General features: G+C 64.8%; 55 protein-coding genes and 2 pseudogenes (2 of these 57 running past the window's edge). 33 read left to right on the top strand and 24 right to left on the bottom strand.

Annotated elements, in window-relative coordinates; all coding sequences use genetic code 11:
- The 3 genes in view from R3P93_RS16685 to R3P93_RS16675 are tightly spaced (at most 38 nt apart) and all read left to right on the top strand, a layout consistent with a single transcriptional unit that may run on beyond the window.
- A protein-coding gene (locus R3P93_RS16685; RefSeq protein ID WP_317533501.1) for a universal stress protein crosses the window boundary here: on the top strand, positions 1-555 show its 3' portion. The gene continues 348 nt to the left of window position 1, outside the view; only the last 555 of its 903 coding nucleotides appear in the window; its start codon lies beyond the left edge, outside the window; the stop codon is at positions 553-555.
- On the top strand, positions 552-914 hold the full coding sequence (locus R3P93_RS16680; RefSeq protein WP_094640569.1) for a hypothetical protein: 363 nt from the start codon (positions 552-554) through the stop codon (positions 912-914). The genes R3P93_RS16685 and R3P93_RS16680 overlap by 4 nt, the downstream gene beginning before the upstream one ends.
- Positions 915-952: 38 nt before the next feature.
- Complete coding sequence (locus R3P93_RS16675; protein WP_317533500.1) at positions 953-1831, top strand: universal stress protein; 879 nt, start codon at positions 953-955, stop codon at positions 1829-1831.
- Positions 1832-1845: 14 nt separating this feature from the next.
- On the opposite strand, the gene R3P93_RS16670 is transcribed toward R3P93_RS16675, so the two are convergent.
- Entirely contained in the window at positions 1846-3282 is a 1437-nt protein-coding gene (locus R3P93_RS16670) for an MFS transporter (protein ID WP_317533499.1), read from the bottom strand.
- A complete protein-coding gene (gene lppU, locus R3P93_RS16665) occupies positions 3279-3878 on the bottom strand; it encodes an LppU family putative lipoprotein (RefSeq protein ID WP_094669155.1) in 600 nt (199 codons plus the stop codon). The genes R3P93_RS16670 and lppU overlap by 4 nt, the downstream gene beginning before the upstream one ends.
- Before the next feature lie 86 nt (positions 3879-3964).
- On the opposite strand from lppU, the gene R3P93_RS16660 reads away from it, so the two are divergent.
- Entirely contained in the window at positions 3965-5014 is a 1050-nt protein-coding gene (locus R3P93_RS16660) for an ATP-dependent DNA ligase (RefSeq protein WP_094669158.1), read from the top strand.
- 2 nt (positions 5015-5016) lie between these two features.
- Positions 5017-6102 carry a DNA polymerase domain-containing protein gene (locus R3P93_RS16655; RefSeq protein ID WP_317533498.1) on the top strand — a complete coding sequence of 362 codons (1086 nt, stop codon included), beginning with the start codon at positions 5017-5019 and terminating at the stop codon, positions 6100-6102.
- An 85-nt stretch (positions 6103-6187) separates the two neighbouring features.
- Here R3P93_RS16655 and nhaA read toward each other — a convergent pair whose 3' ends face one another.
- On the bottom strand, positions 6188-8044 hold the full coding sequence (nhaA, locus tag R3P93_RS16650) for a Na+/H+ antiporter NhaA (RefSeq protein WP_317533497.1): 1857 nt from the start codon (positions 8042-8044) through the stop codon (positions 6188-6190).
- A gap of 222 nt (positions 8045-8266) precedes the next feature.
- On the opposite strand from nhaA, the gene R3P93_RS16645 reads away from it, so the two are divergent.
- Complete coding sequence (locus tag R3P93_RS16645) at positions 8267-9292, top strand: zinc-binding metallopeptidase family protein (protein WP_317533496.1); 1026 nt, start codon at positions 8267-8269, stop codon at positions 9290-9292.
- A gap of 118 nt (positions 9293-9410) precedes the next feature.
- Positions 9411-10151 carry a GAF and ANTAR domain-containing protein gene (locus tag R3P93_RS16640; RefSeq protein ID WP_317533529.1) on the top strand — a complete coding sequence of 247 codons (741 nt, stop codon included), beginning with the start codon at positions 9411-9413 and terminating at the stop codon, positions 10149-10151.
- Between the two features lie 27 nt (positions 10152-10178).
- Here R3P93_RS16640 and R3P93_RS16635 read toward each other — a convergent pair whose 3' ends face one another.
- Genes R3P93_RS16635 through R3P93_RS16620 form a run of 4 tightly spaced genes read right to left on the bottom strand, consistent with a single transcriptional unit; the run spans position 10179 to position 13301 of the window.
- Entirely contained in the window at positions 10179-10844 is a 666-nt protein-coding gene (locus R3P93_RS16635) for a class I SAM-dependent DNA methyltransferase (RefSeq protein WP_231893761.1), read from the bottom strand.
- Positions 10841-11590: a PIG-L deacetylase family protein gene (locus R3P93_RS16630; RefSeq protein WP_068048768.1), complete on the bottom strand. Its 750-nt coding sequence runs from the start codon at positions 11588-11590 to the stop codon at positions 10841-10843. The genes R3P93_RS16635 and R3P93_RS16630 overlap by 4 nt, the downstream gene beginning before the upstream one ends.
- A complete protein-coding gene (locus R3P93_RS16625) occupies positions 11584-12579 on the bottom strand; it encodes an acyl-CoA dehydrogenase family protein (RefSeq protein WP_068048771.1) in 996 nt (331 codons plus the stop codon). The genes R3P93_RS16630 and R3P93_RS16625 overlap by 7 nt, the downstream gene beginning before the upstream one ends.
- Positions 12576-13301 (bottom strand): glycosyltransferase, encoded by a 726-nt coding sequence (locus R3P93_RS16620; protein ID WP_068048774.1) that lies wholly within the window; start codon positions 13299-13301, stop codon positions 12576-12578. Before R3P93_RS16620 ends, R3P93_RS16625 begins: the two co-directional genes overlap by 4 nt.
- A gap of 296 nt (positions 13302-13597) precedes the next feature.
- Between R3P93_RS16620 and R3P93_RS16615 the strand changes: the two genes are divergently transcribed.
- The 5 genes from R3P93_RS16615 (at position 13598) to R3P93_RS16595 (ending at position 18896) form a co-directional block, all read left to right on the top strand.
- Positions 13598-14509 (top strand): L,D-transpeptidase, encoded by a 912-nt coding sequence (locus tag R3P93_RS16615; RefSeq protein WP_317533495.1) that lies wholly within the window; start codon positions 13598-13600, stop codon positions 14507-14509.
- Between the two features lie 134 nt (positions 14510-14643).
- Entirely contained in the window at positions 14644-15576 is a 933-nt protein-coding gene (locus tag R3P93_RS16610; RefSeq protein ID WP_176460333.1) for a carbohydrate ABC transporter permease, read from the top strand.
- Positions 15573-16463: a carbohydrate ABC transporter permease gene (locus R3P93_RS16605; protein WP_094640579.1), complete on the top strand. Its 891-nt coding sequence runs from the start codon at positions 15573-15575 to the stop codon at positions 16461-16463. The genes R3P93_RS16610 and R3P93_RS16605 overlap by 4 nt, the downstream gene beginning before the upstream one ends.
- 28 nt (positions 16464-16491) lie before the next feature.
- On the top strand, positions 16492-17817 hold the full coding sequence (locus R3P93_RS16600) for an ABC transporter substrate-binding protein (RefSeq protein ID WP_300521265.1): 1326 nt from the start codon (positions 16492-16494) through the stop codon (positions 17815-17817).
- Positions 17817-18896 (top strand): ABC transporter ATP-binding protein, encoded by a 1080-nt coding sequence (locus R3P93_RS16595; RefSeq protein ID WP_094687175.1) that lies wholly within the window; start codon positions 17817-17819, stop codon positions 18894-18896. The genes R3P93_RS16600 and R3P93_RS16595 overlap by 1 nt, the downstream gene beginning before the upstream one ends.
- On the opposite strand, the gene R3P93_RS16590 is transcribed toward R3P93_RS16595, so the two are convergent.
- Complete coding sequence (locus R3P93_RS16590; RefSeq protein ID WP_068048811.1) at positions 18874-20184, bottom strand: cytochrome P450; 1311 nt, start codon at positions 20182-20184, stop codon at positions 18874-18876. The genes R3P93_RS16595 and R3P93_RS16590 overlap by 23 nt on opposite strands.
- Positions 20185-20217: 33 nt before the next feature.
- Positions 20218-22176 (bottom strand): M13 family metallopeptidase, encoded by a 1959-nt coding sequence (locus R3P93_RS16585; RefSeq protein ID WP_317533494.1) that lies wholly within the window; start codon positions 22174-22176, stop codon positions 20218-20220.
- A 54-nt stretch (positions 22177-22230) separates the two neighbouring features.
- Here R3P93_RS16585 and R3P93_RS16580 point away from each other — a divergent pair, with 54 nt between their 5' ends.
- From R3P93_RS16580 to R3P93_RS16565, 4 genes are all read left to right on the top strand, one after another.
- Entirely contained in the window at positions 22231-22845 is a 615-nt protein-coding gene (locus tag R3P93_RS16580) for a TetR/AcrR family transcriptional regulator (protein WP_068048820.1), read from the top strand.
- Entirely contained in the window at positions 22842-23720 is an 879-nt protein-coding gene (locus R3P93_RS16575) for an ABC transporter ATP-binding protein (protein ID WP_317533493.1), read from the top strand. Before R3P93_RS16580 ends, R3P93_RS16575 begins: the two co-directional genes overlap by 4 nt.
- Positions 23717-25300 (top strand): ABC transporter permease, encoded by a 1584-nt coding sequence (locus R3P93_RS16570; RefSeq protein ID WP_317533492.1) that lies wholly within the window; start codon positions 23717-23719, stop codon positions 25298-25300. Before R3P93_RS16575 ends, R3P93_RS16570 begins: the two co-directional genes overlap by 4 nt.
- A 101-nt stretch (positions 25301-25401) precedes the next feature.
- Positions 25402-26520: a GGDEF domain-containing protein gene (locus tag R3P93_RS16565; RefSeq protein ID WP_317533491.1), complete on the top strand. Its 1119-nt coding sequence runs from the start codon at positions 25402-25404 to the stop codon at positions 26518-26520.
- An 18-nt stretch (positions 26521-26538) separates the two neighbouring features.
- Here the strand turns inward: R3P93_RS16565 and R3P93_RS16560 are convergent, their stop codons facing one another.
- Positions 26539-27015 (bottom strand): DUF4190 domain-containing protein, encoded by a 477-nt coding sequence (locus tag R3P93_RS16560; protein WP_317533490.1) that lies wholly within the window; start codon positions 27013-27015, stop codon positions 26539-26541.
- A 111-nt stretch (positions 27016-27126) separates the two neighbouring features.
- A complete protein-coding gene (locus R3P93_RS16555; protein WP_317533489.1) occupies positions 27127-27891 on the bottom strand; it encodes a pirin family protein in 765 nt (254 codons plus the stop codon).
- 157 nt (positions 27892-28048) lie between these two features.
- On the opposite strand from R3P93_RS16555, the gene R3P93_RS16550 reads away from it, so the two are divergent.
- From R3P93_RS16550 to R3P93_RS16535, 4 genes are all read left to right on the top strand, one after another.
- Complete coding sequence (locus tag R3P93_RS16550) at positions 28049-29434, top strand: maltokinase N-terminal cap-like domain-containing protein (protein ID WP_317533488.1); 1386 nt, start codon at positions 28049-28051, stop codon at positions 29432-29434.
- An 86-nt stretch (positions 29435-29520) separates the two neighbouring features.
- The gene (locus tag R3P93_RS16545) at positions 29521-29688 is read left to right on the top strand and encodes a hypothetical protein (RefSeq protein ID WP_156516139.1); all 168 of its coding nucleotides are present in this window, start codon (positions 29521-29523) and stop codon (positions 29686-29688) included.
- A 164-nt stretch (positions 29689-29852) separates the two neighbouring features.
- Positions 29853-30287 carry a GtrA family protein gene (locus R3P93_RS16540; RefSeq protein ID WP_394855318.1) on the top strand — a complete coding sequence of 145 codons (435 nt, stop codon included), beginning with the start codon at positions 29853-29855 and terminating at the stop codon, positions 30285-30287.
- A 128-nt stretch (positions 30288-30415) separates the two neighbouring features.
- Entirely contained in the window at positions 30416-31372 is a 957-nt protein-coding gene (locus R3P93_RS16535; protein WP_149406902.1) for an acyl-ACP desaturase, read from the top strand.
- Positions 31373-31389: 17 nt separating this feature from the next.
- Here R3P93_RS16535 and R3P93_RS16530 read toward each other — a convergent pair whose 3' ends face one another.
- The 4 genes from R3P93_RS16530 to R3P93_RS16515 form a co-directional block, all read right to left on the bottom strand.
- Entirely contained in the window at positions 31390-32082 is a 693-nt protein-coding gene (locus R3P93_RS16530) for a response regulator (protein ID WP_317533487.1), read from the bottom strand.
- Positions 32075-33757, bottom strand: a complete 1683-nt coding sequence (locus R3P93_RS16525; RefSeq protein ID WP_394855317.1) for a sensor histidine kinase — start codon at positions 33755-33757, stop codon at positions 32075-32077. Before R3P93_RS16525 ends, R3P93_RS16530 begins: the two co-directional genes overlap by 8 nt.
- Positions 33758-33804: 47 nt before the next feature.
- Entirely contained in the window at positions 33805-35190 is a 1386-nt protein-coding gene (locus R3P93_RS16520) for a GntP family permease (RefSeq protein ID WP_317533485.1), read from the bottom strand.
- A 90-nt stretch (positions 35191-35280) separates the two neighbouring features.
- Positions 35281-36294, bottom strand: coding sequence for a Bug family tripartite tricarboxylate transporter substrate binding protein (locus tag R3P93_RS16515; RefSeq protein WP_262498490.1), 1014 nt, complete (start codon positions 36292-36294; stop codon positions 35281-35283).
- Between the two features lie 109 nt (positions 36295-36403).
- Between R3P93_RS16515 and R3P93_RS16510 the strand changes: the two genes are divergently transcribed.
- On the top strand, positions 36404-37108 hold the full coding sequence (locus tag R3P93_RS16510) for a M50 family metallopeptidase (RefSeq protein WP_094640494.1): 705 nt from the start codon (positions 36404-36406) through the stop codon (positions 37106-37108).
- 25 nt (positions 37109-37133) lie between these two features.
- Here the strand turns inward: R3P93_RS16510 and R3P93_RS16505 are convergent, their stop codons facing one another.
- Positions 37134-37604, bottom strand: coding sequence for a YdeI/OmpD-associated family protein (locus R3P93_RS16505; protein ID WP_317533484.1), 471 nt, complete (start codon positions 37602-37604; stop codon positions 37134-37136).
- Between the two features lie 130 nt (positions 37605-37734).
- Here R3P93_RS16505 and R3P93_RS16500 point away from each other — a divergent pair, with 130 nt between their 5' ends.
- Complete coding sequence (locus tag R3P93_RS16500) at positions 37735-38697, top strand: SMI1/KNR4 family protein (RefSeq protein WP_317533483.1); 963 nt, start codon at positions 37735-37737, stop codon at positions 38695-38697.
- A 40-nt stretch (positions 38698-38737) separates the two neighbouring features.
- Positions 38738-39346: a YdeI/OmpD-associated family protein gene (locus R3P93_RS16495; protein ID WP_317533482.1), complete on the top strand. Its 609-nt coding sequence runs from the start codon at positions 38738-38740 to the stop codon at positions 39344-39346.
- Between the two features lie 7 nt (positions 39347-39353).
- Here R3P93_RS16495 and R3P93_RS16490 read toward each other — a convergent pair whose 3' ends face one another.
- Positions 39354-39932 carry a TetR/AcrR family transcriptional regulator gene (locus tag R3P93_RS16490; protein ID WP_317533481.1) on the bottom strand — a complete coding sequence of 193 codons (579 nt, stop codon included), beginning with the start codon at positions 39930-39932 and terminating at the stop codon, positions 39354-39356.
- A gap of 56 nt (positions 39933-39988) precedes the next feature.
- Here R3P93_RS16490 and heR point away from each other — a divergent pair, with 56 nt between their 5' ends.
- Entirely contained in the window at positions 39989-40771 is a 783-nt protein-coding gene (heR, locus tag R3P93_RS16485; protein ID WP_317533480.1) for a heliorhodopsin HeR, read from the top strand.
- Complete coding sequence (locus tag R3P93_RS16480) at positions 40768-41553, top strand: SDR family oxidoreductase (RefSeq protein ID WP_317533479.1); 786 nt, start codon at positions 40768-40770, stop codon at positions 41551-41553. The genes heR and R3P93_RS16480 overlap by 4 nt, the downstream gene beginning before the upstream one ends.
- Here the strand turns inward: R3P93_RS16480 and R3P93_RS16475 are convergent.
- Positions 41550-42953 carry a GntP family permease gene (locus R3P93_RS16475; RefSeq protein ID WP_317533478.1) on the bottom strand — a complete coding sequence of 468 codons (1404 nt, stop codon included), beginning with the start codon at positions 42951-42953 and terminating at the stop codon, positions 41550-41552. The two genes, R3P93_RS16480 and R3P93_RS16475, sit on opposite strands and share 4 nt — an antisense overlap.
- A gap of 116 nt (positions 42954-43069) precedes the next feature.
- On the opposite strand from R3P93_RS16475, the gene R3P93_RS16470 reads away from it, so the two are divergent.
- The 5 genes from R3P93_RS16470 to R3P93_RS16450 all read left to right on the top strand — a co-directional run bounded on the left by R3P93_RS16470 (position 43070) and on the right by R3P93_RS16450 (position 47457).
- On the top strand, positions 43070-44035 hold the full coding sequence (locus R3P93_RS16470) for a lysophospholipid acyltransferase family protein (protein ID WP_149406912.1): 966 nt from the start codon (positions 43070-43072) through the stop codon (positions 44033-44035).
- Positions 44036-44131: 96 nt separating this feature from the next.
- Positions 44132-45127: an ABC transporter ATP-binding protein gene (locus tag R3P93_RS16465; protein WP_317533477.1), complete on the top strand. Its 996-nt coding sequence runs from the start codon at positions 44132-44134 to the stop codon at positions 45125-45127.
- Complete coding sequence (locus R3P93_RS16460; protein WP_317533476.1) at positions 45124-45879, top strand: ABC transporter permease; 756 nt, start codon at positions 45124-45126, stop codon at positions 45877-45879. Before R3P93_RS16465 ends, R3P93_RS16460 begins: the two co-directional genes overlap by 4 nt.
- A gap of 15 nt (positions 45880-45894) precedes the next feature.
- The gene (locus R3P93_RS16455; protein ID WP_149406915.1) at positions 45895-46632 is read left to right on the top strand and encodes a lysophospholipid acyltransferase family protein; all 738 of its coding nucleotides are present in this window, start codon (positions 45895-45897) and stop codon (positions 46630-46632) included.
- 66 nt (positions 46633-46698) lie between these two features.
- Positions 46699-47457: an SDR family oxidoreductase gene (locus R3P93_RS16450; protein ID WP_032396725.1), complete on the top strand. Its 759-nt coding sequence runs from the start codon at positions 46699-46701 to the stop codon at positions 47455-47457.
- 79 nt (positions 47458-47536) lie between these two features.
- Here the strand turns inward: R3P93_RS16450 and R3P93_RS16445 are convergent.
- The 5 genes and pseudogenes from R3P93_RS16445 to R3P93_RS16425 form a co-directional block, all read right to left on the bottom strand.
- A pseudogene (locus tag R3P93_RS16445) lies at positions 47537-48464 on the bottom strand (SDR family oxidoreductase).
- Positions 48465-48519: 55 nt separating this feature from the next.
- Positions 48520-49314 (bottom strand): SDR family NAD(P)-dependent oxidoreductase, encoded by a 795-nt coding sequence (locus R3P93_RS16440; RefSeq protein WP_149406916.1) that lies wholly within the window; start codon positions 49312-49314, stop codon positions 48520-48522.
- A 118-nt stretch (positions 49315-49432) separates the two neighbouring features.
- On the bottom strand, positions 49433-50281 hold the full coding sequence (locus R3P93_RS16435) for a 3-hydroxybutyryl-CoA dehydrogenase (protein WP_317533528.1): 849 nt from the start codon (positions 50279-50281) through the stop codon (positions 49433-49435).
- Between the two features lie 5 nt (positions 50282-50286).
- Entirely contained in the window at positions 50287-51444 is a 1158-nt protein-coding gene (locus R3P93_RS16430; protein ID WP_068048956.1) for an acyl-CoA dehydrogenase, read from the bottom strand.
- 147 nt (positions 51445-51591) lie between these two features.
- Entirely contained in the window at positions 51592-52239 is a 648-nt protein-coding gene (locus R3P93_RS16425) for a TetR family transcriptional regulator (RefSeq protein ID WP_317533475.1), read from the bottom strand.
- Between the two features lie 116 nt (positions 52240-52355).
- On the opposite strand from R3P93_RS16425, the gene R3P93_RS16420 reads away from it, so the two are divergent.
- The 3 genes and pseudogenes from R3P93_RS16420 (at position 52356) to R3P93_RS16410 (ending at position 55958) form a co-directional block, all read left to right on the top strand.
- A complete protein-coding gene (locus R3P93_RS16420; RefSeq protein WP_149406920.1) occupies positions 52356-52700 on the top strand; it encodes an ArsR/SmtB family transcription factor in 345 nt (114 codons plus the stop codon).
- A gap of 108 nt (positions 52701-52808) precedes the next feature.
- A complete protein-coding gene (locus R3P93_RS16415; RefSeq protein WP_317533474.1) occupies positions 52809-54506 on the top strand; it encodes a SulP family inorganic anion transporter in 1698 nt (565 codons plus the stop codon).
- A 40-nt stretch (positions 54507-54546) separates the two neighbouring features.
- Positions 54547-55958, top strand: a pseudogene (locus R3P93_RS16410) (xylulokinase).
- Between the two features lie 42 nt (positions 55959-56000).
- On the opposite strand, the gene R3P93_RS16405 reads toward R3P93_RS16410, so the two are convergent.
- Positions 56001-56394: the end of an SDR family oxidoreductase gene (locus R3P93_RS16405; RefSeq protein ID WP_149406923.1), read on the bottom strand. Its footprint extends 680 nt past the window's final position; the window shows 394 of its 1074 coding nt (coding positions 681-1074); its start codon lies beyond the right edge, outside the window; the stop codon is at positions 56001-56003.

Raw genomic sequence — 56394 nt, 5'->3', positions numbered from 1 at the left:
TCCGGTTCCGGCCCGATCGTGTCGGCATTGTTCGGGAGTACGGCGCAGGAGACCTCGAACGCGGCCCTGTGTCCGGTGATCGTCTGGCGGGAGGGAATCGGCACCGTCGACGCACCGATCCTCGTCGGTATCGACGGCAGTGCGACGAGTGAGGTGGCCGTCGAGCAGGCCTTCGATCTGGCGTCTCTGTTGGGTGTGCCGATGATCGCCGCGCTTGCCTGGAGCTCGTTGTCCCAGGGGGCGGCGCTCTCCTTGCCGGGATCGCCCGACAGTGCCGAGATCGAGCGCGAGCAGCGAATGCTGCTGTCGGAATGTCTTGCCGGATGGAGTGAGAAGTATCCGGACGTATCCGTCGAACATATTGTGCAACAGGGTAATCCGGCGCATCTGTTGATAGATTTGTCCAAGCGTGCCGGCCTCGTGGTGGTCGGTAGCCACGGACGGGGAGTGGTGGCGAGAGCACTGTTCGGATCGACCAGTAGCAACCTCACGCGGCATGCGCGCTGCCCGGTGATGATCTGCAGGGACACGACGACAGCGGGGACTCGACGATGACGAACGACGCACCAGCAGCGGCAGGTACCCGGCGGATGGAGACCGATTCCATCACCGTCGACAGTCCGGCATCGACAGGGTCGACGGTGTTTCCGGTGACCACCGCGTCGACCGGCGGCACCGTGTACGCGGTGATGATCGCCGAATACGGACCGCTCGCCGGAACCTCCCCGGACGGACACGATCTGAGAACTGCGGTGCTCGGCCGGTGGCCGGGGGTGCGCGTGTTCGAGCGACGCAGCACCGGTGTCAGCGGGGCCGACCCGCGCGGCTACGAGACCTTCTACGTCGAGCTCGAATCTAGCGGATGCCGCACCGATATCGATACCGACGAAGTATCTGCCCTGTTCCATCCCTGACCGACCCGACGGCTTCCCCATCGAGACAGGAACACATCATGAGCAATTCCACCGACCGCGTGCTTCCCATCCTGGTGGGCATCGACGGCTCCACCGAGGCCGATGCCGCAGCACTGTGGGCGGCCGCCTACGCCGCGAAGACACACGCGTCCGTTCGGTTGATTCACGCTGTCCCCGAGGGGGATTGGTACGGATCGGCAGCGTTCGTGGACGGCGGTGCGCTCGAGCGGGACCTCCGCATGATCGGGCGAAAGCATCTCACCCGTGCGGCCGGAGCGATGCACGACGTTGCACCCGACGTATCCGTCGACATCGTCAGCGTCGACGGCACCATCGCGTCGTACCTGTCGAATGCCGACGCCGAATTGATCGTGCTGGGATCGAGGAAGTCGAGTGCACTACGAGACCTGACCCTGGGCAGCAACACCCTTCGGGTCGTCACGCACGCCCGTTGCCCCGTACTGCTGGTGCGTGGTGGTGGAGAGAGCAGCGATCCCGCCAGGCCCATCGTGGTGGGCGTCGACGGAAGCGAGCAGTCGGATCGAGCGTTGAGTGCAGCGCTCGAGTTCGCCCACACCGTCGGTGCACCGGTGGTCGCGGCGAACTACTGGGGATTCGCGGCCCAGCCGGGTCTGGGAACGGGATTCGAGGAGATCGACTGGGTGAGTGTCCGGGCACACGAAAAGCATTGGCTGGATGCGCATGTGGAGAAGATGCACGAGAAGTACCCGGAGGTGGCGCTGTCGACCGTGAGCGCGCAGTCGAGCCCGACGCGAGGCCTGCGGGCGATGTCGGCGTCGGCGTCGATGCTCGTGGTGGGTTCTCGGGGTCGAGGTGCTCTGCGTGGGACGATTCTGGGGTCGGTCAGTCAGAATCTCGTTCACCACGCCGACTGCTCGGTGCTGATCGTGCGATGACCCAGTGCGGTGAGTCACGCGCTCCGACGCGAGGCGGGTGGTGGTGAGCCGATGTCGCAGTGCGGGGGACAGTTCGACGCGTCGTCGCCGGTGCCGCGGATCAGTGCTGCCGCGATGGCGGCACCGATGACCAGCAGTCCGGCGCACATCAGCATCGCGGCGTGGAAGCCGTCCGAGAACACTTCCGGCGCAGCGTAATCGGATCCCGCGATACCGGCGAGCGCAGGGAGCGCGGCCACGGCGAGCAGTTGACTGGTGCGGGCCACGGCATTGTTGACTCCAGACGCGATTCCGGCACGATCGGTCGACACCGCGCCCAGAACCGCTCCGGTCAGCGGGGCCACCAGAGCGGACAATCCGAGCCCGAAGACGACAACCGCAGGCAGAACGTCTGTGGCGTAGGTGGATCCGGGTCCGATGCGCAACATCAGCAACAGCCCCAGTGCCGAGAGCAGTGGCCCGACGGTCATCGGAACACGAGGTCCGATGCGTCCGGCGATTCTGCCCGCGCGGGCGGACAGGACGAGCATCAGAGCGGTGATCGGCAGCGTGGCCACTCCGGCCGCGATGGGTGAGTAGCCCACGGCGAACTGCAACTGCAACACCAGAAGAAAGAACACGCCGCCCAGAGCCGCGTACACGGCGAAGGTGACGAGGTTGGCCGCCAGAAACACTCGGGATGCGAACAGCGACGGCGGAACCAGTGGATCGTGCGAGCGACGCTCGATCACCACGAACACTCCGGCCGCGACGACACCCAGAGCGAGCGCCAGGGCATGTGACTCGATCAGACCGTACGTGAGCAGACCCAGCGCTGCCGCGACGGTCACCGCTCCCGGTGCGTCGAGTCGGCCGGATGCGTGCGGATCTCGGCTCTCGGGAACGTGTTTCGCTGCCACCCACACGACCACGACGGCGAGCGGGATGTTGATCAGGAACACCGAACGCCACCCGACGGCGTCGACCAACCAGCCACCGAGCAACGGACCGACCGCGGACGCGACGCCGCCGAGACCCGACCACAGACCGATCGCAGCTCCTCGATCCTCGGCCCTGATGGAAGCCGAGATCAGCGCGAGAGAACCCGGCGTCAGCAAGGCCGCGCCGACGCCCTGCAGTAGTCGCGCCGCGACCAGCACCTCGATGCTGGGAGCGAGCCCGCAGAGCACCGACGCGGCCGCGAACCAGACGGTGCCCCAGACGAACACCCGCCTGCGCCCCAGCCGGTCGCCTAGCGACCCGCCCAGCAGAATCAGCGAGGCCAGCGTCAAGGTGTAACCGCTCAGCGTCCACTGCAGACCGGTGACGCCCGAACCGAGATCGCGACCGATCGCGGGTAACGCGATATTGACCACGGTGGCGTCGAGCATCGCCAGAGCCGAACCGAGCACCGTGGCTGCGACGATCCAGCGCCCCCGAGCGCTCGAGACCGAGATGTCGGTGGCGGTCACAACCGTTCGACGCAGACGACGAAGTTGCGTGAATCCTTCTCGAATCCGTACAGCGCGGGGTCGGGGCAGTCGTCGACGGACGAGGTGCCCTGCAGGATGGTCACCACGCGGCGGGTGTCGGCACCGGGGGTCGCGCAGTCGATCCGCTGAGCGAATTCACCGACGAGGTCCATGCATCCACCGACCTGCCAGTCGATGTCGAGGCACAGGGCTCCCTGTTCGATGTCGAAGTAGGTCTCGTAGTAGTACTGATCGGCATCCTCGGGGCACTCGGCGGAGGTGGGCGTCTTGGCGAAGACGACGTAGTTGGACTGCGGAGATCCGCAGGCCGCGTTGTCGATGGCCGCCTCGTCGACGGTTCCGCCCAGGGCCACGCACTCGCCGATCTCCACGTCGATGTCGACACTGCCGCCGTCGTCGATGTCGGTCTGAGGTGTGGTGGTGGGAGGGTTGGTGGTCGTGGTGGCGGGAATGGTGGCACCGGAGATGGCGACGGCGGTACCGGACACTTCCGAGGCGCATCCGCCGAGCATCAGCGCCGCGCACGACGACAACGCGAGCACGAGAGCGCGGACCGAACGACTGGATGACGCCATGGTGAGTCCTGCCCTCGTAGGTTCGACCGTGCTCGTGTAGAAAATATCGGACTCGCTCGTCGGCTGCATGAGGCAGGATGAACTGCGTGGATCTTCCTCTTGCCGTGCCGGTCGCACCGATGCTCGCCAAAGCCGCGAAAGTGGTGCCCGCACAGCCCGAGGACGGGCCCGCGGTGTGGTCGTACGAGCCGAAATGGGACGGGTTTCGCGCGATCGTCTTCCGTGACGGAGACGAGGTGGTGCTGGGGTCACGTGGCGGTAAGGACCTGGCACGCTATTTCCCGGAGTTGGTGGAGGCGATCAAGGCCGAGCTGCCCGAGAAGATCGTCGTCGACGGCGAGATCGTCGTCCCCCGCGAGAAGGACGGATCCACTCGTCTGGACTGGGAGTCGCTGTCCGAACGGATTCACCCCGCGGCGAGCCGGGTGACCATGCTCGCGGAGAAGACGCCCGCGCAGTTCATCGGCTTCGACCTGTTGGCCGTCGGCGACGAGGACCTGACGGGTGAGCCGTTCTCGACGCGGCGAGCGAGACTGCTCGACGCGGTGGGTACCGGCGGGACGAGCTGTCACGTCACCTCCGCCACCGACGACGCGGCGGTGGCCGAGGATTGGTTCGAGCGTTTCGAGGGTGCCGGGCTCGACGGTGTGGTGGCCAAGAAGCTCGACGGTCTCTATCTGCCGAACAAGCGCGAGATGGTCAAGATCAAGCATGCGCGTACCGCCGACTGTGTGTTGATCGGTTATCGAATCCACAAGTCCGGCAACGGTATCGGATCTCTGCTCCTCGGTCTGTACGACGGCGACGACCTGCGCATGATCGGCGGCGCGTCGGCCTTCACCGACAAGCGACGGCTGGAACTGCTGGAAGAACTCGAACCGCTCCGGCTCGGCGACGATGTCACGTACGACGGCGAGGCGACCCGCTGGAATTCGTCGAACGACCGCAACTGGATCCCGGTGCGCATCGAGCGGGTCATCGAGGTGGCCTACGACCAGATGGAAGGGGCTCGGCTGCGGCACGTGGCGCGGTTCCTGCGGTGGCGACCCGATCGTGAGCCGCGCTCGTGCGCGTACGACCAGCTCGAGGTTCCGGTGCGCTACGACGTCGCCGACGTCATTGCCGGGGGACGGTAGCCATGGCCGCGAAAACACCACCGGCGTTCGTGCAGGCCGGCGAGCGCGAAGTGCGGGTGTCGAGCCCCGATCGCATGATCTTCGAGGCCACCGAACGCACCCCGGAGATCACCAAACTGCAGGTGTGCGAGTACTTCGCGGCAGTCGGGGAGCCACTGATGAGGGCGATCGGTGACCGCCCCACCGCGATGGAGCGTTGGCCCGACGGCTATCGCGAGGGCATGCGATTGGCACTCGGCCCCCAGGACAAGGAGGGCGACGGTTTCTATCAGAAGCGGTTGCCCAAGGGCGCGCCAGAGTGGATCGAGACGGTGAAGATCGCGTTCCCCAGCAAGCGCACCGCCGAAGAGCTGTGCCCGTCCGAATCCGCGTCGCTGGTGTGGGCGGCGCAGATGGGCACGCTGACCTTCCATCCGTGGCCGGTGCGGCGACCGGACGTGGATCATCCCGACGAGCTCCGGCTGGACCTCGATCCGCAGCAGGGAACCACGTTCGCGGACGCCCTGCGAGTGGCCGATGTGACCCGAGAGCTGTTGGAGGAGCTGGGTTTACGCGGCTACCCGAAGACGAGTGGTAATCGGGGCATTCACATATACGTTCGCATCGAGCCGCAGTACACCTTCGAGCAGGTGCGCCATGCGGCCATCGGTCTGGGCCGCGAGCTGGAACGGCGCGACGACGGGGTGACCACCAACTGGTGGAAAGAGGAACGCGGAGAACGCATCTTCATCGACTACAACCAGAACAATCGAGACCGAACCATCGCCAGCGCATGGAGTCTGCGGGCCCGTCCGGGTGCGACGGTGAGCACTCCGATGACGTGGTCGCAGTTGGCAGATGTCACCGATCCACGTGAGTACAACCTCGTCACGGTGCCGGAGCTGGTTCAGGACGGTGACCCGTGGGCCGATATGGATGAGCAGGCCTACTCCCTCGAACCCCTTCTGCAGCTGTGGGAAACCCTGCCGGGTGGGGAGCTGAACTTCCCGCCGGATTACCCCAAGATGCCCGGCGAACCGCCCCGAGTGCAGCCGTCGAAAAAGGTCGCCGAGCACTGGGATGCGGAGGGGAATCGCACGGAGAGCTGACGAAGCCGGGCAACGTTGCACACTATGACGCCGTATCGACGGGATTCGGTCGACGCGGGCATGTTCTGTGCAACCTTGCCCGCGCTCACATGGATTCGAGTTCCCGGATCAACGTCGCCGCATCGTATGGTCCGACGTGCCGGGTCAGGTTCTTGTCGCCGCGTCCCAGGTAGAAGGTCGGGGTGCCGTCCACGTCCGAGGACGAGGCGTCGAGTTCGTCGTCCTCGACGCGTACCACGTAGTCGCCGGTGCGGATGTCGTCCTCGAATCTGTCCATGTCCAGGCCGAGTTCACGTGCGTAGCCGTCGATGTCGTCGGGCTCGAGGGCGTCGCTGTTACGGAACAACACGTCGGCCATCTCCCAGAACTTGCCCTGCGCGGCTGCGGCCTCGCTGGCGTATGCCGCGTAGCGAGCGTGTGGGTGATAGTCGTCGAGCGGGAGGTGCCGGTAGACGTACCGAAGGTCGTCGCCGAAGTGCTTGCGTACTTCGGCGACGCTGCCGGTTGCCTTGCTGCAGAACGGGCATTCGAAGTCCGCGTACTCCACGATGGTCAGAGGTGCGTCCACCGGGCCGCGGATGTGATCGCGCTTGGCGTCGACCGGACGCAGAATGCGCAGGGATGCTTCGGCTTTCGGAGGATGGATCTTCTCGTCGATCCGGAAGAGGACCCAGCCGAGCAGTGCGGCGATCACCGAGGCCACCAGCACGCCGACCCGTGCTTCGTCGGCCAGCAACGGGTCGTCGAGTGCGAGATCGATGATGAACAACGAGATCGTGAATCCGATTCCGGACATCGCGGCACCGCCTGCGATGTGGGAGAGCGTCAGTCCTGGAGCCAGGGAGGACGGTCTCAACCTCGCGAAAACAGCGGACGCAGCGGTGATTCCGACGAGCTTGCCGAGAACGAGACCGGCGATGATGCCCCAGGTGAGCGTCGAGGTCGACGCGGCTTTCAGAGTGTCCGAGCTCAGCACGACTCCGGCGTTGGCGAGCGCGAAGATCGGCACGATGATGAAGGCCGTGTACGGCTGGTAGAGCCGCATGAGACGTTCGTTGACCGACACCGCGCGATCGAGTCCGAGACGGGCGGCTCGGGCATATTCGGGATTGGGCGACTGCCGGAACGCGCGTGTCAGATCCGCCGCGCGTTCCACCTCGGTGCGGCGCGGCGGATAGACCGGAAGAATCAACGCGATCATCACTCCCGCGAGTGTGGGGTGAACTCCGGACTCGTACATCGCAACCCAGGTGAACAGTGCAACGACGAAGTACCCGACGCCGCGCCACACCTCGAGCCGACGCAGCAGGAAGATCAGCCCCAGACCGACGAACGCCAGCACCAACGGCACCACGTCGAGGTTGTCGGTATAGAAGAAGGCGATGATCGCCAGCGCGCCCACATCGTCCGCGACAGCGAGCGTGAGCAGGAAGATGCGCAACCGAGCGGCCTTCTTCGGGCCGAGGACGGCGAGTGCCCCGAGGAGGAACGCGGTGTCGGTGGAGATCACGACGCCCCATGCCTGGGCGGCGGGCCCGGACGGATTGAAGGCGAGAAACAGCAACGCCGGCGCGGCCAGACCGGCAACCGCCGCGACGATCGGGATGGCGGCACGAGATCGGTCGGTGAGCTCGCCCATCGCGAACTCACGCTTGACCTCGAGCCCGACGACGAAGAAGAACAGCGCCATGAGCCCGTCGTTGACCCAGTGGGCGAGGTCGAGGGAGATGCCGTGCTCGCCGACGGTGACGGAGAGTTCGGTGTGCCAGAACGACTGGTAGGTCTCGCCGAAGGGTGAGTTGGCCCAGATCAGCGCGATCAGTGTCGCTGCGAGCAGGAAGCCCGCCGCCAGGGTTTCGCTGTTCTTCTCGCCGCGGGCCCGCGAGATCCGTTCGGCGAAACGTGCCATGGGCCGATTCGTCGGCGTGATCTGATCTGCCATCTGCGGCCCGCATCCTCTCGAAGAGTGTTGTGAAGCAGTCTGTACCAACGTGTGGGTCGACGGTTTGCTTCCTTGCAGGTGACAGCCCGCAGAGTAACGTTATTGCGCTGTCGACCTCGCCGCACGGCGAGGGAGATGTGCACAACATATTCGATGAACGGCATTAGTCCGTCCAGAAACGGGAATACGAGCCCGACTCACCCCTGCCACGAAGGAACATCCATGCGTGATTTCATCTGCCGCAAATGCGGACAGAAGCTGTCGTTCGAGAACTCACTGTGTCTGAGCTGCTCGAGCGCGCTCGGCTTCCATCTGCCGAGCAGAGCTCTGCTGGTGCTCCCCGACAAGGCCGACGACGGTGTCGCCGAGGCCGAGGTGGACGGCACCACGTGGAAGATGTGCGCCAACCTCAACACGGCGCGCTGCAACTGGCTCGTCGACACCGACGACAGCGACGATCTCTGCGTGTCGTGCCGGCTCACGCGTACTCGCCCCGCCGACGACGACGTCGACGCGATGGCCGCCTACGCGGACGCCGAGACCAACAAGCGTCGAGTCGTGCTCGAACTGACCGAACTGGGGCTGCCCATCGTGGGCCGGGACGAGGACACCGCGACCGGCCTGGTGTTCGATCTGCTCTCCAGCGCAGAACAACAGGTCATGACCGGCCACGACAACGGCTTGATCACCCTCGACCTCGCCGAGGGAGACGACGTGCACCGCGAACAGTTGCGCGTCGCGATGTCCGAGCCGTATCGCACGCTCGTCGGGCACTTCCGGCACGAGATCGGCCACTACTACCAGATGGTGCTGGTCGGAGACGGTGAGCATCGCGCGGCCTTCGAGGAGCTGTTCGGGGATCCGGATTCGAGCTACCAGGACGCCCTCGACCGCCACTACAGCGAAGGTGCGCCCGAGGGCTGGGAGGACAACTACGTCTCGTCCTACGCCACCATGCACCCTGCCGAGGACTGGGCCGAGACGTTCGCGCACTACCTGCACATCCGCGACACCCTGGACACGGCCGCAGCGTTCGGTATGGCCCCGGCCGGTTCGACGCTGGAGAGCCCGTTGCCAGGTGACGTCGGCTTCGATCAGATCGTCGACTGGTGGTTGCCGCTGTCGTGGGCGCTGAACCAGATCAACCGATCGATGGGACACCAGGACCTCTACCCGTTCGTGCTGCCGCCGACCGTCGTGAAGAAAATCGGGTTCGTGCACTCGCTGATCGCACCCAGCACACTCTGATGCCCCGCTAACGGTCGTTGAGCTTTGCCATCAGGGGCGTATCCTGTGTTGTCGGCACACCGCCGATGCCGGGATGCGCCCCTGCGCAGTAGCAGGGCTCGTGCAACAGCAGGACGAGGTGACGACCATCAGCGAGCAGACAGTGGATTCGACGGGCACGCGCTCGCGGGTCAACGATTTCGAGCTGAGTCGACGGATGGCCGAGGTGGCCGAGAAGCTGCGGCGTCAGCATTCGGATCCGGATCGAGTTCTGGCCGTCATCACCGAGTCCGCGGTGGCCAACGTGCCGTCCGCAGAATTCGCGTCCATCACCACCGTGCTGCAGGGCAAGTTCGTACACAGCGCCGCGCTGTGTGGGGAGCCCGCCGGCCACTGCGACAAGATTCAGGAGCAGCTGGGCGAGGGACCGTGCCTCGAATCGGCGATCGAACAGACCACCATCAGGATCGACGACATGGACAGCGACACCCGCTGGCCGCTGTTCGCCGACGCGGCGTCTGCGCTCGGGGTCAAGAGCATGATCTGCTTCCAGCTCTACGTCGAGGGAGTCAACTTCGGCGCACTGAACCTGCATTCCACTCGTACCGACGCCTTCAGTGCCGAGGCCGAGTCGATCGGTTCGCTGTTCGCTGCGCACGCGGCCATCGCGTTCTCCACCGCACGCGAGGAGCAGCAGATTCGGGCCGCGTTGACCAGTCGAGACCTGATCGGTCAGGCCAAGGGCATGTTGATGGAGCGCTACAACCTGAACTCGCAGGCGGCATTCGCCTTGCTGGCCAAGCTGTCTCAGGACACCAACGTCAAACTCGCCGATCTCGCCGAACAGCTGGTCATCGACGCCGCGAAATCGACCGACTGAGCCCCGTCTCCTGGAGGTCGAGCGCAGTCAGCGCACATCGAGGCCGTCGGTGCTCGCGACCGACACCGCCGGACCGTCCGAGGCGACGAAGACCTCGATCCGAACGTCCTCGTCCAGATAGCGACTCAGTAGCGCCAAACCGGTTGTTGCGGCGATGATCTCGTGCACGCGATCACCCGAGATCGGATAGTCGTCCACGTCGTGACGCCAATGCGCTGCCACCAGAGTGCCCCCTGCTTCCAGGTGGTCGACGGCGCGCGTCATCGCCGATGCGAGATCCGCGGCGTCGAGGTAGTAGCCGACCTCGCTGACGACGATCAGATCGAACGTCTCCTCGGGTGTCGGCAATGCCGACCAATGGTCGGACAACGACCACAACGCGAATTCGACTGCGGCAGTCTCACCTACACGCGTGCGGGCCGAATCGAGGGCACTGTCCACCACATCGGTCGACACCACGTGATCGCACCGGGTCGCCAACTGTTCGGTGAGCACGCCGATGGAGCAGCCGGGTTCGAGTGCTCGCCGATAGTGCGGCTTCGGCAATGAGGCCATGGTCAATGCGTACTTGCGTCGCTCGTACCATTTGCTGTCGAGCATGAACGGATCGTCCTTGGCCGCATAGACATTGCGGAAGTAGTCGGCACTCAGGCTGGTCGGAGAACCGGGGCTCGTCCGAGAATCCATGCTCATGCGAACACCACCTCGAACGGTCGCCGGTAGCGGGCCAATATGTGCGGGGGCAACACCGCTCGATCCGCGGGGTGATCGGACAGGGGCCGGATCTGAGAATGGAACTGCTCGATCGACGCGCGCTTGGCGTCGAGGGTATGCGCCGGGAGATCGACACGGCGGCATCGTGTCCACGGAACTGCAGGATGGTTCGGAGTTGCCCAGTGCCACATCCAGATCGGGTACTCGACCACCGGTATCCCGACGGCATTCGCCGCAGTGAGACAGGCCCGCGCGGTCGCTTCGTGGTCGGGATGACCGTCTCCGCGCCAGGGCGTCAGGCACCAGGTGCCCGGGGTGGCGTCGAGCAACGGCATCAATGCATCGGCCACGGCACCCTCGTGCTGCTCGACGGCACCGTCGGCGATCTGCAACCGCGTCGGAGAGTGGTCGATTCCCAACTCCGCCAACGCGCGTTCGGATTCGACGGGGCGTCGTGCCCGCAGATCCTCCGCCGTCACAGTCGGGGAACCGGGGTGCGAGCCGTCACCGTCGGTCACCGCGACCACCCTCACGTCGACCCCTGCCGCGGCCGCCAACGACAGCAGGCCACCGACGCCGAGCACCTCGTCGTCCGGGTGCGGGGCGACGACGACCATCGTGACGACGTCCTTCCACTGCAGACCGGGGATGGACCAGTCGGCCGACATCCAATCCGATTCGGCGGTGCCGACATCGACTTCGGCGTCGAATGCGTTCTCTACCATGGGTTGTCCTCCTCGGCGATGTCCTGCCCGAGGGCTTCGAGATCGCGTTCGGCATGGCTCTGCCTCAGATAGACGGTGAGATCTGCGACGCGCCGCGCGTGCTCGGCATCGCTGCACAGCGGGCCGGCACCGAGAGCGCGGCCGACGCGGTCGATGCACTGAGTCGCCGCGTCCTCGACCACCGCCCGCACGATGCGGGCTCGGGTCCGGGCTCGACCGGAACGGTCGAACGGATCGGCGTCCACTTCGGCGGCCGCGGTGGTCAGTGCGCTCGACGCCGCACCGAGTGCCGCTGCGATGGCACCGAGATGTGCGGCACGGTGCGGGTCCGGCCTGGTGCGAACGGCGGCGTGCAGCGTGTCCGCCACCGCGCACGCGCTACCGAACCAGGCTGCCGACACCCCGATGGCACCGTGCCAGAAGCCAGGACGGGTGAGGTAATCGGTCGGTCCGCCGACCGCAACGGCCGGGACGCTGTCGAATGCAACCGAGCCGGAATCGCTTTCGCTCATCCCCACTGCATGCCACGTGTCGGGTACCGGGGTTGCGCCCGGATGCGTCAGATCGACGGCGAACAGCCGAGGACTTCCCTCGACGCGCGCAGTGACCAGAGCGTTCGTACACAGTGACGCACCCGAGCACCACGGCTTCGTTCCGGTGAGAACCCAGCCCGAGTCCTCCAGTACCGCCTCGAGAATCGGAGCAGGTGGTTCCGCAGCCCACACTCCCCAGATCTGACCGCGCTGTGGCGTCGGGCCGTCGAGTTCGTGCAGGATCGCGATCGCGTCGGTGTGCGCTTCGGACCACCGGCCCAGCACCGTGTTGTGACGGCTCAGGGCGGCGAGCGACTGCCAGCGCAGATCGGTGTATCCCGAGCCGGGCAGCGCGAGGTCGAGACGACCGTCCGCCTCGAACGCCAAGAACGCGTTGCGCAGACCGGTGTCGATGTCTGCGCGGTCGGTGGATTCGAGAAAATCGGTCTCGCTCATGCGGTGGCCTCCAGGGAACGTAGGAATCCGGCCATGCCGTCGGGCGCTCTGCCGCTGAGGCGACCCGACGTCGTGACAGGGATGTCGCACACTCGACGGCACTCGATGCCGCCGAGCTCGAGGCGTCGGACCAGATCGTGGTCCTCGCCGGTGGTCAAAGGTGCGAATCCTCCGACCGCGAAGTACTCGGTCGCTCGGACGCCGAGGTTGGCGCCGTGCACGTGTGGGTGGCCGATTTCGTGCCGGTAGTGCGCGTCGTACGACGATCGCAACCCGAGGTTCTCCTCGACGTGGCCCTCGAAATCGACCGCCACCGTCCCGGCTACTGCCCGAGCGCCCTCGGCGGCATGCCGAAGATGGCCGAGCAGCCAGTCCTCACCCACCCGGGTGTCCGCATCGGTGGTGACGAGCCAGGTGGCGTCGAGCCGACTGCCGTCTCGCGGGCTGCTCGCGAATCCGGCGGCCCGGGCTGCTCCGACGTTGCGATGCGCCACCTCGATCGCCGACACCGACGGGTGACGTGCGGCGATGTGCGCCGAGTCGTCGGTGCACGCATCGAGTACGACGACCGTCGAGACGGTCACCGCCGCCACTGCGACGGCGCGACGCTCAGCCCGGGACAGGGCCGTCAGACAGGCGTCGAGCAGATCCTGCTCGTTGTGCGCGGGTACGACGACGACGATGTGACTGACTGGGGTACGGGGGAAAGCATCGGAGATCACGGTCCACCCTTCTCGGACACCGGACGAAGAAGAGTCCGTTTCGGAAACCGCCGGTGTCTGGACGGGATGTGCTTCCGACGCACATACCCGTTCCCCGGCTGCCGACACATGCGTCCTGGCCTGCAGAGACAGTGCTCGGGACCGGTTGCGGGAAGATACTCGTACTCGCGGTTTTTTTCGTCCGTTTCGGAGATATCCGATTAGCAAATGTCGGGGCGGTATGTGTTAATGGGCTTTGCTCACGCACAGCTCTGTCGGTGGGCATCGCGACGCAGCACGAAGGATGGTCGGGTTACATGGCATCACCGGTTCGCACACGCAGATTCGCCCGTATCGGCGCGATCGTTGCAGGTACAGCCCTTGCTGCGTCCGCCGCATTCGGTTCGGCACAGGCCGCGCCGTTGTGGCCGGGCGGCCCGGAGGTCTCCATCCCCGGAATGCCGGGGTCCTCGGATCCGGCTGCGCCCGCTCCCCAGCAGCAGATCGTCCCGCAGCTCGCGCCCGCGAACTTCGCCGATCCGAGCATCAGCCCCTCCGGCGGCGAGGTCGTCGGAGTCGCGCAGCCCATCGCCATCCGCTTCGACGAGGCAATCGGTGATCGTGACGCCGCCCTGCGAGCGATTCGCGTCACGACGAACCCGTCCGTCGACGGCCACTTCTACTGGATCAACGACACCCAGGTCCGCTGGCTGCCCAACGAGTTCTACCCGGCGCACACCCAGGTGACCGTCGAGGCCGGCGGAGCGAAAGCCGAATTCTCCACCGGCGACTCCATCATCACCACGGCCGACGACAACACCAAGCAGATCACCGTCACCCGCAACGGCGAGGTCGTCCGCACCATGCCCACCTCGATGGGCAAGGTCGGACACGAAACCCCCAACGGCACCTACATCGTCGGCGAGCGGTTCCGCGACATGTACATGGACTCGTCCACGTACGGCGTCCCGATCGACTCCGAGGAGGGCTACCGCACGTACGTCGAGTACGCGACGCGCATCTCCTACAGCGGCATCTTCGTGCACGCCGCCCCGTGGTCGGAATCGCAGCAGGGCTACTCCAACGAATCGCACGGCTGCCTCAACGTCAGCACCGAAGACGGCAAGTGGTTCTTCGAGAACGTCCAGAAGGGCGACCCCGTCATCGTCGTCAACACCGACGGCGGAACCCTCAGCGGATCCGACGGTCTCGGAGACTGGAACCGCTAGTGCCTGCGTAGTGGTGCGGTTGAGTGCCACAGCGGGCACATAACCGCACCACTACGCAGCAATTGGCCTGAGCGACAGGGGACGTTGGGGCTCAGTTCACCATTCGTTGGCCGGGGCTGAGCACAGTCCTCGCAGTGAGTGCAACAACCGAACGAGTGCTGCCCAGGGCACGCGAGAAGCGTTTCTTCTCGCGGCCGTGGACCGATTACGCACTGTTCCTGATTCTGGTGGGCCCCAACCTGGTTCTGTTGGGCGTGTTCACGTATCGGCCGCTGGTCGAGAACTTCCAGTTCTCGTTCTTCGACTGGAACCTGTCCTCGCCCACCTCCACGTTCGTCGGCTTCGACAACTACCGCGAGTGGGCCTCCCGCGAGGACACCTGGCAGATCGTCGGCAACACCGTCGTGTTCACGGTCGCCGCGGTGGTGGGCTCACTGGTTCTCGGCCTGGTGCTGGCGCTGCTGCTCGATCGAAAGCTCCGGGGCCGCAACTTCGTTCGCTCCGCAGTCTTCGCCCCGTACGTCATCTCGGGTGCCGCGATCGGCATCGCGTTCCAATTCGTCTTCGACCCCAACTTCGGGCTGGTCCAGGATCTGATGCGACGCCTCGGCCTGGGCGCGGTTCCGGACTTCTATCAGGACCCGAAGTGGGCGATGGTCATGATCACGGTGACCTACCTGTGGAAGAACCTGGGCTACACCTTCGTCATCTACCTGGCGGCCCTGCAGGGCGTGCGCAAGGAATTGATGGAAGCGGCCGAGATCGATCAGGCGAGCCGCTGGACCACGTTCCGCAAAGTGCTTCTGCCGCAACTACGTCCGACGACGTTCTTCCTGTCGATCACGGTGCTGCTCAATTCGCTGCAGGTCTTCGACATCATCAACGTCATGACGCGCGGCGGCCCGCTGGGCACCGGCACCACCACGATGGTCTACCAGGTCTACGAGGAGACGTTCCGCAACTTCCGAGCCGGCTACGGTGCCACCGTCGCGACGATCCTGTTCCTCGTGCTGTTGATCGTCACTCTCGTGCAGGTACGAATCATGGATCGAGACGATCAGCGATGACTGTGACCGACAAGCCCGATACGGCGACGCCGGAGAAAGCGCCAGGACCGCGCGACCCGCAGCGTGCGCGTCGCAACGCGAACATCCTCGGATACGCGGCCATGGTCGCCGTTCTGCTGATGATCGGGCTGCCACTGTTCTGGATCCTGATCACCTCCTTCAAGGATCGACCGGACATCTACGTGCAGCCGGTCACGTGGTGGCCCAGCGTCTTTCATCCGCAGAACTACGACGAGGCGACGACGGAGGTGCCGTTCTTCACGTACCTGCGCAACTCCATCATCATCACCACGGCCGTGTCGTCCATCAAGTTCGTCCTCGGGGTACTCAGCGCCTACGGTCTGGTGTTCCTGCGCTTCCCGGGCAAGAACATCGTCTTTCTCGTCATCATCGCCGCGCTCATGGTGCCCAATCAGATCACCGTCATCTCCAACTACTCGCTCATCTCCGAGTTGGGTTGGCGAAACTCGTTCCAGGGCATCATCATTCCGCTGGCCGGCGTCGCCTTCGGTACCTTCCTGATGCGCAATCACTTCCTGTCGTTGCCGCCGGAGATCATCGAAGCCGCGCGGATGGACGGTGCCGGGCCGGTACGGCTGATGTTCCGGGTGATCCTGCCGCTGTCGGGCCCGACCATGGTGGCCTTCGCCATCATCACGATCGTCACCGAATGGAACGAATACCTCTGGCCGTTTTTGATGTCCGACGACTCCTCGGTCGCACCGCTTCCGGTGGGATTGACGCTGCTCCAGAACAGCGAGGGCTACACCAACTGGGGCGCGGTGATGGCCGCGACGGTGCTGACCATTCTGCCGATCCTTCTCGTCTTTCTCGTCCTGCAACGCCACATGATCAAGGGCCTCACCTCCGGTGCGGTCAAGGGCTGATTCACCTCACTATCAGGAGTCGAACACCATGGCACACATCATCAATCGGCGTGGCTTCCTCACGCTCACCGGCGCAGCTGCGGCCGCCGCAGCTCTCGCGGCGTGCAGCGGCCCCGGATCGGGCGGGTCGGGCGGCGAGGCTGTCGAAGGCGATGCGAACACCATCAACTTCTGGTCGAACCACCCGGGCAAGTCCCAGGAGTTCGAGAGGGAACTGATCTCGCGCTTCCAGGCGGAGAACCCCGGCCTGACGGTCAATCTCATCGACGGTGGCAAGAACTACGAGGAGGTGTCGCAGAAGTTCAACGCGGCGCTCTCGGGCAACGATGTGCCCGACGTGGTCGTGCTTTCGGACGTCTGGTGGTTCAACTACGCGCTCACCGGTGCGATCGAGCCGCTCGACAAGCACTTCTCCGCAGCAGGCGTCGACCAGTCCGATTACGTGGATTCGCTGCTGGCCGACTACAACTGGAACGGCAACCACTGGGCCTTGCCGTACGCGCGTTCGACGCCGCTGTTCTACTACAACAAGGCCGTGTGGCAGCAGGCCGGACTGCCCGATCGTGGGCCGGCCACCTGGCAGGAGTTCGACGAGTGGGGCCCGCGCATCCAGGCCGTCGTCGGAGACGGCAAGCTCGCTCACGGTTGGGGCAACGCTGTCGACTACCTCGGATGGACGTTCGAGGGACCGATCTGGACGTTCGGCGGATCGTACTCCGATCAGTTCGAGCTGAAGTTCGACGATCCCAATACCATTGCGGCAGGCAAGTTCCTGCAGGACATGATCCACACGAAGAAGTACGCCGCGGTGTCCAACGACATCGCCAACGACTTCGCCGCGGGCATCCTGGCGTCCACCATCGCCTCGACGGGCGACCTATCCACCATCAAGGCCGGTGCCGCGTTCGAGTTCGGTACCGCCTTCCTGCCGGCCACCGACGGCACTCCCGGCTGCCCCACCGGTGGAGCAGGCCTGGCCATTCCGGCGAAGATCTCGGAGGAGCGAAAGGTGAACGCGCTCAGGTTCATCGACTTCGTCACCAACGGTGCCAACACCGCCTACTTCTCGCAGAACACCGGTTACATGCCGGTCCGCAAGTCTGCGCAGCAGGACCCGTCGGAGATCGCATTCCTCGAGGCGAACCCCAACGCCAAGACGGCCGTGGACCAATTGGCGCTGACTCGTTCGCAGGACTACGCCCGCGTGTTCGTCCCCGGTGGCGACAAGATCATCGGCAGCGGACTCGAGCAGATCGCGCTGCAGAACGCCGATGTCGCAACGACGTTCGCGTCCATCTCGGATCAGCTGCAGCAGATCATCGACCGCCAGATCACCCCGAAGCTGCCGAAGTAATGGCCGCCGTTCACTACGCCGGTGTCTCGCACCGGTACCCGGGTGCCGATTCGCTCGCTGTCGACAACCTCGAACTCGACATCGCGGACGGTGAATTCATCGTTCTCGTCGGACCTTCGGGCTGTGGGAAGTCGACGAGTCTGCGGATGCTCGCCGGTCTCGAGTCCGTCGAAAGCGGCCGTATCGACATCGGCGGAGTGGACGTCACCTCGCTGGCTCCGCGGGCCAGGGACGTTGCGATGGTGTTCCAGAACTACGCGCTGTACCCCAACATGACCGTCGGCGACAACATGGGATTCGCGCTGCGCAATGCCGGAATGAGCAAGTCCGACACCGCAGCACGAGTACTCGACGCGGCGAGGATGCTCGAGCTCGAGCCGTTGCTGGGTCGCAAGCCCGGCAAGCTCTCCGGCGGGCAGCGTCAGCGAGTGGCCATGGGGCGCGCGATCGTGCGTCAACCCAAGGTGTTCTGTATGGACGAACCGCTGTCCAACCTCGACGCCAAGCTGCGGGTGTCGACCAGAGCCCAGATCGCCGGTCTGCAAAGACGACTGGGCACCACTACGGTGTACGTCACCCACGATCAGGTCGAGGCCATGACGATGGGTGATCGCGTCGCGGTTCTGCTCGACGGGAAGCTGCAGCAGATCGCCGCTCCGCGGGAGCTCTACGACAACCCCGTCAACACGTTCGTCGCGGGATTCATCGGGTCACCCGGAATGAATCTGGTCGACGCTCCGGTGCGCGACGGCGCGGCCGTACTCGGCGAGTTGCGCATACCCGTCCCGTCCTCGGCGGGCGAGCGCGTCGTTGTCGGTATTCGGCCGGAGTCGTGGGATCTGGTGGGTGACGGTGGTGGGTTGCAGCTCACCGTCGAGCTGATCGAGGAGCTGGGTGCGGAGTCGTTCGTCTACGCCTCCGCGCCCAGCACCGACGGCGGTTGGTCGACAACCTCCGGCCGCATCGCGGTTCGCGTCGACCGCAAGTTGTCGATCGCCCTGGCCGAAACCATTCGACTGGTGCCCAAGCTGGACGAGTTGTTCTTCTTCGACTTCGTTACCGGCCTGCGGTTGTCGTAGCCGGTTCACCGAGGTCGATGGGCAGCGTGGCCCATCCGTGCAGGACTCGGGTGTTGCGACGGGTTCCTTCGCCTGCCGAGCGCAGGTGGGGGAATCTGTCGAACAACGCCTTCAGGCCCACTTCGGATTCTGCCTTCGCGAGCGCTGCCCCGAGGCAGTAGTGGCGTCCACCCGAGAACGACAGGTGTTTGCCGGCATTGGCGCGGGTGACGTCGAACCTGTCCGGGTCCTCGAACACCAGCGGATCCCGATTGGCACCGGCGAGCACCAGCACGACGAGCTTGCCCTCGTGCACCGTCACTCCCTCGACCTCGACGTCGCGCTTGGCCATCCGTGCGGTCAGCTGTACCGGTGATTCCATCCGCAACATTTCGTCGATGGCCGTCGGCCAGTGCGACGGGTCCTGCTGCAGTACGGCGAGCTGGTCGGGGTTGTCGAGCAGCAGTTGGATTCCGCTGCCGAGGAGGTTGACGGTGGTTTCGAAACCTGCGGCCAACACCAATCCCGCAGTGGCCCTGAGCTCCTCGTCGTTGAGGCCGACGCCCTCGTCCTTCGCGGCGATCAGCTGACTCATCAGATCGTCACCGGGATTGCGGCGCAGTTCTGCGATGTGTTGCGAGAGCCAGGCGTCGAATCCGATCAGGCCACGCTCGACCTGCTTGAACTGATCCCACGACAGGCCGATGTCGAGACTGGGTGCAGCCATCTCACCGAATTCGAGAACCCGCTGATTGTCCTCGACCGGTACACCGAGGATCCGCCCGATCACAGCAACCGGCAGGCGCGCGCAGTAGCGATCGACGATGTCGACCACCGGGGAGCCGTCGGACAGCTCGTCGAGCAGAGCATCGGCCGTTTCCTGCACCTGATCGCGCATCTTCTGCACTGCGCGGACGGTGAAGACCGAGGACACCAGCTTCCGGTACCTGGTGTGGTCCGGCGGCTCAACCGAGAGCAGTGAGGGCGGCAGAATCGGGTGCAGTGCCCCGGATCTGGTGTGCCGCTCGATCCACCGCAACGGCCCGGGAAGGGTCGCACCCAGCTGCGTGACGCGGAAGTCGTCCGAGCGCAGCAGGTCGAACGCCACCCGGTGATGCACGGTGATGTTCGAGATCCGAGTCTTCACCAGCGGTGCGGTGGCGCGCAGCTTCTCGTAGACCGGCGTCGGATTTGCCCGCGTCACCGGATCGGCCACCAGCATCGCCTGCGGATCGCCCGCGGCCGCTGCGCGTTTGGCCGCAAACCGAATCACCCCGTGAGCAGCCAGCCAGCGTGCGTATTCCCTCATCAGAAATTCCCTCCCCGATTGCCCTACCTGGAACTACCAGATCTTGACGCGCTTCCCCGGGTCCAAGTACAGCGCATCTCCGGGCTGTACGTCGAATGCTTCGTGAAAACTGTCGAGATTTCGCACGACGCCGTTGCAGCGGAACTCCGGCGGCGAGTGCGGATCGACGGCGAGTCGGCGGATCGCCTCGGCGTCGCGAGCCTTGGTCCGCCACACCTGCGACCAGCCGAAGAACACTCGCTGCAGGCCGGTCAAACCGTCGAGCACCGGTGCTTGTTTGCCTTCGAGCGAGATCTCGTACGCGGCGACGGCGATCGACAGACCACCGAGGTCGCCGATGTTCTCGCCGATGGTGAACTCGCCGTTCACCTTGTGGCCGGGCAGGGCCTTGGGCTCGAACTCGTTGTACTGCTCGATCAGGGCCGTGGTGCGCTTGCCGAATTCGGTGCGGTCGCTGTCGGTCCACCAGTCGACCATGTTGCCGTCACCGTCGTACTTGGCACCCTGATCGTCGAATCCGTGACCGATCTCGTGGCCGATCACCGCTCCGATACCGCCGTAGTTGGCCGCGTCGTCGGCCTCGGGGTCGAAGAACGGTGGCTGCAGAATGGCTGCGGGAAAGACGATCTCGTTCATACCGGGGTTGTAGTACGCGTTGACGGTCTGTGGCGTCATGAACCACTCGTCGCGGTCGACGGGTCCGCCGAGCTTGTCGAGGTCGCGCTGGTAGTCCGCGGTGTAGCCGCGGCGGTAGTTACCGAGCAGGTCGTCGGCGCTGATCTCGACGCCCGAGTAGTCACGCCACCGATCGGGGTAGCCGATCTTGGGGGTGAACTTGCCCAGCTTGTCCAACGCCTTCTGCCGAGTCTCCGGGCTCATCCATTCGAGCTCGGAGATGTTGCGGCGGTACGCCTCGGTGAGATTGTCGACCAGCACCTTCATTCGAGCCTTGGAGTCGGCCGGGAAATGGCGTTCGACGTACAGCTTTCCGACGGCCTCACCGAGCACGTCCTGCACCAGGGAGACGCCGCGCTTCCAGCGCTCGCGGTTCTCCTCGGTTCCGGTCAGCGTCGTTCCGTAGAACGCGAAGTTCTCGTCGACGATCGCGCTCGTCAGAAACGGTGCCCGTGAATGCACGACGCGCCACGCCAGCCACGCCTTCCACGCTTCGATGTCCTCGGAATTCCACAGCGAGACGAAAGTGCTGAGGAACGGAGGCTGCCGAACCACGATCTCGGCGAACTGCTCGGTGGTTGCGCCGAGCCCGGAAATCCATGCAGCCCAATTGAACCCGGCACCGCTCTTGACCAGCGTGTCGAAATCGACGAGGTTGTAGCTCTTCTCGGCGTCCCGCCTGGCGACGACGTCCCAGTGACCGGCGGCGATCTTCTGCTCGAGGTCGAACACCGTCTGCGCGTCGTACTCGATGCCGCTGAGCGCGAACATCTTCGAGATGTGCGCGATGTAGCTCGCGCGAATGTCCGCGTACTCGTCCTGGCGGTAGTACGACTCGTCGGGCAGACCGATTCCGGACTGGCTGAAGTGCACGAGGTAGCGATCGGACTGCTTGGCGTCGGTGTCGACGTAGTGCCCGATGGCGCCGCCCACGCCCGTGCGCTGCAGGGAGCCGAGAACGCCTGCGAGGGTGACGAGGTCGGTGGCGTCGGAGATGGCGGTGAGCTCGTCGGCGATGGGAGTCACGCCGAGCTGCTCCGCGCGGTCGGCATCCATGAAGCTCGAGAACAGGTCGCCGATCTTCTGCGCATCGCTGCCCGCTGGCGGGTTCGCGTCGGCGGACTCTTCGATGATGGTCTGGACGTCGACCTCGGCACGGTCGTACAAGGTGCGGAATGCGCCGTCGACGGCGCGGTCGGCCGGGATGGCGTACTCCTCGAGCCATTTGCCGTTGACGTGCACGAACAGGTCGTCCTGCGCGCGTGTGTTCTCGTCCTGGTAGCTGAGATCGATGCCCGAGTTCACTACTGAAGTCATCCGTCCATCTTTACACTCTTGCGTCTGATTGAACGGATGTTTAGTGTGCTGTACATGCGTACAGCATCGGAGGATCTCACCACCAAGGCTCGAATCCGCGACACCGCGATCGGCGTTTTCGGCTCGCAGGGTTTCACCGCGGGCGTGCGGTCCATCGCCACCGCGGCAGGTGTCTCTCCGGGGCTGCTCAATCACCACTTCGGGTCCAAGGACGGCCTGCGTACTGCGTGCGACGAGCACGTCCTGCGGGTGATCCGGGAGTCGAAGGCCGCGTCGTCCGCCCCCGCCGGAATGATGGAACAGCTCGCCCGAATCGACGAGTACGCCCCGCTCGTCGCCTACATCGTGCGGAGCTTCTCCGCAGGCGGCACATTGGCGCGAGAGTTGTTCGAGCACATGGTCGACGACGCCGTCCGCTACATCGACGACGGTGTTCGCGACGGCCGTTTCACACCCAGTCGAGACTCTGCGGCACGCGCCCGATTCCTGACGCGGCAGAACGTCGGCGGACTGCTGTTGTACGTGCAGATGGCCGGCCCCGACGTCGATTTCCGCGAGGCCCTGAGCGCGCTCGGTGACGAGATCATGCTTCCTGCACTCGAGCTCTACACCGACGGATTGTTCACCGACTCCCTGGCTTTGGACACCTATCTGGAGGCCACGTCATGACCGAAGCAATTTCCGTTGACGGCCTGGTGAAGACGTTCGGTTCGGTCCGGGCGCTCGACGGACTGGACCTGCACGTACCGACTGGTGAGGTGCACGGATTCCTGGGCCCCAACGGGGCAGGCAAATCCACGACCATTCGGGTTCTGCTCGGTCTCGTCCGTCCGACGTCGGGACAGGTGCGCTTGCTCGGCGGCGATCCGTCGGCCGACACGGTGGCGCTGCATCGACGTCTGGCCTACGTTCCCGGCGACGTGACCCTGTGGCCGTCGCTCACCGGCGGTGAGGTGATCGATCTGCTCGGCCGGATGCGCGGCGGACTCGACCCCGCCCGCCGCGCCGAACTGCTCGAACGGTTCTCCCTCGACCCCGGCAAGCGCACCCGCACCTACTCCAAGGGCAATCGGCAGAAGGTCGCGCTGATCTCGGCCCTGGCCTCCGACGTCGAGTTGCTGATCCTCGACGAACCCACATCGGGACTCGATCCGCTGATGGAACAGCACTTCGGCGACTGCGTGAAAGATGCTGCCCGACGCGGAGTCACGGTGCTGTTGTCTTCGCACATCCTGTCCGAGGTGGATGCGCTGTGCAGTTCGGTGACCATCGTCAGAGAGGGGCGGACGGTCGATACCGGGACTCTGGCCTCGATGCGGCACCTGACCCGCACCACTATCACTGCGGTGCTCGACCGAGTGCCCGACGGTCTGGCGACACTGCCCGGAGTGAGCGCGGTGAGCGTGGACCGTTCCTCCGTCACCTGCACGGTGGAGAACGACGTCCTCGCGGCGACGATGCACGTGCTGGCCGACGCGGGAGTGCAGAGCTTGTCCAGTTCCGCGCCGACGCTCGAGGAACTGTTCCTGAGGTACTACGCATGAATGCCATGACCGGAACGGGGGCGTTGCTGCGGTTGTATCTGCGCCGCGATCGTCTGGTGGCACCGGTATGGATCGTTCTGCTCGGCGCGCTGCCCTTGCTCTACGCGGTCAGCTTCGAGGGTCTGTATCCGACGGCGGCGGATCGTCAGGCCTTCTATCTCGGCACGCTGTCGGCACCGGCACAGGCAGCGCTCGTCGGCCCGATCTTCGGCAGCGATCTCGGTGCCCTGGTGTCGTGGCGCTCGGGGCTGGTGTTGGCACTGGTTCCGCTGGCGGCGATCCTCACCGTGGTTCGGCACACCCGCGGTGAGGAGGATGCGGGTCGGACCGAGCTGATCGGGTCGACGGCCGTGGGACGGCACGCGGGCCTGGCGGCAGCGATGCTGGCGGCGGGCGGCGGGGTGGCGGCGACGGGCGCGTTGTCGTCGATCTCGCTGTGGGGATTCGGGCTCCCGGTGGCCGGGAGCGTCGCATACGGGGCGTCGGTCGCCGTGGTCGGAGCGGTATTCGTCGGCTGTGCGGCCGTGGCGGCACAGGTGGCGTCGGGGGCGCGAGCGGCTCGCGGTTACGCCCTCGGCGTGCTGGCCGCGGCGTTCGCAGCGCGTGCAATCGGCGACGCAGGCTCGGGCACCCTCTCGTGGTTCTCGCCGATCGGCTGGTCGTCGCAGGTGCGGCCGTTCGCCGACGAGCGGTGGTGGCCGATGCTGCTGTCACTGACGACCGCCACAGCGTTCTGCGTCGCCGCGTTCGCCGCTGCGAATCGACGCGATCTCGGTGCCGGCTTGCGGGCCGGACGCCGCGGCCGTGCAGCGGCCCTACCCTCTCTGTCCGGGCCGATCGCTCTCGCGTGGCGTCTCTCGCGCGGGACCGTTGCCGTCTGGACCGTCGGGCTCGCTCTGTTCGGCATCGCCATCGGATCGTCCACCGGCGGGATCGGTGACCAACTCGGCAGCAGCGCTGCCATCGGTGACGCACTGGAGAAGTTCGGTGGCAGCACCGTCGAACAGTCGTTCATCGCCGCTGTGCTGAGCATCGTGGGCGTCGTCGTCGCCGCGTTCGCCGTCTCGGCCCTGCTGCGGTTGCACAGCGAGGAAGAGGCGGGCCTGGCCGAGATCGTGCTGGCCACCGGCGTCTCGCGCGTGCGATGGCTGGCAGGTCACCTGCTGTGCGCCGTCCTCGGCGCAGCGTGGCTGCTGCTGGTCGTCGGTTTCACCATCGGGCTGACGTACGGGTCGGCCACCGGCGACATCGCAGGCGAACTGCCGTCCGTCCTGGTCGGTGCACTAGGTCAGCTGCCGGCCGTATGGGTGGTGACGGCCATCGGCGTGGCACTGTTCGGCGCTCTTCCTCGATTCGCGACCGTCCTCTGGGCCGTTCTGGCCGGTTTCGTCGCGCTCGGCCAGGTCAGGTCCGTGGTCGGCTTACCTCAGCCATGGCTCGATCTGTCGCCCTTCACCCACGTTGCGAGACTGCCGGGAGCAACGCTCAGCCTGGTGCCGATCGGCTGGCTCGTCGCGGTTGCCATCGTCGTCGGCATAGGAGGTTTCACAGCATTCCGGCGAAGAGACATCCGAGGCTGACGGCGGTCGAATAGCATTCTCCGTGGCCGATATGTCCGGCCCGGTCCGACGACGAAGCGTCCGGTCCGGTGATGGTCGGCTGGAACGTGCATGGAGGTTATGTGCAAACGACATTCCTGCGCACCTGGTGGAACCAGCCGCACAGCTACGAGTCGGTTGTCAGTTACCTTGCGCTGCACGGTGCGCTCGCGCCGTATCGCCTCGCTGCAGCTCTGAGCACGTTCACGTACGGACTCGGTGCTGCTGCGCTGCTCTGGCTCACCGACGCCCCGCCGACCTCGGCGATCGCCAGGTCGGTCTTCGTCGTTGCGATCGTGTCGACACTCCTGGTCGGTATCGCCTGGCTGAAGGCTCCGTGGCCGTCGAAGCGCGTGTCGGTGATGTTCGCCGCGTACTCGGACATCGGAGTAACGCTGGTTCTGTTGTCCTACGGATCGCCGCAGACCGCATTCGTGGCCCTCGCGATGCTCGCTGCCAACAGCGTGTACGTCCAGCTCTTCCACAGTCCGAAAGTTATGGCGCTCCACCTGCTGTGGGCCGGAGCGGCCGTGACGCTGTTCTTCGTGCTGATCCTGCTCTCGCCCGAGGCCGATCACGGTCTGGCGGTCGCGCAACTCGTGGTGCTCGTCCCCATCACGTTCATGGGCCCCACCTTCTTCCAGTACCTGCTCCTCAAACTGCAGGTCCAGGCGCAGTCGGCCAACTTCGACCCGCTCACACAGGTGCGCAACCGACGAGGGCTCGACGAGGCACTACCGGTGTATTTCCTCGGTGCGACCGATGTGTCGGTGATGGTCGTCGACGTGGACCGATTCAAGTCGATCAACGACAGATTCGGTCACCACCAGGGCGACGCCGCCCTGCAGCTCGTCGCACGCCGGTTGACCACGGACGGTGTGCTGGTCGCGCGGGTGGGCGGTGAAGAATTCGCGGTGGTGACCAAATCGGCCGAGAACGAGGCCCTCGCACTGGCCGAGAAGTACCGATCTGCCGCCTACTTCGCGGACGACCCCGCACCCTTGACAGTGAGCATCGGCGTCGCGCACTGCACGTATCCCGTTGCCGAAGGCATCGGTTTCGACGTCGTCGAACTCACCACACTGTTGCTGCGACGTGCCGACGCGGCGATGTACGAAGCCAAACAGCAGGGCGGCAACCAGGTGGTCGTGGCGGGCTCGACGCCCCGAAACGATCGGACTCCGTCAGGCACCGAGACGTGAGTGCGGCGACGCTGCGACTCAGTTAGGAGTCGAGTCGTCGTACTGGTTCTCGACGTTCTGCTGGAATTCGTCGGCACATTGCTGTTGCGCCGCAGTATCGCTGCCTGCGTTGCTCAGGCAGTCGGTGAAGTCCTGGCCACCCACTGCGTTGAACAGGCCGACGCCGACGACGACGAGAACGATCGACAGAGCTGCGGCCACGAAGCCGAGAATGATCGCGACGAGCGACACGGTGCCGTTGGTGGCGGTGCGCTTCTTGTACCGGGACCGTCCGATGAAGCCGAGAACGATGGCGATCAGGCCGAGAAGAATTCCGCCGACGATGGTCCAGGAGAACAACACGCCCAGAATCGCGAGGACCAGAGCCACGGTGCCGACGGTGTTCTTCGGTGCTGTCGGCTGTTGCTGGTACCCGCCCTGCTGGGGGTACTCACCAGGTGACGGATAGTTTCCGGGCGGGGGATAGTTTCCAGGCGGCGGATTCTGATTCGACACGTTGAGTACCTCCGAAATCGGCGATCGTGAACGCTGGGAGTGTATGCGGGTGGCTCCGGTGCGCACAGGAGCCACGTGCTCCCGTGATCAACTTGTCATCGAACACGTATGTCAACCGCCGAGTCGCGAATGCATCTCCCAGATCAGCACCTCGGCCGGCTCGGTAGCGGTGATACGTTGTCCGCCAGTCGAACTCATGCGGACGGCGTCACCCTCCCAGAGCTCGCCCACACCCTCGAGCGTGACGGTGCCGCGCGCGACGAACAGGTGCACGAACGGGGCGTCGGGCACCGTTACCGAGGTTCCGGGCAACAACCTCGCCGCGTGCAGCGCGGCCGACTTCTGGGAAATCCCGATCGCAGCCTGACCGCGGTGCTTGTCCATCCCCGACGCGACGGTGACCAGCCCGCCTCGCAACAATTCGTCGCCGATCTCGAGCTGCTCGTATCCGGGAGTGGCACCGGGACTGTTCGGCAGCACCCACATCTGCACGAAGCGAACGGGTTCGGTGTGCCGGTTGCCGTCGATACTCCAGGAGTCGTTCTTCTCGGAGTGCATGATGCCCTTGCCTGCGGTCATCCGTTGCGCGAGGCCGGGATGGATGATTCCGGAGTGCCCGATGGAATCCTGATGCACCAGCGAACCCTGCATCACCCACGTGACGATCTCCATGTCGCGATGCGGATGTGTCTCGAAACCTTGACCGGCAGTGACGATGTCGTCGTTGTTGACCAGCAACAGTCCGTGATGGGTGTTGTCGGGGTCGTAGTGCTGGCCGAAGGAGAACGAATGTTTCGAGTCCAGCCAGGACACACGGGTTTTCGATCGATCACCGGCGCGGTGTACGTCGATGTGGGCGGTCAGCGGAGCGGACATGTGACCACTCTACGAGCATGTCTGTGCACCGGCGTACGACCTGCATAACGTTCGGGTGTCTTTGCGGTCGGTGTGTGAGCCTCGCCGGGAGTGGGTAGGTTTCGCTGCGTACGGTCACAAGCTCTGCAAACTCCCCCGAAGGCGGCGAGAGATTCTCATGGTCGGTTCCAGCTCGAGTGTCGCACGCACGGTCGAAACCCAGCTCGAGGATGCTCTGGCGGCGTGGTTGCCAGGTCAACGGTGGTTCGGCGCAAAGGGTTCGACGGTCGGTGCGGTGCGGATCGTCGCACGCGACGTGCTTCGGGACGAGCCACATTTCGCGGCCGAGCATCTGCTGGTGGAGGTGCAGTTGACGCAGGACGGTGCGGCCGTCACACAGACCTACCAGGTGCCCCTCGGTTTTCGGACCGAACTGACCGACGACCTCCGACCGTGGATACTGCCCGTGGCAGGCGAGGTGGCGGTGTTCGACGGTTTGCGCGACCCCGAGATCATCGGCCTGTACGGGGATGCGCTTGCCGCCGGAAAGGCCACGGGCAGCATCGAATTCAAGATCGTCGACGGTTCGAGTGTGCCGAGCGGTCTGCGTGGTCGGGTTCTGGGGGCCGAGCAGTCCAACACCTCGGTGATTCTCGGTGATCTGCTGTTGCTCAAGCTGTTTCGTCAGGTGCCGCCGGGCATCAGCCCCGATGTGGAACTGCATCGCGCGCTGGCGGAGGCAAGGAGCGTCAACGTCGCACCACTTCGGGGCTGGCTCGAAGCCGAAGTAGGCGGCGAGCCCACCACCCTCGGCATGGCTCAGGATTTCGCCGCGAACTCCGCCGAGGGCTGGACCGCGGCACTGGCCAGCGTGCAGGAGGTGTTCGATTCCCCGCAGACGCCGATCGAAGACCTGCCCGCCGATTTCGCCCCGGACGCGCATCGAATCGGAGCAGCTGTGGCGCAGGTGCACCACGACCTGGCATCGGTGCTGGGCACCGCCGAACGGTCGGTCGAATCGACTGCCGTCGAGGAGATACTCGCTCGCATCTCCGGAGTGGCACGGGTGGTGCCGGAGATCGCGCAGTACATCCCGGCGGCGACCGCTCTGATCTCGCGGGCGGAGGCGTCGAACAGCACCACGGTGCAGCGCATCCACGGCGACCTGCATCTGGGTCAGGTGCTGGGCACTCCGGAACGGTGGCTGCTCATCGATTTCGAGGGTGAGCCGGCGAAGACCTTGGCCGAGCGCAGGCAGATGGACAGCGCCTTGCGTGACGTGGCGGGAATGCTGCGCTCGTTCGACTATGCCGCCAACCACCTGCTGGTCGATCTGCCCGAGGACCAGTCGGCGCGAGAGCGTGCCGAGAAGTGGGCGGCCCGCAGCATCGCGGCATTCTTCGACGGATACGCCTCGGTGGCTGGGCACGATCCCCGCGAGGAGGCCGACCTGTTGCGTGCATACGAGCTGGACAAGGCCGTGTACGAAGTTCTGTACGAGGCGCGCAACCGACCTACCTGGCTGTCGTTGCCGATGCGCGCCGTTGCGCGCCTGGTGAGCTGATCGGTGAGTTGATCGGTGCGCTGGGGGTGCACGTCGACGGGCCTGTCTACGACAAGTACCGTATTGCCTGACACGGGAGGCAGGACATGAACGGTATCTTGGCAATTTTCGGCATCGCGGTGGTCGTCATCACCATCGTCGTGGTGGTCGTGCTCGTTGCGGTGTTGTTCGTCGCATCGATCAAGCCCAACAGTCTCAACATCGACCTGGACCGCAAGAAGCGCGCTCGGGAAGAAAGTTCCACGAAGGCCTGAGACTTCCGTCACGCCCGAGACCGATTCGTTCTCGGGCGGAGTTGTATCGAGTCGAAGCGCCGACCGACGCTTCCGGTTCTACAACTGGAGTCCTCGTGAGCACTTCCCTGAAAGCTCCGGCCGCGTCCGGGTCGTCGGGCTGTGCGCCCCGCATCAGGTCGCGGATGCTCGGCGAGTCGGTGCTCGCTCAGTTCACGCGCTTCGTGATCGTCGGGGTATCGAGCAACGGTGTGTACGCCCTGTTGTTCGTCGCCCTCGCTTCTCTCGGATCGTTCACTGCCAACCTCGCAGGTGTGGCCGCAAGTACCGTGCTCGCCAACGAGCTGCACCGCCGTCACACCTTTCATGCGGCCGGTCGTGTCGGCTGGTTCCAGACGCAGTGGGAAGCCGGGGGACTGGCCCTGATCGGGCTTGGTCTGAGTACCGCCTCACTGGCCGCAGTGCACATCCTGTTCCCGGCAGCGCCGACGTACGTCCAGGTTCTGGTCGTCATCGCTGTGGGTGGCATCTTCGGAGCCGCCCGGTTCCTCGCACTCCGTGGCTGGGTGTTCCGTCCGGCGACGCTCGCGTCCTCGGGTTCCGGTCTCGCCGCTCGCTGAGCTGTGACGTTGCACCACTGCGTGCAGACATCGATTGCTACCTCTAACAGAATCCGGGCAAGCCTCCGCGTGTTGCGCATCGATCGCCCTAGGCTTGCGAGCTGACGTCAACGCGAGGAGGCATCTCGATGGCCAGGGATCTGACACAACTCGAGCTTCTGCAAGAGCTGGTGCCCACTGCCGAGGACAATGTGAACCGTCACATCTCGATGGCGCGGGAGTGGCACCCTCACGACTACGTCCCGTGGGACGAAGGTCGTAACTTCGCCGCACTCGGCGGCCAGGACTACGACCCGGAGCAGTCCAAGCTCTCCGACGTCGCACAGGCCGCGATGATCACCAACCTGCTCACCGAGGACAACCTGCCGTCCTACCACCGTGAGATCGCCGAGAACTTCTCCCAGGACGGTGCCTGGGGAACCTGGGTCGGTCGCTGGACCGCCGAGGAGAACCGCCACGGCATCGTCATGCGCGACTACCTCGTCGTCACCCGCGGCGTCGATCCCGTCGCCCTCGAAGAAGCCCGCATGATCCACATGACCAACGGCTACGTCTCGCCCGCCGGTGCGGGGGTCGGTCTGCTGCACTCGGTCGCCTACGTGACCTTCCAGGAACTCGCCACCCGCGTCTCACACCGCAACACGGGCAAGGTCTGCGACGATCCGATCGCCGACCGGATGCTCCAGCGCATCGCCGCCGACGAGAACCTGCACATGATCTTCTACCGCAACATCACCGGCGCAGCGATGGACATCTCGCCCGATCAGACGTTGCAGGCTGTCTCGGACATCGTGATGAACTTCGTCATGCCCGGTGCCGGGATGCCGAACTTCCGCCGTAACGGTGTGCTCATGGCCAAGCACGGAATCTACGACCTGCGTCAGCACCTCGAGGACGTCGTCTGGCCGGTGCTGCGCAAGTGGAGCGTGTTCGAGCGCAACGACTTCACCGCACGCGGGGAGAACAAGCGCGAAGAACTCGCCGCGTTCCTCGAAGACCTCGAGCGGCAGGCCACCAAGTTCGAGGAGATGCGCGATCGGTCCCTCGCCCGCGAACGCGCGAAGGCCGAAGCACGCGCGTCCTAGTGCAGCGAAGCCGCTGTTCAGGTCGAGTCGGTTGCTCGGTATCGGTGAACCGGCCTTCCGGCGCGGCCGTATTCGAGTCGGACCGTGAGGACCCCCGTAGAGGCATAGTGCTCCAGGTATCGCCGCGCGCTCACCCGCGACAGACCGGCGAGGTCTGCGCATTCACTGGCCGATACCTCGCCGCCCTCGCGAACTGTCCGTAGCACCAGCGACCCGGTTTCCTGGCTCAGCCCCTTCGGCAGGCTCGGGCCCGCGGACGGACTCGGTGCCCCGAACAGCGAGTCGATCACCGACTGGTTCATGCCTTTCGAGCTCGACAGCGCACGAGCTCGTCTGCGGAAGTTTCCGAGTTTGTCCAGTAATTGTGGGTACTCGAACGGCTTCACCAGATAGTCGGCCGCTCCACCGTGGAGGGCACGGCGCACGGTGTCCAGTTCTCGGGCTGCGGTGACGACGACGACTGCCACGCCGTTACCTTCGCTGCGGAGGCGTTGCAGCGCGTCGAGACCCGAACGGTCCGGGAGATGGACGTCGAGCAGCACCAGATCGGGTGCAAGCGTGCGGACTGCAGCGACTGCATCTGCCGCGGTGTGAACCACGCCGACGGTGCGAAAACCAGGGGTGGCATCGACGAATCGTCGGTGTATGTCTGCAACCATGAAATCGTCGTCGACGACGAGGACTTCGTAGGTGCGGTCCGATTCACTCATCTGTCCCGTCACCTCCGACGCCTGCCACGCGCGCGTTCCCGTGTCGCGGTGATTCGTGGTCGTACGGAATACGGACGGTGAATCGTGCACCGCCGGTTCCCGGAGCATCGTCGACCTCGGCGGTGCCACCATGCTGGGTGCTGACGATCCGGACGAGCGCGAGTCCGATGCCTCGCCCTCCCGGTGTCTCCGTCTTCGATGTGACGCCGCGCGAGAAGATTTCGGCGCGCATGCTGTCGGGAACACCTGGTCCGGAATCGGCGACCTGCATCTCGATGCCGTCGGAATCATCGATGTCGACCACGACGCGGGCACCCGTGCTTCCGGTCGAAGCGTCCACGGCGTTGTCGATCAGGTTGCCCAGCACGGTGATGATGTCGGTGGCGAGCATGGGATCCAAGGTCTGCAGCCGAGAGGTCGGATTCAGTTCCAGCGCAACACCGGTCTCGGCAGCCAACGATGTCTTCGCGATCAACAATGCCGCGACGGCCGGGTCGGAGATACTTCGGGTGACGGCGTCACTGATTTCCGCTCGACGGCGTGTCAGCGCACCGACGAAGTCCGTCACTGCGTCGTGGTCGCCGAGTTGAGTCAGACCCGAAATGGTGTGCAACTGGTTGGCGAATTCATGAGTCTGCGCACGCAATGTGTCGGTGACCGACTTGTGGGAGGACAGCTGACTCTGCAGCCGAGCCAGCTCGGTGCTGTCACGCATGGTGGTGACCGTACCGATACGTCGGCCCCTGCTCGAGGCCGACCGCCGACTGAGCACCAGCATTCTCGTCGCCGTCGGGAGCACCACATCGCCGCTGTCCTGGGCGTCGATCAGGTACCGGCGGACAACTGGATCCAAGGGAACCTCGTGAATACTCTGGCCGATCACCGTGGCTGCACCGGAAGCATGCTCGGTCAGGCCGAGGAGTTCGGCGGCGCTGTCGTTGAGGACCGTGATCACACCCTCCGTGTTGACTGCAATCACCCCCTCACCGATGCTGTGCAGCAACGCTTCTCGATGATCAGCGAGACTGGCGATCTCCTCGACCTCCAGCCCCCGTGTGTGGGTCTTGATACGCCGAGAGAGCAGCAAGGAACCGATGAGCCCGAGGACTGCTCCGAGTCCGAGATACAACAGCAGCGGTGCCCCGGCATCGGCGACGAGGCGCCAGGTGGACGGGTACGTCGAGCTGACGGCAACCACGGCCAGAACCTCGCCTGTCGGCGAGAGAACCGGGACGTGACCGGAGATCGATTCTTGTCCGTCGACCCGGACATCGCCGGTCCAGGCCCGTCCGTCCTCGGCATCACTCGCACCGAGTTCCCCGGCGATCCCGACGCGATCCGGAACGGAGGAAGCGACGATCACGGATCTGCCCACGTCGGTCGCGTCCAACACGACGACGTCGGCGACGGATGCCCCGGACAGGTCGACGGCCCGGTCCACCTCCGGTGCCAAGACCTTGTCTGCTTCGACGGATGCAACCTGTTCGCGGACAACAGGAGTCGAGGCGAGGTTCTCGGCGACGGCGAGTAGGCGTCCGCCCTGGGTGTCGCGGAATTCCACACCGGCCTGGTGCACCGAGACGCCTGCTACCGCGACCAGGACCACGGCGACGACGACCAGCTGCAACAGCAGAACCTGGCCTGCCAGGCTGCGCGGTGCCGGTCGTCGTCGCATGTGCCTCATGATGCCTGCAACCCCCTCCGACCGTGTCGAGTACGGAGTCAGATCGACGCCAGGACGTACACGACCGACGACAAGGCGAACCCGACGAGCGAGATCAGGGTCTTGATGACACTCCACGTCTTGAACGTCGTCGGGACGTCCATACCCAGAAGCTTGCCGATGAGCCAGAAGCTGGCGTCGTTGACATGGGGGAAGATCGACGACCCTGCAGCGAGGGCGAGAATCATCGCGACCGTCTGTACCGGGTTCAGCCCCGCTGCCATGATCGAAGCACCGAGGAGCCCGGCCGACGTGGTGATGGCCACGGTGGCAGTGCCGAGGGCGATGCGCAGGATGGCTGCGACGGCGAAGGTGGAGACGATGAGCGGAAGGCCCAGGTCGCGAAGCGTCTCGGCGAGGGCGTCACCGATGCCGCTGGCGAGCAACACCGCGCCGAACATCCCGCCGGCCCCGGTGATGAGTACGACGGGAGCAATCGGCTTGAGCGCGTTGTCGAGCAGATCTTCCACGAACGTGGCCGTGCGGCCGCGACGAAGTGCGAGCACGTAGATCGAGACCATGACCGTGATGAGCAGGGCAACGGGTGTGGATCCGATGACCTGCGGGACGGTGACCAGCGGCGAGTTCTCGTCGAGGCTGCCGGTTCTGGCCGCTGTTGTGAGCGCCGTGTTGGCGAAGATGAGCAGCAGCGGAAGCATGAGCAGCGCGATGATCACACCCGGCTTGGGAGGGTTCTCCACCGTCTCCACCTGCGGGCCACCGCTCAGCAGATCCGGCACCGGGAGATAGATCCGCTTGCCGATGAAGGTGCCGTACAGATGCCCGGCGATGAACCAGGTGGGCACTGCCACGAGAATGCCGATCAGGATCGTCAGTCCGACGTCGCCGCCCAACAGGATGGTCGATGCGACGGCACCTGGGTGCGGCGGCAGAAACACGTGCATGGTCGACAGTGCCGCTGCAGCGGGCAGGGCGTACAGCAGGACGCTTCCACCGAGCCGCCGAGCCACGCCGAAGATGATGGGGAGCATCACCATGAAAGCGGCGTCGAAGAAGATCGGGAACCCGAACAGCAGCGACGCGACTCCCAGCGCGAACGGGGCGCGTTTGTCGCCGAACTTCCGGACGAGCGCACTGGACAGCGCCTGTGCTCCACCGCTGATCTCGGCGAGCCGGCCGAACATGGCACCCAATCCCACGAGAAGCGCAACTTCACCGAGGGTGGTACCGAATCCGTCGATCAGTACGTCCTGGATCTCCGAGATCGGAATGCGCGCAGCGAAAGCCGTTCCGAGAGAGACGATCACGAGTGCCAGAAGCGGATGTACCTTCAGCTTGATGATCATCAGCAGTAGTACCGCGATGGCGATACCGGCGATCGACAGCAGCGCCGTTGTGGAAAGGGTTTGGACCCATTCGTCCACGAGATGTCCTTCCGTGATTCGATCAGCGCACGGCGAAACCTCGCAGTGCACTGTTGGACGCCGACCTCGATCGGCAGTTCGGGGTGGTTGTTACCGGGTGATGCCGAATTCGGCCAAGGTGGTTCTTACTCGAATATCCTCTGTCGCAATGAATTCCGAGAACTCATCCCCAGTGAGGAACGAGTCGGTCCAACCGCGCAGAGGCATCGCGGCCTGCCATTCGTCCGTGTCGCGCATACGGGTCAGCGCGTCGACCAAGCCGTTCCGGGCCGAGTCCGAAATGCCGGGTGGAGCTACGAATCCGCGCCAATTGGTGAATTCGAGCGGGATCCCGGACTCGGTGAGTGTCGGGGCGTCGTACGCGGCGGTGACACCGCGGGACCGTGCGTCGGGCGGCTTCGATACTGCGAGGATGCGAAGCGAACCATTGTCGACTTGATCGATGTACTCACCCGCGCCTGCCACGCCCACGTCCACAGTGCCGTCGAGTACTGCCGCGAGGAGATCACCGGCACCGTCGAACGTCACCAGGTTCAGGGCCTCGGTGTCGATGTCGGCTGCACGGGCCAACTCCACGGTGAACAGGTGATCGGGCCCGCCCAACGCAGAGCCCACGCCGACGACCACCTGCTGCGGTCCGCGACGCCAGGCGTCGAGGAAGCCATTCAACGACGGCATCGGTGAGCCCGATCGAACGACGAGAGCCTCCGGTTCGTCCACCAGCCGTGCAAGTGCGGTGGCGTCCGACAGTCCCCAAGGTGCCTCGGCCACCTGCGCGACTCCGACAACACCCACCCCGACCATGCCGATCAACGCACTGTTGCCGGTCTCACGAACGAGCCTGGCCAGCGCGACGGAACCGCCACCGCCGATGACGTTGAACTTCTCGATGGGCCCGGTCAAGCCGTGCTTCTCGAGAATGCGCGACGCGGTTCTGGCAGTCACGTCGTAACCGCCGCCCGGAGTGTTGGGAATGAGCATCCGTAGATCCGACGGAGTCGTCGACCGACCGAAGCCGGTACACCCGGCCGAGAATGCCATCGGCAACGTCGCCAGGCACGCCAGCGCGCGCCGTCGCGTCATCGAGCTCGGTGGATTCGTCATCGTGCTTTCATCTTGACCCACGGCCGTGACCGCCGTCACCCATAGGTAACCAATGATCACAAAGTTCTTTGTGGTCCTGCGGTGCTTCGGCGTTGCCGCATACTGGGGTGTGAACGAATTCTGGGACCGCATTTCCGCGGTGAGTCCTGATCCGCCGGTGTGGATCGTCCAAGTTGCCGCGCTGGCCGCTCTTGTCATCGTGGTACTGCCGCAGACCTGGCGCATCGCTCGCAATGTCGTGACCATCGCGCACGAGGGCGCGCACCTGTTCGTTGCGCTGATCACCGGCCGACAGCTGATGGGCCTGCGACTGCACTCCGACACCTCGGGCGTCGCGATCTCGAAGGGCAAGCCCACCGGCCTCGGCGTCATCGCGATGACCTTCGCCGGCTACGTAGGGCCGTCGCTGCTCGGTCTCGGTGCCGCGTTCGTGCTCGGAACCCAGCATGCAGTCGCGGTGTTGTGGATCGGCGTCGTGTCGATTGCGTTGATGCTGTTGATGATTCGCAACATCTACGGGCTGCTCTCGCTCGTCGTCGTCGGCGCTGCCCTGTTCGTCGTGTCCTGGTGGGGCACCGGAGAGCAACAGGTCGCTGCGGCGTACTTCATCACGTTCTTCCTGCTGATCGCCGGTCCGCGTCCCGTTCTCGAACTGCAGAAATCACGCAGCGCAGGACGGGCCAGGGATTCCGACGCCGATCAGCTGGCTCGGTTGACCTTCCTCCCCGGCATCGTCTGGGTCGGCCTGTTCCTGCTCGTCACCGTCGGCTCACTGGCATTGGGGGCGTGGCGAATTCTGATGCCGGTGCAGTGACGGGAAGCCGGGTGGTCCTACCGGTCTACGAATTGTCGGTCAACATCCTCACCAGTCGGGCCACCCGATCTGCGCGGGTCTGCTCGCGCGCCGCGTTGTCGATCGGCATCAACAATTGGCGCCGTTCGCTGGCGCGCTTGCGCTCCCAGGCCGCTGTGCACTGTGCGTTCTCCATTGCCTCCTCGAGGTCTTTCGGAACCGGCACCAGATCGGGGTCGGCCGGCTCGAATTCGCACGACAACAGATCACCGATGTTGACGCCCAATCGGCGCTGAAGGCCCGCACCGACATAGACGAAGGACCCGGGCATCACATCTGCATCAGCCTTGTTCAGTCCCAAGTTGAGGCTGAGGCCGTCGATCGAACCGTCGATCCGGCGCGTCGGCCATCGCTTCGCGGCCTCGACCAATTCTGCCGGGACTCGGACGATGGCATACGTGTTCTTGCCCCACGTCAACGGTTCGAGCACTCCGTCGAATCGAATGCGATCACTCACGATTACCTCGCATCGTAGACACACCGCTGAGGGAAAATTCGCCCACGATCGCAGCATAAACGAACGATCTCTGCGGAATGGAGACTCGCATCGAACCCCCTTGCAGATCGAGAACCATTAGATTCGAGTCGTGAACCTCTCCGAGGTATGGACCGCATACATGGCGATGCTTCGTGAACGTGCGCCCGTCACCGCCGCCTCGATTCGGCCCCCACGGACATTGGATGAGCGAGAGGCCGCGGAACGTGAGACCACGCCGTGGACGTCGGAACTGCGAGAGTTCTACGGACTGCACGACGGGCAGCACGAAACCTACGGCGAGGACTACGTTCCGGTCGGCTCGGTGTTGCCGGACTTCACTCTCTGCTCGCTCGACCGAGCTGTGGATCGGCACCGGTTCAGTCTCGAAAATCTGCATCCGATCGACGATCTGGGTGAGGACTGGCCGGCCGAAGTGCTTGCTCAGGAGGCAGGTGAGACGGCCGAGATGTTCGTCCCGGCATATGTTCCCATCGCCGAAGACGGTTCAGGCAGCACACTTTACGTCGACACGCGCCCGGGTGCTCGGCAAGGCTGTATCCGCAGTTTCTCGTACGATTCCGCAGACCAAGGCGCGCCCTGGTTCAACTCGCTGACCGAGTACATCGCAGCGGTGCACCGCAGCGTCGAGACCGGATCGGCGATCTACGACGACGTGACGCCCACGTTCGTGGAGGGCGTGCTCCATTGGCGTGACCCCGCGTTATCGGAGGGATCGATGGCATACGCGGCTACTCTGCCAGTCGTTCGAGTGCCATTCCCGCTCATCGATTTTCGACCATCGCAGCTCTCGGACGACGACGATCTGATCGATCTGGATCACGTGCGCCGCACCGTCATCGAGACCGCTCGGAGGCTGCATCCGCAGGCCATGGTCGAGGACGCCCGAGCGGTATATCGGCAGGTGCCGCGCGTGCGCGGTGCCAACATGAATTGGTGGGTGTCGATGGATGGATCGGAGGTGGTCTACACCGCGATCGTCACCGGAGAAGATCACGACGTCGTCGTCCTGGAGCTTCCATCCGGGGGATGCGTCTTCGAAGTGGACGAGTGAGACGGGCGCTGGCCTGATCCCGACGAACGAAGGGATACGCATGGCCGTCATGGACGACGCACCGAGAGTGCATGCCGAGACACGTGCGCAGTGGCGCAAGTGGTTGTCCGCCCATCACGGAGCTGCGGAATCGGCGTGGCTGGTGTCGTGGAAGAAGGCCACTGGAAAACCGGCGATCAGCTACGACGCCGCCGTCGCGGAAGCGCTCGCGGTGGGCTGGGTGGACAGTCGACCCCGCAAGCTGGACGACGAGCGAACCATGTTGTATTTCTCGCCCCGCAAACCCGCGAGCGCGTGGTCCCGTCCGAACAAGATCCGTATCGAGGCCCTTCGCGAAGCAGGCCTGATGCTTCCGGCGGGAGAGCGCGCCGTCCAGGCTGCCGTGGCCAACGGAGCATGGACCGTTCTCGACGAGGTCGAGGATCTGATTGTTCCCGAGGACCTGGCCGCCGCCTTCGCCGAACACGTTGATGCGGAAAATAATTGGAACCAGTTTCCGCCGTCCGCGCGTCGCGGGATTCTGGAGTGGATCGTGACCGCCAAGCGGCCCGAGACCCGAGCCTCTCGAGTGCACGAGACTGCTCGGCTCGCTTCGATCGGCGAGCGCGCAGCTCGATGGCAACCCAAGCGGGACCGACAGCCGGGGTAGCCGACCGTCACACGCGAAGCGATCCTCGAAAGATGATGTCCAGCAATCGGCGTCGCGCCTCGGTAGGCGATAGCTGTTCCTCCAGCACGTGAGAGGTCATCGAGGTGATCCCCGCGATGACAAGCCCGGCCAGCATCTCGACATCCACATCGGCCCGAAGACGTCCTTGCCTGCCCAGAACCGACAGCAGCCCGTGTACGTCTGCGCGGAACCGTTCGATGTGTCCGGTGACGGCCTGCGGCGGCGATCCCAGTGCGGCCGCCGTGAGCAGGGCCCTCGTCGGGGATTCGACGAAATAGTTCAACTGCAGGTCGATGTAGTCACCCAGCACCGTCATCGGATCCGACCCTGCGCCCCGGTCCAACACGTCCTGAAGCCGCGCCTCGACGCGCACCACTTCCTGCTCGACCCAGGCTTCCAGAATCCGAGGCACGTCCGGAAAGTAGCTGTACAGAGTAGGTCGGGACACCTTCGCACGCGCGGCTACTGCGGACATCGTCATGCGCCCGGTCCCCTGCTGGCCGGCCAATTCGATCGCGGCGAGCATGATCCGTTGGCGAGCGGACAGCTCTTCGTCCGTCTTCACAGCGTTCTCCCCACCACTCCTTGTCAGCAGCCTTACAACCTGTAAGGCTATCGGTCATGGCACGCACTCCGCACCCGGCCGTCGCGACCGAGCATCCTCTGTCTCCGGACAGGCTGAGGCGACTCCGCATCTGGAACCTCTCGCTGTCCGCGCTGCACGCTGTTCAGGCCATCGCGGTGCTCGTCATCGCATCCGACTTCGCCATCGATGTGACCACCGCCTACCCCGCGGGACCGCCGGGAACGGTGGTTCCGCAAGCGCAGGAAGCGTTCGCGGTTCCCATCGGTATCGCCGTCGCCGTCTTCCTCGCACTGGCGGCGGTGGATCACTTCGTCACCGGGGTTCCACTACGAAAGTCATACGAACGCAACCTCTCTCGCGGTATCAACCCGTTTCGATGGCTCGAGTACAGCGCCAGCGCCACGATCATGGTGGTCCTTATCGCCCTGTACGCCGGCATCACGCAGATCAGCGCGCTGATCGCGATCGTGGGTGCCAACGTCGCGATGATCCTGTTCGGTTGGCTCCAGGAGCGCTTCAACCCACCTGGACAGCGACCGGACCTCACCGCGTTCTGGTTCGGCTGTGTCGCCGGTGCCGCACCCTGGGTAGCGATCACCGTGAACCTCGTCGGTGCCTCGGAAGTTCCCGGGTTCGTCTACGGAATCTTCTTCTCGCTGTTCGTCTTCTTCATGAGCTTCGCGGCCAACCAATGGCTGCAGTACCGAAGGATCGGGCCGTGGCGGGACTACGCATTCGGCGAGTTCGTCTACCTCGTACTCAGCCTCGCCGCGAAATCTGCTCTGGCCTGGCAGATCGTTGCCGGGTCGCTCGCATGATCGGACGCGGAAGGTCACACCCGGGGTCCTTCGACGACGACGTGGTTCTCATCACCGGCGCGACATCGGGCATCGGTGCCGGACTCGCCACCCGGTTCCACGCTCGTGGGGCCCACGTCGTCGTCACCGGTCGCGACAGCGTGCGCCCGAGTGTGATGGCCGCGGAGCACCCCGGCATGACGCCGATCGTCATGGACGTCTGCGACCCGGAATCCGTGGGCCGCGCGATAGCGGAGATCGCCGGTTCGATTCCGCATCTGACGACTCTGATCAACAATGCCGGAGTCCAACGCCCACTGGACTTCTCGGCGCACGAGCAGCCGGAGAGTGTCGACATCGCCGACGAGATCGCCACCAATTTCACCGGCCTCGTGAACGTCACCTCGGCAGCGCTGCCCCTCCTGCGCCGTGCTCCTCGCGCGAGGGTGGTGCACGTGGGCTCCGGCCTCGGTTTCGTTCCGCTCACCGGCGCTCCCGTGTACTCCGCGACCAAGGCAGCCGTGCATTCGTTCACCGTCAGTCTTCGGCATCAACTGCGCCGAACCACCGTTCAGGTCGTCGAACTCGTCCCGCCGATAGTCGACACACCGTTGCACCGCAGCATGGACAGCGCGCCGCCGATGGCGATGCCGTTGGAGAAGTTCCTCGACAAGACGATGGCCGGACTCGACAGAGGCCGCGACGAGATCGCCATCGGACTGGGCCGAGTGTCGATCATCGGGTCGAGGCTTGCCCCGTCGGTCTTGCTCGGACTCGTCAATCGAGGCAGTCCACCCCGCTAGAACACCACCCACAGCAGTGATGCCAGGGCGAAGATCGCCAGTCCCAGTGTCGTTTCCATGACGGTCCAGGTCTTGAGGGTCGTCTTCTCGTCCATGCCGAAGAAGCGGCTGACGAGCCAGAAGCCGGAGTCGTTGACGTGGGAGAGCACGGTGGCTCCAGCGGCCAGGGCGAACACCAACAGCGCGATCTTGAAGTTGCTCAGATCCAATTCGGCCACCTGCACCGAGATCAGTCCTGCGGTCGTGGTGAGCGCGACGGTGGCCGAGCCCTGCGCGACGCGTAGCGCGGTGGCGATCAGGAAGGCCTGCAGCAGAATCGGCAGTCCGATATCGGACAACGAGGAGGTGAGCGACTGCCCGATGCCACTGGCTCGCAGCACTCCACCGAACATGCCGCCGGCACCGGTGATCAGGATGATCGAGCAGATGGGCCCGAGGGCCTGATCCATGTACTTGGCACCGTCGGCCACCGGGAAGCGCCCCGGCGCGAGGATGAACAGAGCCAGCAGCAGCGTGATGAGCAGCGCGATCGGTGTCTGACCGATGAGCGTCAGCGCTGCGGCCCAGGTCTCGTCTCCGGTCAGCACACCCGACGTGGTCAGTGTGTTGACGACGGTGTTGAGAGAGATCAACACCAGAGGCGTCAGCAGAATGAACAGCACCGCACCGAACTTCGGAGCCGGATCGCGCAGCGCGGCCATTTCCTTGTCGTGCTCTTCGGAGCCGGCAGCGCCGTCGGAGAAGAGATCTGCAGGCAAGGTGTGGAACCGCTTGCCGAGCTGGGTACCGACGAGGTACGAGCCGACGAACCAGGAGACGACGGCAACGGGAACGCCGACGAGCAGTACCGATCCGATGTCGCCGCCGAGGAGTTCGGTGGCAGCGACCGGACCGGGGTGCGGAGGAACGATGGCGTGCATCGCGGCAAATGCGCCTGCGGTCGGGAGGGCATACAGCAGCACCGATCCGCCGAAACGTTTGGCGACGGTGAAGATGATCGGCAGGAAGACGACGAGGCCCGCGTCGAAGAAGATGGGGAAGCCGAAGATGAGTGCGGCGACACCGAGCGCCAGAGGTGCGCGTTTGGCCCCGAATCGGTTGATCAGGGTATCGGCCAATACCTGTGCACCACCGGTGATTTCGAGCAGTCTGCCGACCATCACGCCGAGCGCGACGAGCAGCGCCACCGAGCCGAGCGTGGAACTGAAGCCCGAGAGCAGGGCCGACGGCACGTCCGCCAGCGGGATCCCGGCCGCGACGGCAGTGACCGCGCTGACCAGGACCAGGGAGACGAAGGCGTGCAGTTTCACCTTCATGATGAGGAAAAGCAGGATTGCAACGGCTGCGGCGGCGATCAGCAGCAGAGCTGTCGTTCCGTATGCCGGTTCGATCGGATCCATCGGTATACCTCGTTCGCTCGGCTCGAATTCTGACCATAACGGACACTCGGGACGTCGCGCGGGGTTACGAGCGCTGGTTGTGAGTCGGCTTCGGACGGGTGGAGTACGGTGCGGGTATGAGTGATGGGGATCACGTACTGGGTGGGGACGGCTCCGAAGAACCGACGAAGGAGCAGCTGCGCGAGCAAGCGCAGCGGTACGCCGCGGCAGCGCGCCTGAAGATGAAAGAGCGTCGGGAGAAGTCGTCCGGGGGCCTCGGAGCGGTGGTTGCCGAACGCGCAGGCGGCTGGGACCTCGACGATCAGAACACCGTGGCGATGGACCGGCAGCAGCGACTCTGGAACGGGGTGATGGACCGCTACTTCCGGATGGAGATCGACGGTTGGGAGACCATCCCGGAGTCTCCGGTGCTCGTCGTCGGCGTGCATTCGGGTGCGCCGTTCGTCTGGGACGCGTGGACCGTCGGCGCTCAGTGGTGGCGGCACTTCGGTGAAAGACGCATTCTGCACGGCACCGCGCACGATGCCTTGATGGCGTTCCCGTTGATCGGAAAAGTCTTTCGATCCATGGGGGTGCTTCCCGCGGCACCGGACTCGATGTCGACGGCACTGGCCGAGGGCCGAGACGTCATCGTGTGGCCGGGCGGCGAGGTCGATTCATTGCGGCCCTGGAGCAAACGGGACGAGGCGACCCTCGGTGGCCGAACCGGCTTCATCAAGCTCGCCATTCGGATGGGTGTTCCCATCGTGCCGGTGGCGACGGTGGGTGGGGCAGACGCGATGCCGGTGCTCATTCGCGGCGACAAGCTGTCGAAAGCGTTGAAGCTGGACAAGATTGCGCGGTTGAAGGTCTTTCCGATCGCGATCTCGCTGCCGTGGATCATTGCGCCCGCGGCGTTACCGCAGATTCCGTTGCCCGCGAAGATTCGCACTCGTTTCATGCCGCCGGTCGAACTGGACCACGATCCGGCGCGGTGCGAGGACGAGGCGTACGTCGACGCCAAGTACGACGAGGTGCGCGCGAGCATTCAGTCCGGGATGGATGCCCTGGCCCGCAAACGAAAGTTCCCCGTCTTCGGTTGATCGACCGCCGCAGTGGCATCGCGGACCGAAGCTGACCGCGATCGTTTCTAATGTCTCCGTCGTAGGGATTCACCGCTACGACGAGGGGCGTCACAGATGATCGAAACTTCGGGATTGACCAAGACTTTTCAGCAAGGCAAGAAGACCGTCGAGGCGGTGCGCGGCATCGATCTGACGATCGGTGAGGGAGAGTTGGTGGCTCTGCTCGGCCCCAACGGGGCAGGCAAGTCGACCACTCTGCGGATGCTGACCACGTTGCTGGCACCGACGTCGGGATCGGCCCGCATCGCCGGATTCGACGTGGGCGAAGATCGGGACCGAGTGCGCCGCAGCCTCGGCTACGTGGGACAGGGCAACGGTGCGGGCCACAATCAGCGCGTCCGGGACGAGCTGGTGGTGCAAGGGCAGTGCTACGGCATGACGCGTCGCCGATCAGGCAGTCGCGCAGACGAATTGATCGAGGCACTCGAACTCGGCGAGCTCGCGACTCGTACCGTGTCGACGCTGTCCGGCGGGCAGCGTCGACGACTCGACATCGCACTGGGTCTGGTGCATCGGCCGCCGTTGCTGTTTCTCGACGAACCGACCACGGGCATGGACCCGCAGAGCCGGGCGAATCTGTGGGACCACATTCTTCGGCTGAGGCGAGAGATGGGCACCACCATCGTGCTCACCACGCACTATCTCGACGAGGCCGATTCGATGGCCGAGCGGGTGATCGTCGTCGATCGCGGCACCGTCATCGCCGACGACACCGCCGCCGCACTGAAATCGGAACTGGCAGGTGATCTGATCGTCCTCACCGTGTCCGACGCGTCGGCGCTGGCTGCGCTTCTCGGCGGTGTTGCCGGTGTCAGAGACGTGACGGTGGCGGGTTCGCGTCTGAACATCCGGGTCGAGCGGGCCGAGGTGGTTCTTCCGGATCTCCTGCGGCTGAGCGAGTCTCATGGCATCAGGGTGCTGACGGCGGATACGACGCGACCGACCCTCGACGACGTGTTCCTCGGCCTCACCGGGCGCAGTCTTCGTGAGAGCACCGCGACGGATTCCGCATCTCTCGAAACCGCAGGCACGGCAGGAGAACTCCGATGAACGTTCTGTCGGGAAGCACATTGGTGATGGGCCGCGAACTGCGGCCGATGGTCCGCGATCCGTTCACGGTGATCTTCAGTCTCATCCAACCGTTGATCCTGCTCGCACTGTTCGGCCCACTGCTCACCGAGGTGCCCGGCCTCGGGGACGGAAGCGTCTGGGACTGGTTCGTTCCGGGGGTCCTCGCGATGATCACCATTTTCGGAACCTCCATGACGGGCTCGAATTTGTTGGCGGAGCTGCAGCAGGGGTCTCACGAACGGATGTTGGTGACCCCCTTGCCGCGATCGGCGCTGCTCGTCGGGCGCGCGTTCAAGGAAATGGTCCCGCTGGCTGCGCAGGCCGTCTTGATCATCCTGGTCGCCTTACCGCTCGGCCTGTCCGTGAATCCGGTCGGTGCCGCCGTGGGCATCGTGTTGCTCGGCGTGTTCGGTGTCGGTCTGGGCGCGTTGTCCTACACGCTGGCTTTGGCTGTGCGCGGCCAGGATTGGGTGTTCTGGTCGATACAGCAGACTCTGATGTTCCCGCTGCTCATCCTGTCGGGCACGATGCTGCCGCTGACGGCCGCACCGGGGTGGATGCAGTTCCTGGTGAACATCAACCCGCTCGGGTACCTGGTCGATGCCGAACGTGCACTGTTCGCGGGCGACTTCACAAGTTCGACGGTGACGGCCGGTGTCTTCGCGGCCGTGGCTACCGCTGCGGTCGGACTTACCGTCGGGATCCGGGCTATGGGTTCCTCGCGGGTGTGAGGCTAAGCTCGGCTCATGGATCGGCCTGCGGTAATTCTCGAAAACGATGTGACCGTGTACGACTTCTATCTGCGTCATCAGCAGAATCGTCAGGTCGCGAGGTTGGCTTATGCCACCCTGGCCAGGCGATTCCGCCCGAGGGTGTCGTATCCCGACGGTGCCCGTGAGGAGTTGCGTCGTCTCGTCTACGACAACACGCGTCTGCTCATCGCGGTCAATCATCTGACCGAGAACGATCCGTACACCCTCGCAGCGGCGGCATGGGCGTCGCCGCTGCGTCCGGTCATCGGTCGCACCCGGGTGCTGGCCAAGGACGAGCTGTTCCAGGAACCCAAGCAGCGCAAGCGAATCGACATGATGGGCGGTATCCCCGTCTTCCGCGGCAAGAATCACGGCATGCGGGCCGTCAGCGCCGCGGGCAACCGCATGATGGACGTCAGTGCCGAGCGAATGAAGCGAGGCGACGATCTTGCGGTGTTCCCCGAGGGGACCTGCAATCTCGAGGATCCGACGACGGTGCAGCACGTCGGCAGCGGTATCGGCCACATCGCGATGCGGGCGCGCAAGCTCGGGGTCGAGCCGGTGCTGATCTGTATCGGTCTGAGCTACGGTCCCGGTGCGCCGAAGGTGAAGCAGGCGAGCGTCTACATCGACACGCCCATCACCGATTTGCCCGAGAAGCCGATCGACTTCACCCGGGTGGTGGCAGAGGGAATGCAGAAGGCACTCGACGGAGCGGTGGCTGCGTACTGATCGCATTGTCGGTGTTGATAGAAACAGAGGACAGTTATCGAGTTCGGCGTCGTAAGGGAGATATTCGTGAGTGATCAGATCAAGACGGCCATTGTCACCGGTAGTGCACGGGGAATCGGTGCTGCGGTAGCCAAGCGGCTGGCCAAGGACGGTTTCGGAGTTGCCGTGGTCGACCTCGACGAGGCCGCGTGCAGCGACACCGTCGGCGCGATTCAGGCGGCAGGCGGGCAGGCAGTGGCCATCGGTGCCAACGTTGCCGACGAGGAATCGGTGCAGACCGCCGTCGATCGCATTGCCAGCGAATTCGGTGCGCCGACCGTACTGATCAACAACGCGGGCATCACTCGCGACAACCTGCTGTTCAAGATGACGGTGCAGGACTGGGATTCCGTGCTCGGCGTCCACCTGCGCGGATCGTTCCTGATGACCCGCGCGGTCCAGAAGCACATGATCGACGCCAAGTGGGGCCGCATCGTCAACCTGTCGAGTACGTCTGCTCTCGGCAACCGCGGACAGGCCAACTACTCCGCAGCCAAGGCCGGCATGCAGGGCTTCACCAAGACCCTCGCCATCGAGCTCGGCAAGTTCGGCGTCACCGCCAACGCCATCGCCCCGGGATTCATCGAGACCGAGATGACGGCAGCCACCGCAGAACGCGTCGGCATGCCGTTCGAGGACTTCAAAGCCGCTGCTGCGTCGCAGATTCCGGTCAATCGCGTCGGACATCCCGATGACATCGCGCACCTGGCGTCGTTCTTCGTCAGCGAGGGTGCCGGCTTCATCTCGGGTCAGGTCGTCTACGCCGCCGGTGGGCCCAAGGACTGACCTCTCCTGAACGCGTGAATGGACCATTCACCAGCCCAGACGGGTGTGAATGGTCCATTCACTCAATACGGGTGACGATCTACGGCGTCGGCATACCACCGTTGACGTTCAGTGTGTCGCCGGTGACGTAACCCGATTCGGCCGACGACAGATAGATGTACGCGCCGGCGATCTCGGCGGGCTGTCCTGCGCGTCCGAGCGGTGTTTCCTTGCCGAATTCCGGCAGTGCCGACGTCGGCTGGCCGCCGGCTGCCTGCAGTGGTGTCCAGAACGGTCCCGGCGCAACGACATTGACGCGGATTCCCTTCGGTGCCAACTGCTGTGCGAGGGCCTTGCTGATGGTGTTGATGGCCATCTTCGTGGTCGCGTAGTCCACCAGTCCGGGTGACGGTGTGTATGCCTGGATCGAGCTGGTGTTGACGATGGTGGAGCCGGCGGGCATGTGCGGCACCGCTTCCTGGATGATCCAGAACAGTGCGTAGACGTTGGTTTTGAACGTCTTCGACGAACTGCTGCTTACCTGCGACGTTGATCAGCAGGTCGAGGCCACCGAGCTCGTCGACGGCAGTGCGCACGATGCCGCGCGCGGCCTGCTCGTCGGTGAGATCTGCCGGTGCCAGGACTGCGGTGCGGCCGGCATCGCGGATCAACTGCGCAACCTCCTGCGCGTCCTTCTCTTCTGCCGGTAGGTAATTGAGAACCACGTCGGCACCCTCGCGTGCGATGGCAATGGCTGCTGCTCGTCCGATTCCGGAATCGGCACCGGTGATCAAGGCCTTGCGGCCGGTGAGGCGTCCGGATCCACGGTATGTCTGCTCACCGTGGTCGGCGAGGGGCTGAAGATCTGCGGCCAGGCCGGGCGGATCCTGGTGCTGCTCCGGGAAGCCGTCCTGGCGGTACTGCGTGACGGGGTTGGTGAAGGTGTACTGATCGCTCACTGTGGAATCGTCTCCGAATACGGTGAAATGCGTGAAGAACCTCTGCTTGATTCCGTGTATCTCACGCATGCCCCGAAGCGGTCGGCCACAAACTGTGACCGACCGGACCGGCCCTACGAAAAACTCAGGGCAGTATCGCATCGACGTAGCCGCCGTCGACGCGTAGAGCGCCACCGGTGGTCGCAGAGGCCTGCTCGGAGCTCAAGTAGACGATCATGTTGCCGATCTCCCTCGGCTCGATCAGGCGTCCGATGAGCGATTGTGGCCTGTGCTCCTTCATGAACTGCGCCTGCGCCTCGTCCCAGGGGAGGTCGTCGCCGACGAGCTCGCCGACGAACTTCTCGACGCCCTCGGTGTGGGTGGGGCCCACGATCACGGAATTGACCGTGACTCCGCTTCCTGCAGCAGCTTTCGCGAATCCACGGGTCACTGCGAGCAGGGCGGTCTTCGTCATTCCGTAGTGGATCATCTCCTCGGGAATCACGACCGCGGAATCGCTGCAGATATTCTGGATTCGGCCCCAGCCCGCCTCGGTCATCGCCGGCAGATACGTGCGGATCAGCCGGATTGCCGAGAGCACGTTCACCTCGAAATAGCGTCGCCATTCGTCGTCGTCGATGTCGAGAGCGGGTTTGGCTCCGAAGATGCCGAGGTTGTTCACCAGAATGTCGACCACCGGCACCTTCGCCAGCAACGTCTCGACTCCGTCGGCCGTCGCGAGATCGGCAGCGACGACGATCACCCGCGCACCGGGCACTGCCGTCAGCAACTGTTCCTCGGCCGAATCCAGCGCCGACTCGCTGCGGCCGTTGAGGACCACGCGCGCACCGGCGCGGGCCAATTCGGTGGCAATCGCCAATCCGATGCCCTGACTGGAGCCGGAAATCAAAGCGGTGCGGCCGTCGAGATCGATGTTCATGAAGCCTCCCAGAGTTGTGGAACGACTCCAGTGTGCGCCTTTCGAAGACGTGAATGGTCCATTCACCGGCCCTGACGGGGGTGAATGGACCATTCACGCAGAAGGGGGCGGGGGACTACTACGAATACGAGTAGAAACCCTTACCGGTTTTGCGACCCAGCATTCCGGCGTCCACCATGCGCTGCAGGAGCGGCGGCGGCGCGTAGTGCGGTTCGCGGAACTCCGCGTACAGCGACTCTGCGACCGCGAGGGTGACGTCGAGGCCGACGGTGTCGGTCAGACGCAACGGTCCCATGGGGTGTGCGCAACCGTTGACCATGCCCTCGTCGATGTCCTCGGCGCTGGCGAAGCCGGACTCGAGCATGCGGATGGCCGAGACCATGTACGGGATGAGCAGTGCGTTGACGATGAATCCGGCTCGATCACCGGCGCGAATCGTCTTCTTGCCCAGCGTGTTTCCGGCGTAGTCCGTCACCGCTGCGACGGTTTCCTCGCTGGTCAGCAGGCTGACGACGATTTCCACCAACGGCAGTACCGGCACCGGGTTGAAGAAGTGCACGCCGACGACCTTGTCGGGACGCTTCGTCGCGTTGGCCATCTTGATGACCGGGATCGACGAGGTGTTCGTGGCCAGGATTCCCTCGGGCTTGACGATGGAATCGAGCTTGCCGAACAGGTCCAGCTTGAGCGACTCGATCTCCGGTGCTGCCTCGACCACGAGATCGCGGTCCGCGAAATCGCCGATCTCGAGTGTCAACGTGATTGCAGCGCGGGCCTTCTCGGCTGCGTCGGCTTCGATGCGACCGGATTTGACGGCGCGAGCGAAGGACTTGTCGAGGCGAGCTTCTGCGGCGTCGGCCGTCGCCTGGCTCGTCTCCAGGATCAGTACGGAACTGCCGGAGCGAGCACACATTTCGGCGATGCCGGCACCCATGGTGCCGCCGCCGATGACGCCGACGAGGTTGATGTCGCTCATTTGAGCAGCGCCCGCGACATGACGACACGCTGAATCTGGTTGGTGCCCTCGTAGATCTGGGTGATCTTCGCGTCACGCATCATGCGCTCGACCGGGAAGTCGGTGGTGTAGCCGGCACCGCCGAAGAGCTGCACGGCGTCGGTGGTGACCTCCATGGCCACGTCCGAGGCGAAGCACTTGGCAGCCGCGGAGATGAACCCGAGGTTCTTCTCGCCGCGCTCGGCGCGGGCTGCGGAGCTGTAGACCATCAGGCGGGCGGCTTCGACCTTCATCGCCATGTCGGCGAGCATGAACTGCACTGCCTGGAAGCTCGAGATCGAGGTGCCGAACTGCTTGCGGTCCTTGGTGTATGCGATGGCCGCGTCGAGGGCACCCTGTGCCAGGCCGACGGCCTGTGCGCCGATGGTGGGGCGCGTGTGGTCGAGTGTTTCCAGCGCGGTCTTGAAGCCGGTACCGGGCTCGCCGATGATGCGATCGCCGGGAATCTTGCAGTTCTCGAAGTACAGCTCGGCGGTGGGCGAACCCTTGATGCCGAGCTTCTTCTCCTTGGGGCCGACGACGAATCCCTCGTCGTCCTTGTGCACGATGAACGAGGAAATGCCGTTGGCACCCTTGTCGGGATCGGTCACGGCCATGACGGTGTACCAATCGGACTTGCCGCCGTTGGTGATCCAACACTTGGAGCCGTTGAGGATCCAGTCGTCACCATCGGCCTTGGCGCGGGTGCGCATGCTCGCCGCGTCGGATCCCGCTTCGCGCTCGGACAGGGCGTACGACGCCATCGCACCACCGGCGAGGGATGGCAGAACCTGCTTCTTGAGTTCCTCGGAACCCTTGAGGATCAGGCCCATCGTGCCGAGCTTGTTGACCGCGGGGATCAGCGAGGACGAGCCGCAGACGCGTGCGACCTCTTCGATGACGATGCAGGCAGCGACGGAATCGGCACCCTGGCCGTCGTATTCCTCGGGAACGTGGATGGCGTTGAAGCCGGAAGCGTTGAGCGCTTTGAGTGCTTCCTCGGGAAAGCGGGAGTCCTCGTCGACCTCTTTGGCGTACGGAGCGATCTCCTTCTCCGAGAGCGCCCGAATGGCTGCGCGCAGTTCGTTGTGCTCGTCGGGCGATTGGTACAGATCGAAGTCGGGATTTCCGGCCATGTCGGCCACGCTCCTCGGTGTGTCGGGGGTGGCACTGCCCACGGAGGGCACTCAGTGCCAAGGATTGCCCCAGTGTACGTCTGAATTCGGCTCTGTTCAAGACCGGGTCTCCGGCATCCGGCACTCAGTGCCATCGCGTCGGGTACGTCAGGTGCTTGTGTGATCGGCCAAGGCGTCGACGACTTTGCTGACGGACGTGCCCCGGGGGAACGACGCGACGACGATCTCACCGAAGAACTGCGCGCGCACTTGCGCGAGTGCCGAACGCAGATCCTCCACGGACGTCGGGAGGCCGTCGCGGATCATCCGACGAAGGATGTAGTTGTGCGTCGCGGTCACCGTGGCCGAGAACTGCAGGATCTCGAGGTGAGGGTGATCGGGCAGAACACGCTGCAGATAGTCGACGAAGAGTCTGTCGTAGCGAAACACGGTGACGATTTCTCGATCGCGCAGTGCGGGGATCTTGTGCACCACCTGGTAGCGCAGGCGCGACATGTCCTGCCAGTCGGAAAACCGCTCGTACACCAACTGCGCGGCGTCGCACACGGCCCGCCAGGGATCGCCCTCGTTCGCTTCCAGGAATGCGTCGGCCTGCTCGAGCAGTATTTCGTGATCGGCGAAGACGACGTCTTCCTTGGCGCGGAACTGACGAAAGAATGTCCGACGCGAGATGCCTGCGGCACCGGCGATGTCGTCCACCGTCGTCGACTCGTAGCCCTTGACGGAGAACAGGTCGAGGGCCGCCGTGGCCACGGTGAGCCTGAAGTCGGTGGATTCTTCGGGGTCTCCGCGCATGGGAGTGAAGGTAGCCGAGTTTCGGGACGGGCAGGGAGGTCGTCCACTTCGGTCTGTTGATTGCTAGTGTTCGCAAGTAGCCTGCTGCGCGGTGGCGGGTGCCACGGGAGGACTTCATGGCCACGGATTCGAGCCGGCCGCTCTACAGAATGAAAGCCGATTTCTTCAAGACGTTGGCGCATCCCGCGCGTATTCGCGTGCTGGAGTTGTTGAGCGAGCGTGAGCACGCCGTGTCCGAGATGCTTCCGGAAATCGGCATCGAGCCGGCCAATCTGTCTCAGCAGTTGTCCATCCTGCGGCGCGCCGGTCTCATCGAAGGCACGCGGGAAGGCCTGTCGGTGTCCTACACATTGACGTCGCCGAAGGTGGCCGACCTGTTGGTCGTCGCGCGGGAAATACTCACGGGAGTGGTGGCCAACCAGGCCGAGCTGCTGGACGGCGAGTCCGGAGCACGTACCTGACTCGACGGCCCGAGATGGTCTGGCTCACGTCCCTGTTCACCTGATTCATTACTTGCTAAACTTAGCAAGTAGATCGATCAGGATCGATGACTTCTCAGAAAGCGTCACATGTCCGAACCGACGAAACCTTCCCGCACGACCGACGCCGTCAGGGCTGTGACCGCGCTGCTGCCCAGGTGGAGCGAGTGGAAACCGGCCTTCCGCGCACCCGGCGCGGATCTGCTGGCCGGGCTGATCGTGGCCCTGGTCGCGTTGCCTCTGGCACTCGGCTTCGGCGTCAGCACCGGGCTGGGTGCGGCGGCGGGTCTGACCACGGCGATCATCGCGGGAGTCGTCGCCGCGGTGTTCGGCGGATCGAGATTTCAGGTGTCCGGGCCGACCGGCGCCATGACGGTGGTGCTCGTGCCGATCGTCGCCGAGTACGGGCCGACCGGAGTGCTCGCCGTCGGGCTGATGGCCGGAATCATTCTGCTGGCGCTCGCCGGTGCAGGCGTCGGACGAGCCGTCCGGTACATGCCGGCACCCGTCATCGAGGGGTTCACCGCAGGTATCGCCGTCGTCATTGCGCTGCAACAGGTTCCGTCGGCCCTGGGTATCACCGACGCCGAGGGCGAGAAGGTGTGGCAGTCCGCGTTCGACGCGGTGCGCTCGTTCGTCTCGAATGCGAGCGTTCTGACGCCCACCGTGGCCGTCACGGTCGCGATCGTCATGCTGGTCGGCGGCCGCTTGGCTCCGAAAATCCCGTTCTCCCTGGTTGCGGTCGCCGGAGCAACGGTGGTCACTCAGTTGTTCGACCTCGACATCGCCCGCATCGGCACCATTCCGTCGTCGTTGTCCGCCCCGAGCCTGAGCTTCTTCCACCTCGGTGACGTGACGGCGTTGTTGGCACCGGCGTTCGCCGTCGCCGCGCTGGCTGCACTGGAATCGCTGCTGTCCGCGACCGCGGCGGACTCGATGGGCGTCGGCCCGCGGCACAATCCCGATCGTGAGCTGTTCGGGCAGGGACTGGCCAACATCGCCGCGCCGTTGTTCGGCGGGATCCCCGCCACCGGTGCCATCGCCCGTACTGCCGTCAACGTTCGGTCCGGAGCGCGCACCAGGCTCGCCGCGCTCACCCATGCGGTGATCCTCGCCGCCATCATGTATTCCGCCGCGGGCTTGGTGGCCGACATTCCCCTCGCGGCTCTGGCCGGGGTGCTCCTGGCGACGACCGTGCGAATGGTCGAAACAGCCTCCATCCGAGCAATTTCCCGCGCCGGTCGCGGCGACACCGTGGTGATGGCGTCGACCTTTCTCGTCACGGTTCTGTTCGATCTGGTGACGGCTGTGGCGGTCGGCGTCGGGTTCGCTGCGGTGCTGGCACTGCGCGCCGTCGCGCGATCGGCCACGGTCGAGCAGGTACCGCTCGATGCACTCGACGCGGTCTCGAAGGAAGAAGAAGGCCTGCTGCGCGAACACATCGTCGCCTACCGGATCGACGGTGCACTGTTCTTCGGAGCTGCGCACAGCTTCCTGCTCGAGCTCGCCGACGTGTCGGACGTGAAAGTGGTGATCCTGCGCATGTCGCGAGTGACCACCATCGATGCCACCGGAGCTCTGGTCCTCAAGGACACGATCACCGAACTCGAACATCGCCGCATCACCGTCCTCATCTCCGCAGCCAAACCCGAACACCTGCGTCCGCTGACGGCGCTGGGCGTGTTCACCACCAAGGACGACGAAGCGCGCCGTGTTTTCGAGACCACGCCGCAGGCCATCGCCTACGCGCGCACGTTGGTGACCGAGGCAACCGCGCCTCGCGGGTAGGGTCGTAGATCACACTTGCGTAGGAAAGGACCCGCTCACCGTGGCTCTCGTTGCCGGAATCGACTCCTCCACCCAATCGTGCAAAGTCTTCGTTCGTGACGCCGAGTCGGGGGAGTTGGTCCGCCAGGGGCGAGCCGCCCATCCCGACGGTACCGAGATCGACCCGCAGCGATGGAAAGATGCGCTCGACGAGGCTATCGCTGCCGCGGGCGGACTCGACGACGTGGACGCGGTGTCGGTGGGCGCGCAGCAGCACGGCATGGTCTGCCTCGACGACAACGGATCCGTGGTCCGTAAAGCCCTGCTGTGGAACGACACTCGATCGGCGCAGGCCGCGACGGACCTGGTGTCCGAGTTGGGCGAAAAGAAGGCACCGACGGCGGGCAGGCCTGGGCCGACGCCGTCGGAGTGGTTCCGTTGGCTTCGATCACCGTCGCCAAGTTGCGATGGCTCGCCGACCACGAGCCCGAGAACGCCGATCGCACTGCGGCGGTGTGCCTTCCGCACGATTGGCTGAGCTGGCAGCTCGGCGGGGCATCAGGGCTCGACGCTCTGGCCACCGATCGAGGCGACGCCAGTGGCACCGGATACTTCTCCGCGGCCACTGGCGAATATCGAACGGATCTGCTGCAGTTCGGTTTTCGGGGTCGTAACCCACTGCTGCCCCGCGTGGCTGCGCCGAACGAGGCGATAGGCCGCACGTCGGGTGGGGCACTGATCGGGCCGGGGACCGGAGACAATGCCGCGGCAGCCCTCGCCCTCGACGCTCAGCCCGGCGATGTGGTGGTCTCGATCGGCACGTCGGGTGTCGTATCTGCCGTGACCTCGGTTGCGGCCGCAGACGGTTCGGGTCTGGTCGCCGGATTCGCCGACGCCACCGGCCGGCAGTTGCCGTTGGTGTGCACTCTCAACGCTGCTCGCGTCCTCGATGCGACAGCGCGGATGCTGGGCGTCGATCACGACGAGTTGTCGCGGTTGGCGCTGTCGACGACGAGCGACGGTGTGGTGATGGTGCCGTACTTCGAGGGCGAGCGCACTCCCAACCGTCCCGATGCATCCGGTGCAATTCACGGTCTGCGACTGAACAATTCGACGCCGGGCCACCTCGCGCGAGCGGCCGTCGAGGGACTGCTGTGCGGTTTGGCCGACGGTATCGACCATCTGCGTTCGCAGGGGGTCGAGACGAAGCGGGTGCTGCTCATCGGCGGCGGTGCGAAGTCTGCGGCATTGCGCGAGTTGGCCCCGGCCATTCTCGGCGTTCCGGTGATCGTGCCCGAGCCGGGTGAATACGTCGCCGACGGTGCCGCGCGCCAGGCGGCGTGGACACTGGCCGGGACCAGCGAGCCGCCGACCTGGGCGCAGGCAAAGTCGAAGACATACGAGGCCGACCCGACCCCGGCGGTGCGGGAGCGCTACGCCGAGTATGCGGCTGCGCCGCAGTGGCGTGGTTGAGTGCCGCAGAGGGCACTTAACCGCACCACTGCGCGTAGCGCACTAGGGAATCAGACGCGCATCTCGGTATCGCTGAATCACCGAGGCAATGGCATCCGGGGTGGATCGGAAGCCGAGGAAACCGGCCTTCTTCGACTTGTTCATGTCGGTCAGGCATTCCATGTCGCGGCCGAGGTCACCGTCGGTGTGCCACCACGACGCCAGGCGGGAGACATCGCTTTCGACCAGATCGTGCTTCTCGGCGATGCGCTTCCACGTTGCGGCCGCGTCGGACATGCGGGATTCGAGCGGACGCGGCTCGCTGTCGTAGCCCTCGGGCTCGACGCCGAAGTGCGCGGCGAACTGCGGCCACAGCCAGCGCCAGCGGAAGACGTCACCGTTGGCGATGTTGAACGCCTCGTTGTGCGCGTTGTCATCGGTCGCAGCCCACACCATC

The sequence above is a fragment of the Rhodococcus cerastii genome, assembly GCF_033042195.1.
In the GTDB taxonomy this organism is placed as follows: domain Bacteria; phylum Actinomycetota; class Actinomycetes; order Mycobacteriales; family Mycobacteriaceae; genus Rhodococcoides.
The sequence above is the reverse complement of the archived record's forward strand: the minus strand, read 5'-3'. Positions and strand labels throughout refer to the sequence as shown.

Coding starts and splice junctions, on each gene's coding strand:
- R3P93_RS16680 (WP_094640569.1), top strand. CDS start 552: ATGACGAACGACGCACCAGCAGCGGCAGGTACCCGGCGGATGGAGACC.
- R3P93_RS16675 (WP_317533500.1), top strand. CDS start 953: ATGAGCAATTCCACCGACCGCGTGCTTCCCATCCTGGTGGGCATCGAC.
- lppU (WP_094669155.1), bottom strand. CDS start 3,878: ATGGCGTCATCCAGTCGTTCGGTCCGCGCTCTCGTGCTCGCGTTGTCG.
- R3P93_RS16655 (WP_317533498.1), top strand. CDS start 5,017: ATGGCCGCGAAAACACCACCGGCGTTCGTGCAGGCCGGCGAGCGCGAA.
- nhaA (WP_317533497.1), bottom strand. CDS start 8,044: ATGGCAGATCAGATCACGCCGACGAATCGGCCCATGGCACGTTTCGCC.
- R3P93_RS16645 (WP_317533496.1), top strand. CDS start 8,267: ATGCGTGATTTCATCTGCCGCAAATGCGGACAGAAGCTGTCGTTCGAG.
- R3P93_RS16635 (WP_231893761.1), bottom strand. CDS start 10,844: ATGAGCATGGATTCTCGGACGAGCCCCGGTTCTCCGACCAGCCTGAGT.
- R3P93_RS16630 (WP_068048768.1), bottom strand. CDS start 11,590: ATGGTAGAGAACGCATTCGACGCCGAAGTCGATGTCGGCACCGCCGAA.
- R3P93_RS16625 (WP_068048771.1), bottom strand. CDS start 12,579: ATGAGCGAGACCGATTTTCTCGAATCCACCGACCGCGCAGACATCGAC.
- R3P93_RS16615 (WP_317533495.1), top strand. CDS start 13,598: ATGGCATCACCGGTTCGCACACGCAGATTCGCCCGTATCGGCGCGATC.
- R3P93_RS16605 (WP_094640579.1), top strand. CDS start 15,573: ATGACTGTGACCGACAAGCCCGATACGGCGACGCCGGAGAAAGCGCCA.
- R3P93_RS16600 (WP_300521265.1), top strand. CDS start 16,492: ATGGCACACATCATCAATCGGCGTGGCTTCCTCACGCTCACCGGCGCA.
- R3P93_RS16595 (WP_094687175.1), top strand. CDS start 17,817: ATGGCCGCCGTTCACTACGCCGGTGTCTCGCACCGGTACCCGGGTGCC.
- R3P93_RS16590 (WP_068048811.1), bottom strand. CDS start 20,184: ATGAGGGAATACGCACGCTGGCTGGCTGCTCACGGGGTGATTCGGTTT.
- R3P93_RS16585 (WP_317533494.1), bottom strand. CDS start 22,176: ATGACTTCAGTAGTGAACTCGGGCATCGATCTCAGCTACCAGGACGAG.
- R3P93_RS16580 (WP_068048820.1), top strand. CDS start 22,231: ATGCGTACAGCATCGGAGGATCTCACCACCAAGGCTCGAATCCGCGAC.
- R3P93_RS16575 (WP_317533493.1), top strand. CDS start 22,842: ATGACCGAAGCAATTTCCGTTGACGGCCTGGTGAAGACGTTCGGTTCG.
- R3P93_RS16570 (WP_317533492.1), top strand. CDS start 23,717: ATGAATGCCATGACCGGAACGGGGGCGTTGCTGCGGTTGTATCTGCGC.
- R3P93_RS16555 (WP_317533489.1), bottom strand. CDS start 27,891: ATGTCCGCTCCGCTGACCGCCCACATCGACGTACACCGCGCCGGTGAT.
- R3P93_RS16550 (WP_317533488.1), top strand. CDS start 28,049: ATGGTCGGTTCCAGCTCGAGTGTCGCACGCACGGTCGAAACCCAGCTC.
- R3P93_RS16545 (WP_156516139.1), top strand. CDS start 29,521: ATGAACGGTATCTTGGCAATTTTCGGCATCGCGGTGGTCGTCATCACC.
- R3P93_RS16540 (WP_394855318.1), top strand. CDS start 29,853: ATGCTCGGCGAGTCGGTGCTCGCTCAGTTCACGCGCTTCGTGATCGTC.
- R3P93_RS16535 (WP_149406902.1), top strand. CDS start 30,416: ATGGCCAGGGATCTGACACAACTCGAGCTTCTGCAAGAGCTGGTGCCC.
- R3P93_RS16530 (WP_317533487.1), bottom strand. CDS start 32,082: ATGAGTGAATCGGACCGCACCTACGAAGTCCTCGTCGTCGACGACGAT.
- R3P93_RS16525 (WP_394855317.1), bottom strand. CDS start 33,757: ATGCGACGACGACCGGCACCGCGCAGCCTGGCAGGCCAGGTTCTGCTG.
- R3P93_RS16515 (WP_262498490.1), bottom strand. CDS start 36,294: ATGACGAATCCACCGAGCTCGATGACGCGACGGCGCGCGCTGGCGTGC.
- R3P93_RS16495 (WP_317533482.1), top strand. CDS start 38,738: ATGGCCGTCATGGACGACGCACCGAGAGTGCATGCCGAGACACGTGCG.
- heR (WP_317533480.1), top strand. CDS start 39,989: ATGGCACGCACTCCGCACCCGGCCGTCGCGACCGAGCATCCTCTGTCT.
- R3P93_RS16480 (WP_317533479.1), top strand. CDS start 40,768: ATGATCGGACGCGGAAGGTCACACCCGGGGTCCTTCGACGACGACGTG.
- R3P93_RS16475 (WP_317533478.1), bottom strand. CDS start 42,953: ATGGATCCGATCGAACCGGCATACGGAACGACAGCTCTGCTGCTGATC.
- R3P93_RS16470 (WP_149406912.1), top strand. CDS start 43,070: ATGAGTGATGGGGATCACGTACTGGGTGGGGACGGCTCCGAAGAACCG.
- R3P93_RS16465 (WP_317533477.1), top strand. CDS start 44,132: ATGATCGAAACTTCGGGATTGACCAAGACTTTTCAGCAAGGCAAGAAG.
- R3P93_RS16460 (WP_317533476.1), top strand. CDS start 45,124: ATGAACGTTCTGTCGGGAAGCACATTGGTGATGGGCCGCGAACTGCGG.
- R3P93_RS16455 (WP_149406915.1), top strand. CDS start 45,895: ATGGATCGGCCTGCGGTAATTCTCGAAAACGATGTGACCGTGTACGAC.
- R3P93_RS16440 (WP_149406916.1), bottom strand. CDS start 49,314: ATGAACATCGATCTCGACGGCCGCACCGCTTTGATTTCCGGCTCCAGT.
- R3P93_RS16430 (WP_068048956.1), bottom strand. CDS start 51,444: ATGGCCGGAAATCCCGACTTCGATCTGTACCAATCGCCCGACGAGCAC.
- R3P93_RS16425 (WP_317533475.1), bottom strand. CDS start 52,239: ATGCGCGGAGACCCCGAAGAATCCACCGACTTCAGGCTCACCGTGGCC.
- R3P93_RS16420 (WP_149406920.1), top strand. CDS start 52,356: ATGGCCACGGATTCGAGCCGGCCGCTCTACAGAATGAAAGCCGATTTC.
- R3P93_RS16415 (WP_317533474.1), top strand. CDS start 52,809: ATGTCCGAACCGACGAAACCTTCCCGCACGACCGACGCCGTCAGGGCT.